This window comes from Paenibacillus sp. ALE2 (assembly GCF_054113385.1).
Genome location: NZ_CM134213.1, coordinates 5,531,886 through 5,589,556, shown reverse-complemented (window position 1 = coordinate 5,589,556; position 57,671 = coordinate 5,531,886). Strand labels below are relative to the sequence as shown.

At 43.5% G+C, this 57,671-nt stretch carries 56 protein-coding genes and 1 pseudogene (2 of these 57 cut by a window edge); 37 read left to right on the top strand and 20 right to left on the bottom strand.

All coding sequences use genetic code 11. The features are described from left to right. Both ACXHJ1_RS24200 and ACXHJ1_RS24195 read left to right on the top strand, forming a co-directional pair. Positions 1 to 1,009, top strand: the 3' portion of a protein-coding gene (locus ACXHJ1_RS24200) for a PrkA family serine protein kinase (protein WP_457905346.1). It extends 887 nt beyond the left edge of the window; only the last 1,009 of its 1,896 coding nucleotides appear in the window; its start codon lies off the left edge, out of view; the stop codon is at positions 1,007 to 1,009. 250 nt (positions 1,010 to 1,259) lie between these two features. Further along, positions 1,260 to 2,282, top strand: a complete 1,023-nt coding sequence (locus ACXHJ1_RS24195; protein WP_457905345.1) for a protoglobin domain-containing protein — start codon at positions 1,260 to 1,262, stop codon at positions 2,280 to 2,282. 169 nt (positions 2,283 to 2,451) lie between these two features. Here ACXHJ1_RS24195 and ACXHJ1_RS24190 read toward each other — a convergent pair whose 3' ends face one another. From ACXHJ1_RS24190 to ACXHJ1_RS24160, 7 genes are all read right to left on the bottom strand, one after another. Beyond that, a complete protein-coding gene (locus tag ACXHJ1_RS24190) occupies positions 2,452 to 3,318 on the bottom strand; it encodes an arylamine N-acetyltransferase family protein (protein WP_019686776.1) in 867 nt (288 codons plus the stop codon). Between the two features lie 243 nt (positions 3,319 to 3,561). Beyond that, a complete protein-coding gene (locus ACXHJ1_RS24185; RefSeq protein WP_016820493.1) occupies positions 3,562 to 4,458 on the bottom strand; it encodes a phosphotransferase in 897 nt (298 codons plus the stop codon). 18 nt (positions 4,459 to 4,476) lie between these two features. Continuing rightward, a complete protein-coding gene (locus tag ACXHJ1_RS24180; RefSeq protein ID WP_019686778.1) occupies positions 4,477 to 5,487 on the bottom strand; it encodes an aminoglycoside phosphotransferase family protein in 1,011 nt (336 codons plus the stop codon). 204 nt (positions 5,488 to 5,691) lie between these two features. Further along, complete coding sequence (locus tag ACXHJ1_RS24175) at positions 5,692 to 6,240, bottom strand: PepSY domain-containing protein (protein WP_457905344.1); 549 nt, start codon at positions 6,238 to 6,240, stop codon at positions 5,692 to 5,694. A 115-nt stretch (positions 6,241 to 6,355) separates the two neighbouring features. Further along, entirely contained in the window at positions 6,356 to 6,949 is a 594-nt protein-coding gene (locus ACXHJ1_RS24170; protein ID WP_457905343.1) for a PepSY domain-containing protein, read from the bottom strand. Positions 6,950 to 6,971: 22 nt separating this feature from the next. Then, positions 6,972 to 8,333 (bottom strand): sensor histidine kinase, encoded by a 1,362-nt coding sequence (locus tag ACXHJ1_RS24165; RefSeq protein WP_430210423.1) that lies wholly within the window; start codon positions 8,331 to 8,333, stop codon positions 6,972 to 6,974. Then, the gene (locus ACXHJ1_RS24160) at positions 8,330 to 9,031 is read right to left on the bottom strand and encodes a response regulator transcription factor (protein ID WP_016820488.1); all 702 of its coding nucleotides are present in this window, start codon (positions 9,029 to 9,031) and stop codon (positions 8,330 to 8,332) included. Before ACXHJ1_RS24160 ends, ACXHJ1_RS24165 begins: the two co-directional genes overlap by 4 nt. Before the next feature lie 189 nt (positions 9,032 to 9,220). On the opposite strand from ACXHJ1_RS24160, the pseudogene ACXHJ1_RS24155 reads away from it, so the two are divergent. The 4 genes and pseudogenes from ACXHJ1_RS24155 to ACXHJ1_RS24140 form a co-directional block, all read left to right on the top strand. Then, positions 9,221 to 9,436 (top strand): annotated as a pseudogene (locus ACXHJ1_RS24155) (PucR family transcriptional regulator); the annotation flags it as partial. Between the two features lie 32 nt (positions 9,437 to 9,468). Further along, positions 9,469 to 10,155 (top strand): response regulator transcription factor, encoded by a 687-nt coding sequence (locus tag ACXHJ1_RS24150; RefSeq protein WP_016820487.1) that lies wholly within the window; start codon positions 9,469 to 9,471, stop codon positions 10,153 to 10,155. Continuing rightward, positions 10,152 to 11,735, top strand: a complete 1,584-nt coding sequence (locus ACXHJ1_RS24145) for a sensor histidine kinase (RefSeq protein ID WP_107733913.1) — start codon at positions 10,152 to 10,154, stop codon at positions 11,733 to 11,735. Before ACXHJ1_RS24150 ends, ACXHJ1_RS24145 begins: the two co-directional genes overlap by 4 nt. 113 nt (positions 11,736 to 11,848) lie before the next feature. Next, entirely contained in the window at positions 11,849 to 13,030 is a 1,182-nt protein-coding gene (locus tag ACXHJ1_RS24140; protein WP_457905342.1) for a WD40 repeat domain-containing protein, read from the top strand. A gap of 68 nt (positions 13,031 to 13,098) precedes the next feature. Here ACXHJ1_RS24140 and ACXHJ1_RS24135 read toward each other — a convergent pair whose 3' ends face one another. Both ACXHJ1_RS24135 and yhbH read right to left on the bottom strand, forming a co-directional pair. Next, positions 13,099 to 14,544, bottom strand: a complete 1,446-nt coding sequence (locus ACXHJ1_RS24135) for a SpoVR family protein (RefSeq protein ID WP_457905341.1) — start codon at positions 14,542 to 14,544, stop codon at positions 13,099 to 13,101. Beyond that, positions 14,541 to 15,707 (bottom strand): sporulation protein YhbH, encoded by a 1,167-nt coding sequence (gene yhbH, locus ACXHJ1_RS24130; protein WP_031463169.1) that lies wholly within the window; start codon positions 15,705 to 15,707, stop codon positions 14,541 to 14,543. Before yhbH ends, ACXHJ1_RS24135 begins: the two co-directional genes overlap by 4 nt. A 163-nt stretch (positions 15,708 to 15,870) precedes the next feature. Between yhbH and ACXHJ1_RS24125 the strand changes: the two genes are divergently transcribed. The 5 genes from ACXHJ1_RS24125 (at position 15,871) to ACXHJ1_RS24105 (ending at position 20,178) form a co-directional block, all read left to right on the top strand. After that, positions 15,871 to 16,590: a response regulator transcription factor gene (locus ACXHJ1_RS24125; RefSeq protein WP_016820482.1), complete on the top strand. Its 720-nt coding sequence runs from the start codon at positions 15,871 to 15,873 to the stop codon at positions 16,588 to 16,590. A 131-nt stretch (positions 16,591 to 16,721) separates the two neighbouring features. Then, a complete protein-coding gene (locus ACXHJ1_RS24120; protein WP_226888706.1) occupies positions 16,722 to 17,657 on the top strand; it encodes a sensor histidine kinase in 936 nt (311 codons plus the stop codon). A gap of 145 nt (positions 17,658 to 17,802) precedes the next feature. Continuing rightward, positions 17,803 to 18,726, top strand: a complete 924-nt coding sequence (locus tag ACXHJ1_RS24115; RefSeq protein WP_044788205.1) for an ABC transporter ATP-binding protein — start codon at positions 17,803 to 17,805, stop codon at positions 18,724 to 18,726. Further along, positions 18,723 to 19,430 carry an ABC transporter permease gene (locus ACXHJ1_RS24110; RefSeq protein ID WP_016820479.1) on the top strand — a complete coding sequence of 236 codons (708 nt, stop codon included), beginning with the start codon at positions 18,723 to 18,725 and terminating at the stop codon, positions 19,428 to 19,430. Before ACXHJ1_RS24115 ends, ACXHJ1_RS24110 begins: the two co-directional genes overlap by 4 nt. Before the next feature lie 13 nt (positions 19,431 to 19,443). Next, positions 19,444 to 20,178 (top strand): ABC transporter permease, encoded by a 735-nt coding sequence (locus ACXHJ1_RS24105; protein WP_016820478.1) that lies wholly within the window; start codon positions 19,444 to 19,446, stop codon positions 20,176 to 20,178. Here the strand turns inward: ACXHJ1_RS24105 and ACXHJ1_RS24100 are convergent, their stop codons facing one another. Further along, a complete protein-coding gene (locus tag ACXHJ1_RS24100) occupies positions 20,179 to 21,540 on the bottom strand; it encodes a lanthionine synthetase C family protein (protein WP_457905340.1) in 1,362 nt (453 codons plus the stop codon). It abuts the gene before it with no gap. Between the two features lie 197 nt (positions 21,541 to 21,737). On the opposite strand from ACXHJ1_RS24100, the gene ACXHJ1_RS24095 reads away from it, so the two are divergent. From ACXHJ1_RS24095 to ACXHJ1_RS24075, 5 genes are all read left to right on the top strand, one after another. Then, the gene (locus ACXHJ1_RS24095; RefSeq protein WP_016820476.1) at positions 21,738 to 21,890 is read left to right on the top strand and encodes an FDLD family class I lanthipeptide; all 153 of its coding nucleotides are present in this window, start codon (positions 21,738 to 21,740) and stop codon (positions 21,888 to 21,890) included. Positions 21,891 to 21,965: 75 nt separating this feature from the next. Further along, positions 21,966 to 23,231: a lanthionine synthetase C family protein gene (locus ACXHJ1_RS24090; protein WP_016820475.1), complete on the top strand. Its 1,266-nt coding sequence runs from the start codon at positions 21,966 to 21,968 to the stop codon at positions 23,229 to 23,231. Between the two features lie 50 nt (positions 23,232 to 23,281). Next, positions 23,282 to 23,959, top strand: a complete 678-nt coding sequence (locus ACXHJ1_RS24085; protein ID WP_016820474.1) for a winged helix-turn-helix domain-containing protein — start codon at positions 23,282 to 23,284, stop codon at positions 23,957 to 23,959. Further along, positions 23,934 to 27,188 carry a lantibiotic dehydratase gene (locus ACXHJ1_RS24080; protein ID WP_457905339.1) on the top strand — a complete coding sequence of 1,085 codons (3,255 nt, stop codon included), beginning with the start codon at positions 23,934 to 23,936 and terminating at the stop codon, positions 27,186 to 27,188. Before ACXHJ1_RS24085 ends, ACXHJ1_RS24080 begins: the two co-directional genes overlap by 26 nt. Beyond that, on the top strand, positions 27,175 to 29,076 hold the full coding sequence (locus ACXHJ1_RS24075; RefSeq protein ID WP_457905338.1) for an ABC transporter ATP-binding protein: 1,902 nt from the start codon (positions 27,175 to 27,177) through the stop codon (positions 29,074 to 29,076). Before ACXHJ1_RS24080 ends, ACXHJ1_RS24075 begins: the two co-directional genes overlap by 14 nt. 38 nt (positions 29,077 to 29,114) lie before the next feature. On the opposite strand, the gene ACXHJ1_RS24070 is transcribed toward ACXHJ1_RS24075, so the two are convergent. From ACXHJ1_RS24070 to ACXHJ1_RS24060, 3 genes are all read right to left on the bottom strand, one after another. Beyond that, positions 29,115 to 29,444, bottom strand: coding sequence for an AzlD domain-containing protein (locus ACXHJ1_RS24070; RefSeq protein ID WP_016820471.1), 330 nt, complete (start codon positions 29,442 to 29,444; stop codon positions 29,115 to 29,117). Beyond that, the gene (locus tag ACXHJ1_RS24065) at positions 29,441 to 30,166 is read right to left on the bottom strand and encodes an AzlC family ABC transporter permease (protein ID WP_457905337.1); all 726 of its coding nucleotides are present in this window, start codon (positions 30,164 to 30,166) and stop codon (positions 29,441 to 29,443) included. The genes ACXHJ1_RS24070 and ACXHJ1_RS24065 overlap by 4 nt, the downstream gene beginning before the upstream one ends. Positions 30,167 to 30,342: 176 nt before the next feature. Continuing rightward, positions 30,343 to 31,581: an MFS transporter gene (locus tag ACXHJ1_RS24060; RefSeq protein ID WP_457905336.1), complete on the bottom strand. Its 1,239-nt coding sequence runs from the start codon at positions 31,579 to 31,581 to the stop codon at positions 30,343 to 30,345. A 233-nt stretch (positions 31,582 to 31,814) separates the two neighbouring features. Here ACXHJ1_RS24060 and ACXHJ1_RS24055 point away from each other — a divergent pair, with 233 nt between their 5' ends. Next, complete coding sequence (locus ACXHJ1_RS24055; RefSeq protein ID WP_016820468.1) at positions 31,815 to 32,363, top strand: helix-turn-helix domain-containing protein; 549 nt, start codon at positions 31,815 to 31,817, stop codon at positions 32,361 to 32,363. A gap of 99 nt (positions 32,364 to 32,462) precedes the next feature. Next, positions 32,463 to 32,978, top strand: a complete 516-nt coding sequence (locus tag ACXHJ1_RS24050; RefSeq protein WP_014599583.1) for an acyl-CoA thioesterase — start codon at positions 32,463 to 32,465, stop codon at positions 32,976 to 32,978. Between the two features lie 107 nt (positions 32,979 to 33,085). Here the strand turns inward: ACXHJ1_RS24050 and ACXHJ1_RS24045 are convergent, their stop codons facing one another. After that, positions 33,086 to 34,552 (bottom strand): RICIN domain-containing protein, encoded by a 1,467-nt coding sequence (locus tag ACXHJ1_RS24045; RefSeq protein WP_457905335.1) that lies wholly within the window; start codon positions 34,550 to 34,552, stop codon positions 33,086 to 33,088. 226 nt (positions 34,553 to 34,778) lie between these two features. Here ACXHJ1_RS24045 and ACXHJ1_RS24040 point away from each other — a divergent pair, with 226 nt between their 5' ends. Together ACXHJ1_RS24040 and ACXHJ1_RS24035 are read left to right on the top strand one after the other, a co-directional pair. Then, positions 34,779 to 35,480, top strand: a complete 702-nt coding sequence (locus tag ACXHJ1_RS24040) for a 4'-phosphopantetheinyl transferase family protein (protein WP_457905334.1) — start codon at positions 34,779 to 34,781, stop codon at positions 35,478 to 35,480. Positions 35,481 to 35,527: 47 nt separating this feature from the next. Beyond that, the gene (locus tag ACXHJ1_RS24035) at positions 35,528 to 37,117 is read left to right on the top strand and encodes an amidohydrolase (RefSeq protein ID WP_457905333.1); all 1,590 of its coding nucleotides are present in this window, start codon (positions 35,528 to 35,530) and stop codon (positions 37,115 to 37,117) included. Positions 37,118 to 37,187: 70 nt separating this feature from the next. Here the strand turns inward: ACXHJ1_RS24035 and ACXHJ1_RS24030 are convergent, their stop codons facing one another. The 3 genes from ACXHJ1_RS24030 to ACXHJ1_RS24020 form a co-directional block, all read right to left on the bottom strand. Beyond that, positions 37,188 to 38,813, bottom strand: coding sequence for an S-layer homology domain-containing protein (locus ACXHJ1_RS24030; protein ID WP_457905332.1), 1,626 nt, complete (start codon positions 38,811 to 38,813; stop codon positions 37,188 to 37,190). 155 nt (positions 38,814 to 38,968) lie between these two features. Continuing rightward, positions 38,969 to 39,820 carry a DegV family protein gene (locus ACXHJ1_RS24025; protein ID WP_019686795.1) on the bottom strand — a complete coding sequence of 284 codons (852 nt, stop codon included), beginning with the start codon at positions 39,818 to 39,820 and terminating at the stop codon, positions 38,969 to 38,971. A gap of 32 nt (positions 39,821 to 39,852) precedes the next feature. After that, entirely contained in the window at positions 39,853 to 40,326 is a 474-nt protein-coding gene (locus tag ACXHJ1_RS24020; protein ID WP_017426689.1) for a hypothetical protein, read from the bottom strand. Between the two features lie 220 nt (positions 40,327 to 40,546). Here ACXHJ1_RS24020 and ACXHJ1_RS24015 point away from each other — a divergent pair, with 220 nt between their 5' ends. After that, positions 40,547 to 40,930: a DUF423 domain-containing protein gene (locus tag ACXHJ1_RS24015; protein ID WP_016820461.1), complete on the top strand. Its 384-nt coding sequence runs from the start codon at positions 40,547 to 40,549 to the stop codon at positions 40,928 to 40,930. A gap of 87 nt (positions 40,931 to 41,017) precedes the next feature. On the opposite strand, the gene ACXHJ1_RS24010 is transcribed toward ACXHJ1_RS24015, so the two are convergent. Beyond that, complete coding sequence (locus ACXHJ1_RS24010) at positions 41,018 to 41,566, bottom strand: hypothetical protein (RefSeq protein WP_016820460.1); 549 nt, start codon at positions 41,564 to 41,566, stop codon at positions 41,018 to 41,020. Positions 41,567 to 42,009: 443 nt separating this feature from the next. Beyond that, on the bottom strand, positions 42,010 to 42,780 hold the full coding sequence (locus ACXHJ1_RS24005; protein ID WP_164965367.1) for an ANT(4')-I family aminoglycoside nucleotidyltransferase: 771 nt from the start codon (positions 42,778 to 42,780) through the stop codon (positions 42,010 to 42,012). A gap of 98 nt (positions 42,781 to 42,878) precedes the next feature. Between ACXHJ1_RS24005 and ACXHJ1_RS24000 the strand changes: the two genes are divergently transcribed. Next, the gene (locus ACXHJ1_RS24000; RefSeq protein ID WP_017426691.1) at positions 42,879 to 43,181 is read left to right on the top strand and encodes a hypothetical protein; all 303 of its coding nucleotides are present in this window, start codon (positions 42,879 to 42,881) and stop codon (positions 43,179 to 43,181) included. A 68-nt stretch (positions 43,182 to 43,249) separates the two neighbouring features. Here ACXHJ1_RS24000 and infC read toward each other — a convergent pair whose 3' ends face one another. Then, a complete protein-coding gene (gene infC / locus ACXHJ1_RS23995; RefSeq protein ID WP_019686800.1) occupies positions 43,250 to 43,765 on the bottom strand; it encodes a translation initiation factor IF-3 in 516 nt (171 codons plus the stop codon). Between the two features lie 171 nt (positions 43,766 to 43,936). Between infC and ACXHJ1_RS23990 the strand changes: the two genes are divergently transcribed. The 15 genes from ACXHJ1_RS23990 to ACXHJ1_RS23920 form a co-directional block, all read left to right on the top strand. After that, positions 43,937 to 44,932 (top strand): ABC transporter substrate-binding protein, encoded by a 996-nt coding sequence (locus ACXHJ1_RS23990; RefSeq protein WP_107733903.1) that lies wholly within the window; start codon positions 43,937 to 43,939, stop codon positions 44,930 to 44,932. Next, positions 44,929 to 46,977 (top strand): iron ABC transporter permease, encoded by a 2,049-nt coding sequence (locus tag ACXHJ1_RS23985; protein WP_016820455.1) that lies wholly within the window; start codon positions 44,929 to 44,931, stop codon positions 46,975 to 46,977. Before ACXHJ1_RS23990 ends, ACXHJ1_RS23985 begins: the two co-directional genes overlap by 4 nt. Positions 46,978 to 47,116: 139 nt before the next feature. Continuing rightward, positions 47,117 to 47,428 carry an ArsR/SmtB family transcription factor gene (locus tag ACXHJ1_RS23980; RefSeq protein ID WP_014599587.1) on the top strand — a complete coding sequence of 104 codons (312 nt, stop codon included), beginning with the start codon at positions 47,117 to 47,119 and terminating at the stop codon, positions 47,426 to 47,428. 76 nt (positions 47,429 to 47,504) lie between these two features. Next, on the top strand, positions 47,505 to 48,680 hold the full coding sequence (locus ACXHJ1_RS23975; protein WP_457905331.1) for an MFS transporter: 1,176 nt from the start codon (positions 47,505 to 47,507) through the stop codon (positions 48,678 to 48,680). A gap of 136 nt (positions 48,681 to 48,816) precedes the next feature. Next, the gene (locus ACXHJ1_RS23970) at positions 48,817 to 49,341 is read left to right on the top strand and encodes a hypothetical protein (protein WP_107733901.1); all 525 of its coding nucleotides are present in this window, start codon (positions 48,817 to 48,819) and stop codon (positions 49,339 to 49,341) included. Positions 49,342 to 49,386: 45 nt separating this feature from the next. Then, the gene (locus ACXHJ1_RS23965) at positions 49,387 to 50,061 is read left to right on the top strand and encodes a VOC family protein (protein WP_457905330.1); all 675 of its coding nucleotides are present in this window, start codon (positions 49,387 to 49,389) and stop codon (positions 50,059 to 50,061) included. 94 nt (positions 50,062 to 50,155) lie between these two features. Then, positions 50,156 to 50,611: an N-acetyltransferase family protein gene (locus ACXHJ1_RS23960; protein WP_457905329.1), complete on the top strand. Its 456-nt coding sequence runs from the start codon at positions 50,156 to 50,158 to the stop codon at positions 50,609 to 50,611. A gap of 223 nt (positions 50,612 to 50,834) precedes the next feature. Further along, on the top strand, positions 50,835 to 52,166 hold the full coding sequence (locus tag ACXHJ1_RS23955; protein WP_016820450.1) for a helix-turn-helix domain-containing protein: 1,332 nt from the start codon (positions 50,835 to 50,837) through the stop codon (positions 52,164 to 52,166). Then, positions 52,156 to 52,281, top strand: coding sequence for a hypothetical protein (locus tag ACXHJ1_RS23950; RefSeq protein WP_258196274.1), 126 nt, complete (start codon positions 52,156 to 52,158; stop codon positions 52,279 to 52,281). The genes ACXHJ1_RS23955 and ACXHJ1_RS23950 overlap by 11 nt, the downstream gene beginning before the upstream one ends. 232 nt (positions 52,282 to 52,513) lie before the next feature. Then, entirely contained in the window at positions 52,514 to 53,890 is a 1,377-nt protein-coding gene (locus tag ACXHJ1_RS23945; protein WP_107733898.1) for a helix-turn-helix domain-containing protein, read from the top strand. Between the two features lie 293 nt (positions 53,891 to 54,183). Beyond that, the gene (locus ACXHJ1_RS23940; protein ID WP_457905328.1) at positions 54,184 to 55,338 is read left to right on the top strand and encodes a WXG100 family type VII secretion target; all 1,155 of its coding nucleotides are present in this window, start codon (positions 54,184 to 54,186) and stop codon (positions 55,336 to 55,338) included. Between the two features lie 12 nt (positions 55,339 to 55,350). Next, the gene (locus tag ACXHJ1_RS23935; RefSeq protein ID WP_025364491.1) at positions 55,351 to 55,593 is read left to right on the top strand and encodes a DUF1871 family protein; all 243 of its coding nucleotides are present in this window, start codon (positions 55,351 to 55,353) and stop codon (positions 55,591 to 55,593) included. Positions 55,594 to 55,831: 238 nt separating this feature from the next. After that, positions 55,832 to 56,161, top strand: a complete 330-nt coding sequence (locus tag ACXHJ1_RS23930) for a hypothetical protein (protein ID WP_457905327.1) — start codon at positions 55,832 to 55,834, stop codon at positions 56,159 to 56,161. Between the two features lie 222 nt (positions 56,162 to 56,383). Next, positions 56,384 to 56,605 (top strand): hypothetical protein, encoded by a 222-nt coding sequence (locus tag ACXHJ1_RS23925; protein ID WP_243208123.1) that lies wholly within the window; start codon positions 56,384 to 56,386, stop codon positions 56,603 to 56,605. A gap of 983 nt (positions 56,606 to 57,588) precedes the next feature. Continuing rightward, positions 57,589 to 57,671, top strand: the beginning of a protein-coding gene (locus ACXHJ1_RS23920) for a hypothetical protein (protein ID WP_230681843.1). 697 nt of this gene lie beyond the right edge of the window; the window shows 83 of its 780 coding nt (coding positions 1-83); its start codon is at positions 57,589 to 57,591; its stop codon lies off the right edge, out of view.

Below are 57,671 nucleotides of genomic sequence, written 5' to 3'. Positions count from 1 at the left end.
ATCGGAGTATAAAAGCTTTATTGCGAATAAAAAGAACGAGGCGTTGCAATCGCGGATGATTGTAATGCCAATTCCCTATAATCTGAAAGTTTCCGAGGAAGAAAAGATTTATGCCAAGCTCATTGAGCAAAGTGACATGCGTCATATACACATCGCTCCTCATGCGCTGCGAACGGCTGCCATTTTCTCTGTGCTCACCCGGTTGAAAGAAACCAAGAAGCAGGGGATGGATCTGGTTAAAAAGATGCGCATGTATGATGGTGAGGAGGTCGAAGGCTATAAGGAGGCCGATCTGAAGGAGATGCAACATGAGTTTCTGGAAGAAGGCATGTCCGGCGTAGACCCAAGGTACGTCATTAATCGTATTTCCAGTGCGCTGATTAAGCAAAATGTGGAGTCCATCAATGCTCTGGATATTTTACGAGCCATTAAGGATGGTTTAGACCAGCACGCTTCTATCACAAAGGAAGAGCGGGAGCGGTATTTGAATTTCATTTCCGTGGCTCGTAAGGAATATGATGAATTGGCGAAAAAAGAAGTACAAAAGGCCTTTGTGTACTCTTTCGAAGAATCAGCCAAGACGCTGTTTGATAACTATTTGGATAACATCGAGGCTTTTTGCAATTGGGCGAAAATCCGCGATCCGCTCACAGATGAGGAGCTCGAACCGGATGAGCGGCTTATGCGCTCCATCGAGGAGCAAATCGGGGTGTCGGAAAATGCGAAAAAGGCATTCCGTGAGGAAATATTAATCCGTATTTCTGCCTATTCCCGCAAGGGGCGAAAGTTTGAGTATCATCATCATGATCGGCTGCGAGAAGCCATTGAAAAGAAGCTGTTCGCCGATTTGAAGGATATTGTGAAGATCACAACTTCGACCAAAACGCCTGATGCTAATCAGCTCAAACGGATGAATGAGGTGATTAAGCGGCTGATTGAGGAGCATGGCTACACTGGAGCCAGCGCCAACGATCTATTGAGGTATGTAGGCAGCCTCCTGAATCGGTAAGGGGAAATAAACAATTGTGTAATGAGGCTATGGATTGAAATGGATGGTGAAGAGAATCCGGCAGGCACAGAGCGTTTGAGGTGCTGACGGGTTCTTTTTTTTGTATTATTAGGGGGTTGAATATATATATTTTTCTGAAATTAATATGTAAACAATCACAATCAATCTTCTGCTTTTTTAACATTTTCTAAAAAGTTGCCGATAAATATGGTAATGTAAAATCTATGTAAACTATTATTTGGAGGAACTTATGATTCATGTCGCTGAGAGTAGATTAAAACAGATACAATATATTGGTATTACTGATGGCGATTTGGCTTTATTGCATCATTATCAGGGGCTATTCCAATCTATTGTAAATGAGGTAGTGGATCGTTTTTATGAGCATGTAGAAAAGGTTCCCCATCTCATGTCGATTATCTCTAGATGGTCGAATATTGAGCGACTAAAGCAAACACAACGTGAATACTGGCTTTCTCTCGCAGATGGGAAAATAGATGATCAGTTTATCGAGCACCGCCTTTTTGTGGGGCAGGTACATTCCCGGATTGGATTATCTTCCGATTATTATTTGGGTACGTACATTGCTTATCTGGATATTGCAGTAGACATTTTAAAGCGTTCGGGGATAGAGGATTGGTATTCTATTGTGCACGCTCTTTCCAAAATGTTCAATCTGGATTCCCAACTTGTGCTGGAAGCTTATCAGGAAAAGGAAAAGGAACAAGTTAACGAGCTAGCCGATGAACAAACGCAGATGCTGACTGTGGTGTCCCGAATTGCACAAAATTTGACGGGGATGATTGCCGAACTTAGGGAAAATACCGATAATATCGCGGAGAGTGCCTGCAACACTGCTTCTTCACAGGAACATACAGAGGAACTGGTACTGCAATTGAGCGATGAAATTAAGCATATTGAACAGATGAGCAGTACCATTCGAGAATTGTCCGATCAGACTCATTTGCTGGGACTGAATGCGGCAATTGAGGCAGCCCATGCACAAGAAGCAGGGCGTGGATTTCAAGTGGTGGCGCAGGAAGTGCGAAAGCTGGCATCTAATTCAAAGCAAGCACAGGAGCAAATTCAGCGCAAGGTGCTGGATATTGCCCGTATGCTTGACAGTGTGCAATCCGAAACCGCTGCCACAACAGCCAGTGCCCGGCAACAGGCCTCCAGCTCCGAAGAATTGGCTTCATTCACAAAGCTGATTGAAAACATGGTGAAGGAATTGGAAATGTTGCAGCACTCCTCGGAATTGCTGGAGGTGTGAGATGTAGCTTGAGCAGTATATCCTGGGGAACTGGAAGTTTTCGGGGCGTTAGCTGGCTGGATACTGGCAAAGCGACGATCTTCCTGTTGGCAGTCCAGTCAACACAACAGAGGCAACAGAGGAAGTGCATATTCCTATGAAAGAATGACCGAATTTTTGAAACAAGGAATTAGAGGAAGCTTTTTTTCCATTCCATATGAGCCGCAAGTACTCTTTTCCATAACTCGTCCCGTTCCTGGTGGCTGTAGTTAACGAGCGGCTCACCAAATACATCGGCCAATACTTCCAGCCACTGCGATTTCTTATCCAGCTCTATTTTTTCCAAACCGTTTAGCCCGCGTTTTTTCCACATACATCCTCTGAGTTCATTCGCTTCTAATGCTTGCCTTTGCCGAATTAGAAACAGGTTAAACCATGGAGATTCCACGGAGCGGCTATAGAAATGATGTTTCGGCTTAAATTCTTCCAAATCCTGAACAACCGTAGGGGCAAAATCAACGCCAACAAATGAAGCGAGCGGGTCATGTTCTAAACGCCAACCTTTAGTAACAACTTCAGATTCCATAACTTTATAACGAAGAGGGGCTTGTTCATAAGTCCCCATTAGGAGTGGTAGAGGCTCATATGGCATATCGCCCAGTCCGACATCTACAATCCATACTTCATCTTCTTGCTGCTCATTTAGTAAGTTCACTGTTAGTCCAAGATGAAATGAATTAATGCGTGGCTCAGCTCCTAAAGGTTGTACCCCAGCATGATGCAAAGAAACTTTGTACCCTAGCGAATGTAGTAGCGCACTAAAGGCACCATTCAGATGAAAACAATAACCACTTCTCCCATGTAGAATGAGCTGAACGGATTCTTGAAAACCAATGGCAGCCGGCTTTCTTGCAAAAATGTCCAACGTTTGCCATGAAAGATTTTTTACATGTGCCTTATGCAACTCCACTAAATAGGATGGGGTAGGAGGCTGAACTTCGGAAATTCCAATTCTGTTCAAATAAGCCTTTATTTCTTCTTTTGTCATGGTGTACATGTGCAGTCACCTCTATTGTTAGTTTGCCAAATTCTCTTCTCGAAACAAATGAGCATTGAGTCTTAGCATCATTGTAAAAGGGGTACGTGCTGTGTACAATGCTATAAATTTATGGCTGTACCGGTACAATCAGCAAATCAATTCGTTTAGTAACATGTCGATTTCCCGTAGATGGCTGTCAGAACACAAAAAAACAGACCTGATTATCGGGTCTGTTTTTTTTCTTATTTTCAAGCTAACTAATTATAGCAGTGATCTAAGTTCACGTCGGTATTTGTTCAAATGCACGAACGATGGAATGACACGCTTGGCAGAACGGAAGCCACCTATTCTAAGGTTGCGGACCACATGATAGGGAGAGATCAATAGCGTATGAAGCAGATGCAGATCCTGAGTACTCAACGGTCGATATCGTTGATAAAAGTCTATCGCGCGCAGCATCTTTGTCGCGTTCCAAAGACAATTCCGATGAAGAAGATGGGAGAGATCTTTCATCCTTACGTGTAGGGAACAATTTTCAAAGTCAATCAAATGGATTTTGAGCTGCCTGTCTTTGACCAGATTGGGATAGTTATAGTCACCGTGTATTAATGCAGCTGCTTTTTGCTCCTGCTGGATTGCAGCTCGAACTTTGGGCTGCTGTAGACGATATAACACTTCTTCACAAAGAGCTAGGAGATGTGCTGTGCCTTTGTAAGGACTGAGACGTTTTTTATATTCAGCTATTTCATCGCTCAAGCCTTCATAACGGATTCTGGAAGGCGGCGCTTCCGTGACAGGAAAGCCTACGGCACTGGTGTGGAATTTGGCTAAAGTAGAAATTCCCTTTTTGAAGTCTATTCTTTTTGTAAATTCCGGTCTGGGTCCATGAACCCAATTAGTTAGTGTATACGAAACACCTTCATAGGTCATGTAGGCTGTTTGCTGTACGGTTGGATAGACCTTTTGGCTACGTGTAAACCCGCGTTCATCCAGGTAGGACAAGACACGTGTAATAAAACGAATCTCTTCTTCCGGAAATTTGTAGGGTTTTAAGCAATAAGTTGTATTAGCGGTTTCAATCTTGTGAATGTCCTTCATTTGACGGCTACGCTGAATTTTGATTCCGTACATTTGCTCAACGTTCGATAAAATCGACATTTTGCTCCTCACTTTCTTTTATACACGGGCCCATTCCTGCAAAATATGGATGATTTGTAATCGAAGAGGCCACGACTGATCCCAGTTGTCTAGGATTTCGCGGTCTCTTGAACGATTCGGATGTCGAGAAGCATGCCAAGCTTCTCGTGGCAGTTTATATAAAGCTGTAACAATCTTCCGCTCAGTTCGGCTGAGTGGTTTGCGTTTTTGATATCCCCTTAACAAGGATTGCACAAATTCAGGATTGAATTGAGTTGTATTCATAAGAGCCTTTGCCAAATCAGCATAGACGGAGCCAATCTTAGCCCGATCCCAATCAATGATTTTGAGATGACCGTCGTCTGAAATAATGACATTCGGGGTGGTGATATCACTGTGTATCAAGGAGGGATGCCGGCGTTCCGTTCGAAGTAGTCTTATAATGGATGCGTCCTGCAAATCCTTCCATGCACGTCTGGATAAACGTATACAGTCCTTGCCATGAGTGTTGTACCAGTTGCGATACTCTTTATCCTTGCGGCTGATTTTTGTCATTTTTTTTTGGAAAAGACGGTCTTGCTTTTTCCATATCCGCAATTGTTGAATGGTCGAAGGGGAATTTCCTTTCTCCATCCGATGTAAGCCGGTGGATGTAGCGTGAAGTGTGGCAAGGGCTAACCCTAGTTTTTCGAAATCTTCAGCGGTTTCCAGTCCCCGTCCTTTGATCCATTGACTTACATAAAATGGCGTTCCTTGATGTAGTGTCCATAGCTTGCCGGAATGAGTAGGGAGCCATGTGGGCATGTAGTTATACTTTCTCTTTTTCAAAAGCCTTATATAGCTCGCAGCTCGTTCCATCTGTTGAATCGTATTGGAACGAGCCATCTTTGAACGACTAAAGGGCTTTAATGCATAAGTTCCCTTTTTCGTTTTTACTTGGATTACTGCATTTTTTCGGTACAGTGATGAGACTAAGCTTGATTTTAAGGGGATCAGGCCGAAACGACGGGTGATTTCGCGAATCTGTGCTTTTGTATAGGATTTCGCCATAAGAACCTCACTTGACTTTTAATTGAAGAAAAAGGTAATCCTCTGTTAGTTATCAGTCTATTCATGAGGAAATAATAGGTGCAGTTTTATGGAGCTATTCTCTTACTTTTCCTGTTCACATTCGTCAAAAAAACGGAGCAGCGAAAGTTCGCTGCTCCGTTTTAATTTGCTCTGTATTACGCAAGCCTGATTATGAATGATTGATCAGTTATCGTTGTCATCTTCTTCGTCTGTATCCACGATCGCTCCAGACGATGCATGGATTTCAAGCTCGACAGTTCCTTCGTTGGTGAGTACCTTGACCTCATAGATGAACTGTCCGTCTTCCTTATCTAATTTAGAAGACAGAAGGGTACTCCCAGGCACATGCTTAAGTGCAATTTGTCCAGCCTGCTTTTCAGTTAGAGTGACGTGGTTGGGCTTGTAAAAGGAAGACTCGTCATTCGAGTCATGATCAAGCTCAGAATGGGAACGGATAGTTTTCCCGGTATAAGCATCAACATCTATATCCCAATCTTTATCTCCTTGCTGAAGATCCACTTCATAGTATACCTTTCCGTTCTTGCGCTCCAGTTCGACATCCTCAACTTGCGCATCATTTCCCACAGCCTTCTTGGCAATATTGGCAGCAGCAGTCGCTCCAATTAATCCCGTAGGTTTAGCAGCCCATACGGCATTTGCCGAGATACCTGTAACCGTAACTCCAAGCAGAACCGAGGCTGCTATTATTCCTAATGTATAGTTTTTTTTCATTACCTAATTCCTCCTTGAACTGTATGCTTGAATACAGCTTAACCCTTGAATATGAGAGGAACATAATAGAATCATGAGAAAACAATGAGAAGCTATAAGCAAGATCATCAGGGCGTCATGATTCGTCGTGATCCTGTTTTTCTTTTTCCCAAGTGATAGAGTCGATTGAGCCTGATACTGCATTGATCTGCACCACTGCCTCACGCCCATCTTGTATCTCAACCTCAACAAGATAATAGAGGCCTTTGTCATTGCGGTGCAGTTCAATATCATCGGATGTTCCATTCACTGCTTTTGCAGCAAGCTTGGCTGCTTCATTCTCTGTAATGACAAGAGAAACCGGGTCAGGTTTATGGACTGGATTTGATTTGTCACTGGGTTGTGAGGAACCGGGGGGGTGATCTTGGGGTTCCTGCTTTGCATCTGTATACATCTGTGTCCGCTTAATGGATTGAATGACACCATCATAGGCATTGACTTTTATTACATACTTCCCTTTGGTGCGTTCTAGCTTGATCACATAAAAATTATCCAAACGTTGGGATTCAAGCACCTCACCGGGATACTGATGCAATACAGATTGGACCACGTTTTTTTCTTCCAAGGGCGAAGCTGCTAACGATCGTGCCCAGGGCCACTGTAAAAGGCAAATGGTGATTAATATAGCCGCTACCATACCTCCAATCATCCAGGTATAGATCGTTTTCATTGGTTTTGCCTCCTTTGGCTTATTATTCTGGAACAGTAGGGAGGATGATCGTTGCAGTTGTTCCACTTCCCTCTATGCTTTCTAGCCCAATTTGTGCTTGAATAGCTTGAGCAATTCCTGTAGCTAATGATAAGCCTAGCCCTGCCCCACCTTCCTCGCGGCTTCTGGCTTCGTCCACACGATAAAAGCGGTCGAAAACTTTAGATAACTTTTCTTCAGGGATTCCAATTCCTTGATCTGTGATTCTAATGCAAGGTTGAGCCGTACCGCCCACAATATCAATCATCAGGTGTATCGGCTCGTCACTGTATTTGCGCGCATTATCCAAAAATATAAATAAAAGTTGTTTTAATTTATTTTCGTCCGTATAGGCGATGCAGTCTGTTTGTACATCCAGTTGAATTTGTCTGGCGAAAGCATTTTCAAATGTAGCTTTCAGTTCTGTCCCTACTTTGGTCAAGCGTACAGGTTCTAACACGACATTCCATTGTTCTTCGTTTCTGGCCAATAGAAGAAGCTGCTCTGCCATATCCTTCATTCGGAGCGCCTCAGAATGGATCGCTTCAACGGATTCGGCAAAAATACTGGGATTCTGCAATCCCCGTCGTTTAAGCAGACTGGCATAACTTTCAATAATGGTTAAAGGTGTTTTCAATTCATGGGACGCATTCGAAACGAATTGTTCTTGGCGAACGAAATTCCGCTCCAGCAATTCAATCATGTCATTAAACGTTTCTCCCATTTCGACTAGCTCGTCGCGTGATGACGAATTGAGCGGAAGACGTTTGAATTTCCCGCTACGTTGAATCTCTTTCATCGTGTTAATCATGGATGTGATTGGATGTGTAATCAGTCTGCCCAGCAGTCTTCCCGATAGGACGACAGGAATAAAAGCAATTCCTGTGACTGCAATAAGTACGATTCTGAGTACCTGAAGCGTCTGCATCGTCGGTTGCAGGCTCTCGGTCACCTGAAGATTGACAACCTCTCCATTCGACCAAATCATGGGGACCGATACGAAAATATAACGGTTGCTTTCATAGGTAATGATGCGAACCTGCCGTGTTTCATTAAAAACGCCCTTCACCAAGCTGAGAGACTGCTCTGATGAAGAGGTGATAGGGGCAAGAAAATCGCCTTCCGGTCTCATCAGCCGAAGCATACCATCCAGCGGCACATAAGCTCGTAGAAGATCCTCAGTGGCTACGGATACTGGAGCGCGTTGAATGCCATGAATCATGTTTTCTGCTGCGGCCTCTACCTGGTTTTTTCGACTGTCTATCGAAAGTTGGCTGAATAGAAAATAGACTAAGAAATTAATGACTACAAGTAAAACCCCGAATAGTAATGAGGTGTACGTATGGATTTTGTTCTGCAGCTTCATAACGATTCCTTCAGAACATAGCCAATTCCGCGTACAGTATGAATCAGCTCAGGGAGTTGGCGCGAAGGGTCAATTTTATTCCGCACGTAGCGAATATACACATCGACCACATTGGTATCACCAATATAATCAATGCCCCATACATTCTCCAGTAATTGTTCACGACTAAGTACCTGCCGCTGATGTCGAAGTAAATGAACGAGCAAGTCAAACTCTCGCGGCGTAAGCTCAATGTTGTGCTCTCCACGAAGAACTTCACGAGTACCTTCATGGAGACGTAAGTCCCCGGCACTAAGCCATTGATCTGCCACTTGTGAGGCCATGTCTTTCGCTGCACCTACCCTGAGCGCGGCCCTTACACGTGCAAGCAGCTCTTCGATCACAAAAGGTTTGGTAACATAGTCATTGGCTCCCAAATCGAGTCCCTCTACCTTATCTGCAATGGAACTTTTAGCCGTTAGTAAAATGACAGGAACGTTCGCATCATGTTTACGAATCCTTCGAAGGAGTTCGATGCCATTAAGACCGGGAATCATAATATCCAGTAAAACCAGATCCCAACTACCTTTGCAATAGGTCTCCAGTCCGTCAATTCCGTTTTTTTCTTTACTTACTTGATAGCCTTCAAATTCAAGTTCGATCTCTAGAAGTCGGGCAATCTTCTCTTCGTCTTCAACGATCAAAATGGATTGGTTCATAATCATGCCCTCCTGTAGGCGAATAGCCGATACGGAAGTATTTTAGCATATACGGACAGGTAAGACACTTCAAAGCACGGGACTGGGAGAGAAAGAGCTTAGCATAATGCGTTATAATTATGGACAATCCCCTCGATCAGATGTAGCCCCTATCATAGAAAGGGCATTAGCGACCGGGGAGTCAGTGGGTCACATGGCAGTGATTTACTCAAAACATTATTTTATTATTTGGAAAACAGGGGCAGTCTGATAGATACAGCAAATTATTTTTTTATACATCATAATTCGGTAAAATATAGACTGGAACGGATACGCGACATGACGGATTTTGATCTTAATGATTCCCGCGAGCAGTTTATATGCCATACATGTCTAATACATTATTATTTGCGGGAGCATAAGTAGTCGAACGTTTTTTGAGGTAGGGAGGGAAGGACATGGATAAAAGAATACTGATAGCGGACGATGAGGCGAGTATTCGGAATGCACTGGCCTATGCGTTAAAGCGGGAAGGTTTTTTGGTGGAAACTGCCGTGGATGGAGAGGATGCATTGGAAAAAGTGCGTTTGTTTCACCCGGATGTGCTCATACTGGATGTGATGATGCCCAAACTGGGCGGATATGAAGTGTGTCGCCGTTTGGAAAGCCGAAAGGGCATCGGTATTTTACTGCTAACCGCAAAAAACGATATCGTCGATAAGGTGCTTGGACTGGAGTTGGGGGCGGACGATTTTATGAGCAAGCCGTTTGACCTAAGAGAACTGCTCGCACGTATTAAGGCATTGGTACGGAGACTGGAACGAGAAGGAGCGCCTGCGCCGGAAGGAACGGAAATAATACTGGACCCGTTGCGAGTGCGTCCGTCCAGTCGAACGGCTGAACTCGGAGCAAAAGCATTGGATCTGACCCCCAAGGAGTTTGATGTGCTGGCGCTACTGGTGTCCCATGCTGGAAGGGTATATACGCGGGACGAGTTGCTGGAACAAGTATGGGGCATCGATTATGCAGGGGGAACGCGGACGGTGGATATTCATATTCAGCGCTTGCGCAAGAAGCTGGAGCCGCACCAGTCGATGCTGCAAACTGTGTATGGAATCGGCTATAAGGCGGAGAAAATGACGTGAACGAACATCATTCACTCCATCCAGAAGGAAGCTTGCAGTCCACTGACCAGCCAAAGCGCAAACGTAAGCGTACAGGCTTGAGCCTGCGATGGAAATTTCCGCTGGTCCTGGCGGCTTTACTGCTGTTTACTGTCGGTGTGCTGAGCTGGCTAGTACTTACCGGTATTCGTGCTAATCAGACAGACCAAATGGAACGCGGCTTAAAGCGTCAGGCGGAAATCGTGGAGATGCGCGTAAAACAGTCTTACCTGTTGGGAGTTCACCAATCGCCCGAAGACTTCATGAAAAAGCAAGCACCACAGCTTGCCGTGGAGCTTGGCGTATCCAGTAATATGCGCGTTATTTTATATGATGGCCGGGGAGATGAGGTCGGAAATTCTCTACCACTGGCTTATAGAACAAACGTCGGCCAGGCGCTTTCTTATGCGCTCCAAGGGAAAATTGCGTATATTACGGAAGGTAGCTCAGTTACTTATTTGGCTCCGCTGCAAGGTCCGGACGGCTTGCTGGGAGTGGTACAGCTTCATAGCTCAACAGAAGCGCAGCAGCAGTTCTACCAGGCGATTGCCCGCTTGTTTTTATGGACAGGAGGGGCGGTGCTGGTCTTGAGCTTTGTTCTGGGCTTAGGCTATGTCAGCCGCCAGACGAGGGACATCGGACGACTGACTCGCGTTTCTGAGCAGATCTCGGCAGGGCACTATCCAGAAGCTCGATTGCTGCGACGTCAGGACGAGCTAGGAAGGCTGGATGAAGGGATGCTCCAGATGAGTCATGTGATCCGGGCTAGTATTACCGCGCTCGAGAATGAAAAGCTTCGGCTGGAAGAAGCAGTTCAGCGTTTGCGAGAGCTGGAGCAGCAGCAGAAGACTTTTATTGGCAATATCAGTCATGAACTGAAGACTCCGTTGACCTCTATTCAGGCTTACGCTGATTTGCTGGATATGTATGGGGATGATCCCGAATTGGTGCGTGAAGCCAGAGAAAGTATCGGTAAGGAAACAAAACGGTTGTATGAGCTTGTCGAGGATTCACTGAGACTATCTGTGCTGGACAAATACGATTTTGAATTACATACGGAGGAAGTGGAGCTGCATTTGCTGCTCGAAGATGCAGGTAGCCGAATCCGGGGGAAAGCTGCGGCGCGTGGACTAAATTTTTCGATGGATACCATTCCAGCCAAGGTGTGTGGAGATCCTAAGCATCTAATGCATATTGTACTGAATTTGCTGGATAATGCAGTAAAATATAATCAGGACAAAGGCTGGATCACGTTATCCAATCGAGTGGAAAAGGACACTGTGATAGTGTATATATGCAATTCCGGTCCATGGATTCCTAGGGAAGAATGGGACATGATTTTTGAGCCGTTTGTTACCTTAAGCCGTGATCGTTCTCGCCAGGACAGTGGTACGGGACTTGGCCTGCCTCTGGCGCGCAGACTGGCGGAGCGCATGGGTGGAGAGTTGCGGCTTACAGCTTCAGGCGATACTGGATTGGAAAATAGCAATGGTCATTCAGTTGCAAGTGGCAATGAATTTTCGCTCAGGCTCCCCCTGTTGGTTCACGATGGCTCTCAGTAGATAGCTATAGAACTGAAAATGTTGTCTTATTTACAATTTGGAAACAATTCGATGTATTCACGAGATGTTCAGGCATTAAGCTGGGGGTAATGTTAACAAGGAGGCCGTTATACATGATGAAGAAAAACCTAGACAGCTACGGGCAAATGAACGGCTTTCCTCGTCTCGAATATCCCTATGCACGCTTTTTCAGACACAAAGTCACAGGCTTGCTCATGACTGGTTTGATCGCTGGAGGATTGCTCAGCGGCTGCGGCATAAAAAGCGCAGGAGAGACAATTCCAACATCCGGTATGAAACCAGGGCAAAAGCTTACTGTGATTGACATGGATGCAGCTCGGCAGCAAGTATCGGACGAACTGGTGGTACAGTCCATCGACAGGCTGGGAGATGTCTACGCGAGGTCATGGCTGAGTGATGAAGAGCTGATTGTGGAGCGTCAGAATCAGTTATGGATTCATAATGTAAAGACCAACAAGGAGCGAGTTTTAACACCAGATCGTAACGCTCTACAGTTACTTGCAGTGGTTTCACCGGATCAGCGTCATGTCTTTTTCACGGAAGGCAGCACCAGCAGCAAGTATGATATTCAGGGCTATATTTTAGAGCTAAGCAGCGGCAAGGTTACATCGGTTGGTCAGCTGGACATGACTAACGAAGCGAGCTGGGGCGATAAGGATCATCTCATTACAGGTACACCAGACGGTAAGATACATCTGATTGGTCTGAACGGCAAAGCAGAAGAACTAAGCTTTCAAGATCCGAATCACTCAGAATTAATTGCTCATGTCGAGAAGGTGGGTAACGACATATTTTATACAGGCAATGATAAACAAGGGTATCCGGTACTGAATCGGTTCTCTCTCAATCATCCTCAAGCTGTGACCATTGCAGAGGGGGCCATGTCTTTTGCTGTGTCGCTTGATGGTAAATCTATTGCCATTGAAAAGCGGAAATGGAATACATCCGAACCAGCCCGTATGATCATTTTGGATGAACAAGGCAAAGAGAAAGGGATCGTGGGTCAAGGGACTTTAATGAGTCGTGGAAGCTGGTCCAGCGACGGGACCAAGCTTGCTTTTTCCATTTATGATGAGGATCAGCAAGGAATGAGAGGGCTGTATGTGTTTGACCAATCCACGGGTAAAACCACTCCCGTTACGACAGATATCCAATCCTATGACAGTCCAACAGTGTGGAGCCCTTCCGCCCGGTTTTTATCCATGTACCAGAACATTTCGGAAGGTGGAAAACAACTGAATCAGAGCTACATCGTCGAATTTAAGAAAAAGTAGTAAAAAAAGGCGCATTTCCTTCTTCGGAATGCACCTTTTTTAAATTAGGCTGGCTATTCGATTGTGGGTCACTGCACAAACTTGCGATGATGTTTCTTCCCATCAAATGAAAATAAGGCGAGCTTCCCCTCAATCATCGTTTCCAAATGAACGGTACGCCCCCACAGTTGATATACATATGGAAGCGTGCGCTCCATATATTTTAAATCCAGCTCAATGCCTTCATACTGATGCTTGAGCTTTAACTCGCCCGTATGCAGGTAGTCTCCGTCCTCAACGACGATGTAAGGGGAGCCTCCATTTACGCGTGAGAACACAAGCTGATCCCGTATGTTTTCCCAGGATTTATCGGTAATTTTCCAATCCGGTCCCCGTTTCTCAAACACGTACAAATCTAAATCCTCTGTTAGCTGCTTGGTCATGTAATTGCGTATAAAAGAGGTGTCCGAATCAAACTCTCGCACCTCGAACATTTTAGCTCGGCCCTCGCCCTGTTTGCGTCCTTGGCGCTCTTGCTCCTCGCGAGTCGGGTTATCCCATCGCTTTTCAATATCTTCAAATATCTTCAATCCCAAATAATACGGATTCAAGCTTTGCTTGGAAGGCTGCACAACGGAAGCGTTCAGCATGGCAAATTCAACAGTTTCATCCCCGGTCAAATCCAGTTCCCTGACAATCCGTTGATGCCAATAAGAGGCCCAGCCTTCATTCATGATTTTGGTCTCCATTTGGGGCCAGAAATACAGCATTTCGTCCCGCAGCATCGTCATGATGTCCCGCTGCCAATCCTCCAGTACCTCGGAGAATTCCTGAATAAACCAGACAATATCCTTTTCAGGTTCCGGTGGGAACTGGCGTACCTTGATCCCCTCGGTCTCGGCCGAATCATGCTGCTTTACTGTGTCCAGTGACCACAGATCATCGTAAGGTCCGATGGGACGCTGGTGTTTTTTAGGTTCCTTTTGCTCCTTGATTTTGAGTTCCATGTATCGTTGTTTATCTAGATGCCTTGGTTTGATGAGCTGTGGGTCTACATGCTCTTGTATCGCCAGTACAGAGTCAATGAAGGATTCCACGGCCTTTGAGCCGTATTCCATTTCATAGCTGCTGATCCGTTCTGCGGTGGCAGACATGCTCTCGACCATATTGCGGTTGGAGGCCGAGAAGCGGGCGTTGTGTTTGAAAAAATCGCAGTGCGCCAACACATGAGCGACAATCAGTTTATTTTGCACCAACGAATTTCCATCCAGCAGGAAAGCGTAGCAGGGATTGGAGTTGATGACCAGCTCATAGATTTTACTCAATCCAAAATCGTACTGCATTTTCATCTTGTGAAATGTTTTTCCGAAACTCCAGTGGCTGAAGCGCGTAGGCATACCATACGCCCCGAATGTGTATACAATATCCGCCGGACAAATCTCATACCGCATTGGGTAATAGTCGAGCCCGAATCCATCAGCAATCTCCATAATTTCTGATATCGCGTATTCCAGCTCTTTCTGGTCGGTACTCATCCCACTGTCCCCCCTTCCCGTTTACGAAAAAAGGTGCGTAAGGCTTGGTATACCTCACCTTTTTCCTTGATGACATAGTACATAAACTGATCTGCCTTAATATTCTTGTAGGCTGACATCAGCGTACTGCTGCGATTATATTGGTTCACCTCTCCATAGCCGAACATATTGCTGCGCTTCATAAGCTCCTCAATTAGTTTCACACACCGTTCATTGTCTGAGCTTAGGTTATCGCCATCGGAGAAATGGAAGGGATAAATATTATAAGTGGAAGGAGGATAGCGCTTGTCGATAATCTCCAATGCTTTCAAATAAGCAGAAGAGCAGATTGTTCCGCCACTTTCACCGCGAGTAAAAAATTCTTCCTCCGTAACCTCCTTGGCTTCGGTATGATGCGCAAGAAAGACAATTTCCACCTTTTCATATTGGCGACGCAAAAAGCGAGTCATCCAGAAAAAGAAGCTGCGGGCGCAATATTTTTCAAAAGATCCCATACTGCCTGAGGTGTCCATCATAGCGATAATTACCGCATTGGATTGGGGAACGGTTTTCTCTTCCCATGTTTTGTAACGAAGATCGTCCGGACTAATATGATGGATGCCCGGATTCCCCTCACGAGCGTTGCGGCGCAGATTTTCGAGTATCGTTCGCTTCTTGTCAATGTTCGCTTGCATGCCTTTTTTACGTATATCATTGAATACGATAGATTCAACCTCAATTTGATCCTTATCTTTTTGCTGCAAATGCGGCAATTCCATTTCCTCAAACAGCATATCTTCGAGTTCTTCTATGCTGACTTCAGTTTCCATAATATCATGTCCTGGCTGGTCGCCTGCTTTCTCACCTTTACCTGGCTTCTGGGAAGCAGGATCACGTCCGATGACATCCCCCACCTGACTGTCGCCATCCCCTTGACCTACATGCTTTTGCTTTTGGTAGTTATAAATGAAGCGATATTCATCCAGACTGCGAATGGGCACTTTGATAATCTGTTGACCGTCCGACATTATAATATTTTCTTCCGTTATCAGATCGGGTAGATTTTGCTTAATGACATCTTTGACCTTCTGCTGATGGCGTTGCTGGTCCTGGTACCCTTTGCGATGCAGCGACCAATCTTCGCGGGATACGACGAATGAATATGGCTGGCGTGGTTCCGTCATTGTTAGGCACCCCCCAAGTGGATACACGGCACAGTTTGGCCTTGTTGGTTATTAAGTATATTCACGGGGATGTACGATATGTGATGGAACTCGATTTAAATTCTGCCCGTTTGCTTTTATAATGAAAGTAAAAAATGTAAAAAAAGAATGGAGAACCTTGGTTATGGAAGAAATTGCAGTGCTTATCGTAGACGATGAACAGGGACTGCGAGATATGCTGACAACAGTTTTAAAAAAAGAAGGGTTTCTACATGTTAAGCATGCAGCCACGGGTCAAGAAGCGTTGCAAATCGTGATGGAATCTCGTATTGATGTGATTGTGCTTGATGTTATGCTTCCTGATCGTGATGGATTTGAGGTGTGTCGTCAGATGCGTCTATACACGGAAGCTCCTATTCTTTTTTTGACGGCAAGAGATACAGATTTGGACAAATTAATGGGATTTGGTATTGGTGGGGACGATTATATTACCAAACCGTTTAATCCGTTAGAAGTCGTTGCACGTATGAAAGCTCGAATGAAATATCGAAAAGTGACAACAGCGGACATGAAGCCTGCCTTACGAACCTTAGATTTTGGATATTTTTGTCTGGAATTGGAATCAGGTGTGTTGTATGTGCAAGACCAAGAGGTCGATTGTCCTGCACGTGAATGGCTGCTGCTGGTATTTTTGTGCAAGCATCCTAACCGTATATTCAGTGTGCGTCAGCTATACGAAGCAATATGGAGCGAGACCTTCCTTGGTGATGAAAAGACAGTAGTCATTCATATCTCTCGTTTGCGAAAAAAAATAGAACCTGATCCCAAGCACCCGCAATTTTTAGTTAATGTAAGAGGGCTAGGTTATAAAATGATATCAGTCAAGAGGGGGGAGCAAGAATGAACTCTCTCGTCAAGATGTCCTTTCGTTTTATAAAAGTAACATTATGTTTTGCTCTAGCCTATGTTCTTTGTTTTCTTATCTGTACTGTTATATATATTTTTATAAAAAGTACATTTGGTACATCTCATAATATGAATATTGATCTCTTCTGGATCGGACTTGGAATCGTGCAGAGCCTTGTGTTTATAGTTGTCTATGGATGGTATATAGGCAAACCCTTGGTGTATGTAATTAAATGGATTGGAAATATAGCAACAGGGGAATTCCAGGCACCGCTAAGTGAGCTAGAACTGCCAGAGCGCAAAAAAAATCAGAGAAATAATTATAAGCCTCCGTATCAATTGTATAAAGAAGTTTTTGAACAAATGAACATCTTATCTGCTCAATTGCGCAGTAATGAGGAAGAGAGAATAGAAATAGAAAAGCGAAAACAGCAGTGGGTAGCAGGCGTAAGCCATGATCTCAAAACACCATTATCCTATATTGAAGGATATGCAGCCATGCTGACTACTCAAGAGTATGATTGGTCCGATGAAGAAAAAAGAAGCTTTAGTATGGCTATCAGTGAGAAAGTAACGGAAATGAAGCAGTTAATTCAGGATTTGAATGCTTCTATGCAGCTCAAGGAGGGTGCCTTGCCGATCCAGCTGAAGAAGGAGGACATTGTGGAGTTTCTCCGCAATACAGTCATAGATATCGCTAACCATCCTTCGGCCGAGCAGTACGAATTTTCTTTTATGTCATTGGAGGCAGTATGTACCATGCCCTTCGATAGTAAATTATTAGGTAGAGCGCTGAAAAATTTTTTGATGAACGCAATCATTCATAATCCTTCAGGTACACATATTTCAATGGATGTAAATAAAGAGAGCGATAAGCTTCATATTTCGATCGAAGATGATGGAAAAGGAATGAATCCAACTGAATGTATACAGGTGTCTCATTCCAAAGAGCATGGCATATCTATTGCCAAAAGCTTTATTGAAGCTCATAACGGAACGCTTCATATTCTTCCGGGAAGTAAAAAGGGTACCAGGGTGGAAATTACTTTGCCGCTAAATATGTAACTCTTTAACATCTGTGCCTTCACATTTTGGAGTCCGCTCGTTTTTTTGCCTGTTGTTTAGGAACTGTTTACCTGATGTTAACTTTCCTTCTGTAAACTGTATGTAACTAAAACTTCAGCATTAAAAGTCGAGAGGAGATCAGGAAATGTCTGAATATGTAATACATACACAGCAGCTAACCAGGCGTTTTGGAAAACGAGAATTTGTCAAACAAATAAATCTCCAGGTACCTGAGAAGCAAATTTACGGATTTTTGGGACCAAACGGGGCGGGGAAAACAACTACGATTCGTATGCTACTCGGGCTGATTAAATCTACATCCGGGGAGATTGAGATTTTTGGGAAAAAGCTCAAGGATCATCGCATGGAAATATTAAAGGATGTAGGTTCTCTGGTTGAATCACCTGCCTATTATGCCCATTTGTCTGCATATCGAAATTTGGAAATCGTTACAACGATGCGTGGGCTGCCGACCCGAAAAATTCATAAAGTGCTGGATTTGGTGAGGTTAAGCAAAGATGCGTATCGACCGGTAAAAGGATACTCCTTGGGGATGAGGCAAAGGCTAGGAATTGCCATGGCGTTGATTGCTGATCCCAAATTGTTGATTCTTGATGAACCGACGAATGGTTTGGACCCGTCTGGTATCCAGGAAATTCGGGAGTTAATTATGAGCCTGCCTGATGCTTACGGAATGACGGTATTGGTTTCGAGCCATCTACTAAGTGAAATCGAACAGATCGCAACCTATGTAGGGATTATTAATCAAGGGGAAATGATATTCCAGGGAACGATGAAAGAACTTACAGACAAAAGCAAGCCTCAATTATTCATTGAAACCCAAAATCCTGTTCAGGCTGCTGGAGCCCTGATGCAGCATGGATGGATTGCCGGAGCTGAATCCTTGGAGCAAAAAGAGGTCATAACTCCTATTGTGGATCGGCAACAATCATCGGAGATGATCAAAGTGTTGGTAGAGCACAATCACCCCGTCTATCGGGTAAGGGAGAAGAAAAAAACATTGGAGGAAATATTCCTGGAGCTGACGGGTAAGGAGCGAAGTTTATGATACTCCAAGTTATCAAGGCGGAAGGATATAAGCTGAAAAAAATATGCTGGTGGCTTCCTCTAATACAGGGCTGTGTCCTTACAGGGATGACTGTCATGGAATGGTATCTCTACTTTCGTCAGGGGCCAGGAGGGGTCTATGCTGGTTTTGCGGTTATGTTTATGTTCATCTCGTTCGTGATGCTGCTTGGCGGTACACTTCTAGCAAGTATTATGGCGGGTACAGAGCATGATACCCAAACATGGAAGCAGCTTATGGCCATGCCGGTTCCCAGAAGCTACATCTACTTATCCAAAATGTTTTGGATTGTGATTCTGCAGTTTGGTACTGCCTTGATTACGATAGCAGGGATGAGTCTCATCTGGGTGCTGTATACAAACGAGCCCATTCCTTGGCGAGTTATGCTGCTGCAGCCGATTAACGCCAGCTTGGCTACTCTGCCTGTACTTGCAATTCAACTTTGGTTGTCTACGCTTTTTACTAATCAGGCATTCCCGTTAGCATTTGGCATATTTGGTTCTATTGCCAGCTTGTTTTTGGCACGAACCAGTATTCTTTGGATTAAATTATTACCTTGGTCGTATCCGGCTCTATCAAGTCCTCTAATTAAGGGATACGTAATGTGGGTGATCATTGCTTTATGTGCAGGGGTCATCTTCACAGGACTCGGTACTCTACAGTTTAGAAAGCATGAATTCAAATAGGAGGAGGAGAAGTATGGGATCCATTTTACGCGTGGAAGCGATGAAGCTTCAATGGGTCATGGTATGGATTCTCATTATATTAGATGCGGTTATCAATTCTTTAATGGGAGTCCTGGAACTGAACGATTTGAAGCAGTTTTATGAGCCTAGCTGGTTAATGCTATACACCTATGCGGCGCAATTTCACTCGATGTTTTTTTATCCGCTTTATTGTGGAATTATCGCTTCTCTTTTGTGCGCATACGAACATCGAGACGGGGGATGGAAGATTTTATTGAGCAGTCCATATCCCCGTCAGCGAATCTATTATGCAAAATATATATTGCTCATTCTCATCCTGTTTCTTGATCAGCTTACATTCATAGTAGGATATTTTGTAGGTGGGTATATAGCAGGTGCTCCAGGAAAAATCCCTTGGTTGCTCGTCCTTTCTACCGGATGGGGAGGGTGGTTCGGGATTCTACCATTGGCAGCCCTCCAGCTTATGCTCTCGGTGAAAATTCGCAATTTTGGAGCTTCACTAGGAATGGCTATTTGCTGTGTGGTGCCTAATATTGTTATGACAGGCTTTCACTCTTCCATAGGCGCATGGTTTCCTTTTACGATTCCTTATTATATCATGTTGCCGCAAACAGCGAGCTATGCTCCTAGAGTTGAGCCTTATAGTCTTGGTTTGATTGTACTTTTTACGTTTTTAGCCTATCTATTTGCTGGAAGAAAGATGTTTGTGAATAGAGATTGGCTGTAGCTAGGATAGCATGAGCATGTAATCCCAGGGCATCTCTTTGTTCTCAGAAACACTTAATAAAGCAGAAGCAATCCCGGCGACGCCTTCAAGCAGGCCTGCTTTTGTCAGCCAGGCCAAAGAGCTGTCTGCCCTTGGCTCGGGGTCCAGATATCCAAGTGGGCTATCGGCTTGAAAGCGATCTATCAGCTGACTGGTTAAGTGTTGAATAAGCGGGATAAACGCTGGTTCCTTACTGTGACACCACATTCGCCAGGAGATCGTAAGTAACCCGGCAAGACCATGACACAATGCAGAGGAGTTCATTTCCTGCTTATTAACCTCATAGGTAATGGCACCGATACAGGCCTTCACAGCCATTTTTTGCAGTTCTTCATTATGAAGAGCCTTCCCGGCAAGATATAAGGAACAGGCAACGCCGGGAGTACCGTAACACCAGGCTTCTCTTGCTCGTTTTAAATCTAACTGTAAAGAGCCTGTTTCAGCTTCAAAAGGAACAATATGAGGCCAGTAGTAGCCGTATGTATCCTCATTTTTATACTTAAGCAGCCATTCCGTAATCGTTTCAATCGCTTGATATTGGCCTTTTACTTCAATTCCAGAACTGTAAGCTACAGATAGTAAGGCCAATGGTCCGGGAATGCCATGTGCCATTCCGCAATTGAAATTACCCATAGCATAATTGCTTTTATCACGGTCCAAAAACTGGAACTTTTGCGGAGAGTACCAGCCTGGAACATAGCGGTTGTGAATTTTTATAGGATATGTGAGATCGGTTAAAAATTGAAGAATAGGCTCGACAAGAGGAGTACAACTAGGATCGATTGAGTTCATCACAATATATCTCCCAATCCCGGAGGCTCCTGAAATCGTATCAAAGGATTGCATGGGCATCCCTTCGTGCAGAGCTAATTGTGCTGTATTCAATTGCAGCCATTGTTCTGTCAGAGGAATCATCCATTCATGTATTTGCTGTAAAAAATGGCTGTAGTATTCGCCATGATTGGAGGCTTCTCTCACAGAAGAAGCGATGCCGGTCCAGCCGCTGTAAAGTGAGACATCATTCAGACCTTTTTTAGCAAGTGAAGCTTGAATGTGCTTCATATTCAAGTAGATTGCCTGATTCCAATCATACGTGGAGTCTGAAGCACGACATTGAGATAGTAAAAAAATATTACCCGGATAACCGTGTGAAAGCGAAGTATCTCCCCATGGGTGATATTTTGTTTCGGGTGAAATATTTTGCTCTGCGTGGACTGCTTTGTAGACCGATTCAGGGTTACTCAGGCGCAAGGCGATTGTTGTACTGAAGTCTTTTGCCTGTAATTGCTCGCATGCTTCCATAACAAAATGGTCCGTTTCCATACGAATGCCCCTTTCATTTTTTCCTTCATTATATTGTTGCTCAAAGCTGGCGAGTTGTCCTTAAAAATTCTAAAAAGTAACGAGGGATTATCTTAATTGCATTCACTAAATTTAAGATGGATGTAAGAGTTTTATAAAGTCTAGTTAAGATTATATAAATTATAATAAAATTGTAAAAAATAAAAGGAGGTAGCAAAATGAAAAATCAATTTGATCTGGACTTGCAAGTTGCCAAAAATGAGGTTGCTCCTAAAGAGGTTCAACCAGCTAGCGGTCTTATCTGTACTCCTTCATGTGCAACAGGTACTTTGAATTGCCAAGTTAGTCTTTCTTTCTGCAAAACGTGTTAATAACGAGAAACAAGGTACAAAAGGCACGGTTTTATAACCGTGTCTTTTCCCGGTTATAAAATAGGGGGAGGAATTATGGTTGGAGATTTGCAGGAAAGGTCAGTTGAGATCAGCAAAAATATTACACAAAAACTGATAGACCTATCATATACAGAAAAAATAGTTCATCATAGAAACAACCTTTCACCTTCGCGTGGGACGGCCCCTTGGAATCCCGGCTGGCTTGCTGATGGAGTTCCAGGTGTATTCGTGCTGTTGGCCGAGTGGGGTTATCTGAAACCTGATCAGAATTGGGCAGAACATGTGCATACACAGTTGTTGTATTTACATCGCAATTCTTTAATATTACTACCCGATATATCTCTGTACTATGGTTCTACAGGTGTAGCATATGGAATATTGCTTGCCTCAAATAACAGAGCTAATTATCAGCAACTGTTAAATCAAATAAATGATTATATTCGTACTCAATGGGTAAAGTCACCCGTTATAAATACAATTACAGAGTTCAGCAAGCAGATGGACGTTATCCATGGCCTGCTCGGAGTGGGCAGATACACATTAGAGATTCCTGAAGACGACGAGAAGATGTGCAATCTGACCCATCAACTATTAGATACTATAACGCACTTTATACCTGAATATATACATTCGGTATCAAGGGGAAGTTCGACTTCGATTCATCTAGGAATGGCGCATGGCATCACCGGAATCCTTGCACTACTTGTCACTGCCCTACAAAAAAAGATTAGAGTTAAAGGATTACATGAGGCTATAGAATATATAGCCGATTTTTTGCTTATTCAAATTCAGGAGGATCAATATGGTTTGTATTGGCCTGTAAGCTCTCAAGCGACTTCAATGAACAAGACAGATAACAAAGAAGGAATGAGAGAAATTGAAGGCTGGTGCCATGGAACCTGTGGGATAGCATGGACTTTATTCAGAGCAGGAATGGAGTGTAGCAATGAAGAATGGACAAAGATAGCTGAACAAGCTATGAAATCCGTATTTTGCTTGGATGATGAGCTTTTAAACGCGCTATCCCCCACTTTCTGTCATGGATTGGCGGGTTTGCTTCATATGGCTCATAGATTCTATTACTTCACTGGTAATCAAGCTGCATTAGGCTTTGCCGACCAAATAGCATTAAAGTTGATGAATCTATACGATGAAGAGCTCCCATTTGGTTATCAGGACTTGGAGGGGACAACTCATGTTCATAATATAGGAATACTGCAAGGGGCAACAGGAATTGCATTAAGCCTGTTGGACTATGGAGTAGGGAAGGAACAACCTAAATATTCAGGGAGATGGAGTGAATTGTTTCTAATTTCGTAAAAGCTCTGTCTTAACTGCTTATCTGAAGCCGTGCTTTTGGGGAGGATTAGATGAAACAAAAATTTATGGTTATATCATCCTTTAAGAAGATTAAGCATTTTTTTGAGACTTTAAGCACTCCAGAAAACATTCAAATTATGTTTTATGATTCGCTTTACCAGGCTCTACCGGATATTGATGAGCAGTGCATCGGTGTAGCTTTGAATCAGGATCACGTAACGCTAGAGGATTTATCTCACTGGCACACCATTAAAGAAAAATTTACAGTCCCATTTATCTTCCTATCCTATCATTGTGATGACAAACGGCAATTGGATCTCCTCAAACAACTGCTTTCCATGGCTTCATCTGAATATGGGCTGGAAAGAGATCAGGAGGCAATTAGTTTATCACCCAATGTCATTTTTGATCCTGCTGGTAAGGTTATTTGGAAGCAAGGACATGAGCATATGCTGACGATGATGGAATTTCGATTATTGATGTATCTCCTTACAGCGAAAGAGTGTGCATCCACGATTGATCACATTATAGACAGAGTATGGGGAGTTGATGCTTTTACTACATCTAATACGGTGTATGTGCATATCCGAAAATTGAGAGAGAAAATAGAAGATGATCCAAGTCATCCGAAAATACTGGTAACATGCCATGGAATCGGTTACAGGTTGAATATATTTCCTAAAAACTTGGAGGTGGCCAGTTGTGAAGAGACAACTGCATTACACTGATGCTCATAACCTACATAGAGAACCGAGAGATAAGAATGAACGATGGTTCAGCGCATGTGATTATTTTCTAATCAGAGCCCCATTACTACCGTTAGAGCAATATTTTGAGGTGTTTTCGGATCAAGATGTAGATAGCCATCTTTCTTTGGAGGAAATCACTCGTCGACTAAAGCTTGTGTCCCGTGAAGCTGTTATTCGAGAAGCTATTTCATTGGCCTCTCCGTCCCTTATGCAGTTTCTACACTACTTGAACGATGACGATGCTTTGGAAGATAAAGGAGAGTTACAAAAGTATGAGAAGACGCTAAATAGTTTTTATCGTTATTTTATTCGGATGACTACCCGAACGACTCCATTTGGATTATTTTCAGGGGTGGGGCAAGGGATTTGTAAGGATACTACCCATTTGGACATAGGTACCTATCATCAACATTTGAAGAGAGCCAGACCTGACATGGAATGGATATATAAGATTGTCCGAAAAATGGAGTCTGACCCAGTCATATTTGATCAATTAAAGGTTTTCTTAAACCGAACGGTTATGATCAAGGGCGATCGCGCCAAATTACCATTTCGGCCTAAGCATGGAGCGGCAGAAACCGATGATTCGGCCGAAATGTTTAGTTCCATTCGGCTTACGGACGTCGTTCGCCTGACGTTTGAAGCTGCTGAGCATCCGATTCAGGTGATGGAGCTTAAAGAATTACTATTGAAGGCATTTCCTGACGCTACTACGGAAATCATCGCTCATTTTTTGCAGCAGCTTGTAGAGCAAGAGTTTATTTTGAGCGAGCTTAGACCTCCACTGATGGATCACTCACCTTTTCATTACATATTTGAAAAAATTAAAAAAATGGACATGTCTGATTATTGGACTGACATTTTACACGAAATTGATATTTTATTACGACAATACAATCAGTGCATGATTGGAGAAGGAGAGAAGGCCTACCGAGAACTATGTGGAAAAATGCTAGATATCATTGCTGTAAAAACGCCTGTACAGGTCGATGTCAAATTAGCTCAAGAAGTAACGCTGCCGAGACATGTGCTCGATGATGTTGCATTAGGAGCTGAAGTGATGTGCAGGTTGTTTTCATCCCCAAAAACGGATGAACTGGACGAATATTTAAATCGTTTTTTGGAAAAGTACGGAGTGTACCAGGAGGTCCCTATCAATGAACTGTTTGATGAGGATTGGGGACTTGGTATACCAAAGACGTATCGTACCAATGAGAAAAAATCAATGGGCATGGAAGCATTTAAACGCAACGCAGTTCTCTTTCAATGGCTTTCGAATGCCATTGCCAACCATGACATAGAAATCGTTCTTTCAGATGAGCAGTTGGAGCAGCTGACGATATCCGATAATGATGACACTTCCCCGGAATCTTTGGAGGTATACTACAGTATATTTGCCGAATCACCTGAAAAAGTTGATTTAGGAGACTATAAGCTTTTACTTGGGCCCAGCGCCGGTTCTAATCGGGCAGGTAAAACTTTTGGACGTTTTCTGGATATGTTTAGTGAAGAGTATGTTCAGAAATTCTCTGATATTTATGATCATCACCGATGCTTTCATCCCGACGCCTTGTTGGCAGAGATGGTTTTTATGCCTGACCAGGGAAAAATATCGAATATATCACTGAGCAAAAATTTTATGGAATATGAAATCGTGTCCGGAACGACCTCTTCTAAAGATGAGGAGCAGACACTACACATGGATGATTTATTGATAGGTGCAACTCACGACCGTTTCTATGTCAAGTCCAGGCGTTTGGGTAAAGAAATCATCCCCCTGCAAACCCATATGCTTAATTACAAGCTTTCACCGCATATATTCAGATTCTTGACCGATATCACCAACAAAGAGCTTGGCACATGGTCATACTTTGACTGGGGGCCACTAGAGCAGTCTCCTTTTTTGCCAAGACTTGTATATGGAAAAATTGTTATTAGTGCTGCGCAGTGGAGGCTTGGCAAGGCTGCATTGAATATTTCAGATTTAACTGAGCCTCAAGCAAGGGAGGAGCTTTTTCATACTTGGAGAGAACAGTGGAATGTGCCACGCTATGTTTATTTAACGATGGGAGATAACCGACTGTTATTGGACCTGTGCAATCTCTTCCATATCAAAGAATTGCTTCGTGAGATGAGCAAGATGAGGGAAGGACAGGAACTGCTTCTTACCGAGTGTTTGGGCGATCCATTCCATACCCCGCTACATGGGACCGCTGGAAGATATATGGGGGAATTTGTGTTTCCGCTCAAGAAGAAAAAAATAAAGGGGAAGCCGAGTATTCCAAGTTTACCCCACAAGATGGATTCTCAAAAATTCATGGCTTATACCCCTTCGGGCATTCATAGAGGGTTCCTTCCAGGAGGTGAATGGCTGTACCTTAAATTGTATGGAGTCAAGGAAAGGGAAACGGATCTTATTTCCTTAAGCTTGGATCAACTCCGAAATAACCCGGAAATTGAGGATTGGAGTAAAAAATCTTATTTTTTGCGGTACGTTGATCCTGAGCATCATATTCGTCTGCGGTTTCAAGGAGAGCCAGGTCAACTATGGAGTGCTGGCTTGGCGCAATTAAATCAGTGGGCAGGTGAGCTGCGTGAAGAGGGACTTATCACCCATATGGTACTGGATACATACCTTCCTGAGTTGGAGAGGTATGGAGGGCAGACACTTATGGACCTGGCAGAACAGGTTTTTGACGTGGATAGCCGATGGGTTATCGCCTATATGGCAGGAATTCGTTCCAAAGCTTTCAATCTGGACATAGAGATTGCAGCTGTGATTAACATTATTCACTATTTAAGCAGTTTTGGTTTAACGATTCAGGAGCAAGTGGACTGGCTAGAAGGTAGAATTGACAGCAAGCCTTATATGAAGGCGTTCAGGGATGTTAAAAAAGCATTGATTACTGCTGTAGAATCGGAATATGAATGGATTAGACAAGCGGATACGGCTACACAGGTCGCTTTGTTGGCACTTGTAGAAAAAAGACAGGCCATGATTCAACAGTATGCTCAAGCGATAACCCTGGCTGAAAACAATCATGAGCTTACGAATCATGCTAATGATATTTTAGGCAGTATCATTCATATGCACCTGAATCGTCTGCTGGGTGTAAATCGGGAACGGGAAATGAAATGTATGGCTTTGGCAAAGCATACAGCGGCCAACCTGTTGCATCGGAAAGGAGTGCGCCATGTCACAGTCTAAAGGACAAACCAATGACCTGGTTTCCTTGTCCTACCAAAATATATTTCGTACCTTTTTATTTTGGCCTCGTATATTCAGGCTGCTTTGGGACACACACCCTACTTTTTTGATCGCTATACTTATTACAAATTTGTTGAAGGGTGCCGTTCCTGCTGTGATCCTTTTAGCAACGAGGGAATTAATTAATAGTGTTGTGGCAGGAGCGTCAGGAGGAAGCTTTCAGCCTGTTTTTATAGCTTTTGGTGTTCTAATAGGTGTCAATTTGCTGTACGATCTGATCAATATTGGGGAAAGCTTTTTTCGTAAAATGTTTCAAAGCCGGCTATCAAACCAGGTAAATATCAGAATTATTGAAAAAGCACAAAAGATGTCTCTGCAGTCGTTTGAGGATGCAGATGTGCAAAATATGCTTCAACGTGCTCAGGGAGAAGCAGATTACAGACCATTTGAAATATTTACTCAGATCCTCGCTATTATGAGCAGTGTGGTAACCTTATTTTCGACGGGTGCTATTCTTATTGCGTGGAGATGGTGGGCATTTTTATTCATTTTTCTCATTCCATGTTTGTCATTCTATTCCTTTTTACGCATTGGGCAAAGAGAATTTAATGTTCACTTTCAAAGAGCAGGAAGACAACGCGAATCCTGGTACTTGTCTTTTTTGGTGACGAGAGATAATAGTTTTAAAGAAGTGAAAATATTTCAATTAGGAGATTACCTGCGAAAAAGATATAAAATGATACTCGAAGGGTTTTATCGTGAGGATAAAGTGCTAGCGGTTCGTAGATCCTATACTTCTCTTGCATTTCAGATTGTGAATCAGGGTGCATGCGCATTTATTATTTTCATGGCCATACAAGCCACTTATGTTGGTCAAATTTTAGTGGGGAACCTGGTGAGCTTAATTCAAGGTATCACGTTAACCCAGTCAACGTCGCAGAGCATTGTACAAGGTATTTTAAGTCTGTGTCAAAATAATTTGTATATTAAGCAGCTTTTTGACTTTCTGGATATGCCGGAGGAAACGAAAATGCAAAAGTCAGTTCAACACTTGCCTTTGTCCGCTATACACAGTATTGAATTTCGGAATGTATCGTTTAGATATCCTAACACGGAGGAGAATGCCATTTCTAATGTTAGCTTTACTCTTCATCAAGGAGAGAAGCTAGCCATTGTAGGGAGAAATGGATCGGGTAAATCAACAATTGTAAAGTTACTCACTCATCTGTATTCTGATTTTGAAGGAGAAATCTTAATTAATGGACACTCAATACACGAATTGGATAAAGACAGCTTTAGGGGAAAGATAGGCGTCGTTTTTCAGGACTTTGTACATTATGAGATGTCTGTTAGGGATAATATAGGCTTTGGTCATGTGGCTTCCAGAGAAAATGATGAGGCCATTTGGGCAGCTGTTGATAAGGCAGGCATTGTAGATTTGATAGCTGGTCTGCCAGAAAAACTGAACACTCTGCTTGGAAAATGGTTTGAAGATGGACAACAGCTATCTGGAGGGCAGTGGCAGCGCATAGCAATAGCTAGGGCTTTTATGAGAAATGCCGATATCTATGTGTTGGATGAGCCGAGTTCTTTTTTAGACCCACACGCAGAGAAGGAAGTTTTTCAAAAATTTGATCAGCTTGTTCACGAGAGAATAGGAGTATTTATTTCACACAGATTGTCCTCCGCACGTATGGCGGATACCATTATTTTAATGAAGGAGGGCAGAATTGTGGAAGCGGGCAGTCATAAACACTTAATGGATATGGACGGAGTATACGCTGAAATGTTCAGGCTACAAGCATCTTCGTATCTTTCACAAGGAGAAAGTGAACTTGAGCAAGAGATGCTGTCACCTCCGTTGGTAAAGGCGACAGGCGGATCGTAAGAAAGGACAAATCCCCTCCTATTTTAGGAGGGGATTTTCTATCCCAACCACAAAACTCGAACTACAGCCATACTCACAATACCCACAACCACAGTAGCCAGCAAATTTTTGCTCCACAAAGCGGTCACCAGCGTAGGAAGGACCGCTATAAGCACTTGCCCATTAAGAGTGACCGAGGTTTCAGTTCGTACGAGCAGGTTTTCCATGACCAGTGCCGTGAAGATGCAAATGGGGATGTAGGACAGCCACTGTAACACAGGTTTGGGCAACGTCAGTTTTTGCAGCACGACGAAGGGGATGATTCTCGGAATTGCCGTGACAATCATGCCGCCGATAATGATATACAGGACATTGGGACTAATATTCATTTGTCAGTTAACACTCCAATCGTTGCGGTGATCATGGTCGCTACAATGACTGCGATATGTGATGGCACCCACCAGGATAAAAGGTACATTAGAACGGCCATACATAGCACAAGTAGCAGGCGATGCTTGAGTTTGGAGGTCTGGACACTTTGGAGCTGGGAAATGAGTAGGGCCAGAAACATTGCAGGTAAGGCAAAGTCTAGACCAAATGCTTCCGGCTGGGAAATCCAGTTCCCTAGCACTCCACCAGCCACACAGGAAGCAATCCAAGCGAGATAAGCTGTAATATTAAGTCCGTTCATCCAGCGGTCACTGACCTGCCCGCCTTTAGCCAATTTATCCGACGCTACCCCAAAGGATTCATCCGTCAAAAGGATACCGATGCCTATGTTTTTCCACAGTGAGTATTTAGAAAAGTAAGGAGCCAATGACGCACTTAAAAGCAGATGGCGAGCATTCACAATAAATGTCGTTAAAATAATGACAGACGGAGGACTGGCTGCCGCCAGCATCGAGCACATAATAAACTGGGAGGCGCCTGCGTATACAAGCGCTGACATCAGACCAATTTCCATGGTGCTAACCCCTGATGAAGCGCCCACAATGCCAGTTGCGAATCCAATACATACATAACCAAGCAGTGTAGGAATACAATCTTTAACCCCTTGTAAAACGCTCAGTGAATCGGGCTTCGTTCCGCTCAATTCCGAAGCTATGGACATGTTAACCTTACCCCCAGTGTATAAATTTTATAATAGTATATAACGGAAATTGCGAAGTATCAATATATTATACAATTGTATGTTATATTGAATAATCCCTATAGCGAACAAGTAGTTCGTAAAAAAAGGGCGCCCCAGTCAGTTCATGACTTATGGGACAACCCTAAGGTGGTGGCTTATATAAGCTCTTGCCGTTTTTTCAGATATCCGTAGAGAATCATTCCCGAGACCGCGCAGATGGCTGCACATAGACCAATAACTCCATATCCCGCCTGAAGCCCGCGCAGTATGCCAAGCTCAGTGGTTGCGCCGTAGACTATCTTGACCCCTTCGATTACCCAGCCGATCACATAGTTGCCAATGACACTACCTATGCCCATCAGTGTGACGACGAACGTAATAGCTGTATCACTGTCTTTCGGATATCTCCGTGCTATGAACGCCATCACGGTCGGATAGATCATTGCAATGCCGGCACCCGATGCGGCAAAGAGAAACGCCAGTCTCTCCCCACCCGCGATTGCTGCAAACGTACATATCGCTGAGAAGGCGGAGAATAGAATCGTCGAAAGTACAAACCCCATCCGGTCTGTGAGCGGACCAAGCAATAGGCGCCCCAACGAGAAGGTAAGAAAAAACGCTGAGAGCATGCTGGACGCCTTCACCGTGCTCCATGAATACGCTTTCTCTAAAAAGTTGACTAGCCAGCCCCCAACTGCGAGCTCAGAGACTACTCCAAACGACAGGATCATTACCATCATCCAGAGTGCCGGATCGCGGGTTAGGGTCTTGAGTGAGGTCCGTTCCTCATGCTGCAGATCGTCTCCCGGGAAGGTGCTGAGCAGCGCGGCCACAATCGGCAGCAGGCAGAGCGACAACATAGCCAGATACATTCCCCGCCAGTCCAGCGTATGCCCAAATACCGTCAGTGACATGACTCCCGTCGCCAGCAAAGGGGCGACTGTTGAGCTAAGCCCATAGAAAAAGTGAGACAAATTCATCATCGTGCCGGTATTTTTCACAAAAATCCTCGCCCCCAAAATTGCGAGTGCAATCTCCAGCATGCCGTTCCCGATATACATCAAGAAGTAGGAGGAAGCGAAGAACGGATACGTGTGCGACAGGTAGATGAACACTCCCGAGATGATCATGGAAGCAAAAGAAATGATGCTGACCGCCTTGATTCCCCACTTACGGACAAGGACAGCGGTGAACGAGCAGGCAATCAAATAACCAAGTGCGTTTAGAGACAACAATGTTCCGAGCTGCTGTTCATCCAGATTGAAGTCGAATTGAATGCGTGGAATGGCAGGACCTTTTATATTCTCCGAGATACCAAATACAATAAAGCCAATAAAAATTGTCGCCAGCTGCATCATGTACATGTTGCGGGACTTGCGGGTTTGCGGATTCAAATTTAGTCCCTCCTAGATAGTCAACGTTGATTTTCTCGCCTGTTGGGTGTTCAGGGATGGAAAAGTCACAGGATAGCGGCCTCCTTCAGGATATTACAATAGTTTTGAAAAACGTTTTAGTAAGTGAAGTTTAAGGACATTTATAGTTAATGTCAACAGTAAATTATAGCTACAGCGGACACTTTTGTGTATTCTTCATATATAGACTTTGGGATACGAGGAGGTATAATTCGGTGGATTCAATGCAATATATTATTGGTTCTAATTTGGCTCAAATTAGGAAAACTAGAGGACTTAGTTTGGATAAGGTGGCTGAACTGACAGGGGTTAGCAAAGGGATGCTGGCTCAAATTGAGAAGGGGAAATCTAATCCTACGGTAACCACACTTTGGAAGATTGCGAACGGCTTGCACGTATCCTTTTCGACCTTTCTTAAAGAAGACCCGCCGCAAATCACGAAGATTCGTAGAGCAGATCTGCATCCAGTTATTGATGAGGACGGTAACTATTTTGTTTACCCTGTCTTCCCGTATCACTCGGAAAAGAAGTTCGAGGTATTCACGGTAAGTCTGAAGCCAGGCTTTACACACAAGGCAGAAGAGCATCTGGGAGAGGAAACGATCCTCATGATCCGTGGGGAAATGTACTTTGAAATGCAGGGGCAACAGCTCCGATTGAGTGCAGGGGACGCCGTACAATTTCAAGGATCTGATATCCATACCTATCGTAATGATTCGGATGAGGATGCCGATTTTTATGTATTGATTTATTATGCGGATTAGTGGGATGATTAACATAGTCTACAACAGACTTCCACACAGGATTCTGCAAAATCCTGAGATATAAAAAGAGAGCAACGAGGAAAAGAGAGGAAAGAACCCATGGAAAGCAAGTACATCCGAGAAACCTACTGCTTTAAGACGTCCCGAGTATTTCCCAACGATATCAACAATCATAACACGCTCTTTGGAGGCCGATTGATGTCATATATCGACGATATCGCATCTATTGCTGCCGCCAAGCTGTGCCGTACGAACACAGTAACAGCCTCGACGGATTCGGTAGATTTTTTGCTGCCTATCCACCCGAGCGATTCTGTCACGCTGGAAGCGTTCGTAACTTGGACAGGCCGCAGCTCGATGGAGGTGTTCGTAAAAGTGATTCGCGAGGGATTGATGACTGGTGATCGCAAAATTGCAGCTACCGCCTTCCTGACCTTTGTGGCATTGGACGAGAACAATCGTAAAGTGACCGTCCCACAGGTGATTCCGGAAACAGAGGAGCAAATACAATTACACCAGACGGCTCCATCGCGCGCAGCCATACGGCGTCAGCGGAGGGAAGAAAGCAAGCAGCTGGCTAGTTTTCTGACGACAGATTTTCCGTGGGAAGTGTAGTGTACTAGACATCACCCATTTTACCGTTTTAGCATAAAAAGGAGCCGTTTTCCGTTAGAGATCACTACGATCTGTCGGATGACGGCTCCTTTTGATAAGGATCTGAGCTATTCCACTTTGACTATACGGAAATGCTGGTTCGTCCCGCCATTATCGCCCCATTGAATGGCTTTGGCTCCATCGGCAGTGGCACCTTCGGAAATGTCGATTAGCTTGCCCGTTGCCCGATTTTTCAGCTTGTAATAGCCTCCGGTTACGGATACGAGCTGCCAATGCTGGCTGGACCAGCCTCCATCATTCCACTGTTCAATAACTGCGCCGTCCGATGTAGCACCGCTTTCAACACCAATCAGCTTCCCGCTGTTCCGATTCACAATTTTATAATATCCGCCGCCTGCATCCTTAAGCTGCCATTGCTGGCTTGGCGCTCCGGAATTCGCACGCTGCTCTAAATCTGCTCCGTCTGTCGTCGCATTGCCAATGATGCCTAGCGACTTGTTGCTCTTGCGGCTTACCAGCTGATAATAAGCATCCGGGTCGATGACCATCGGCGTAGTTACGCCCTCAACTACACCACTGGCGGTATCAATGCTGATGCTGTCGAACCAATCCATAGCTAATGAGGTCGCGGTTGGAAAACGCAGCGGCAGCCATACATATTGAGAATCCTGCACAGGACCACTCCACGCCCCAGCCCAACGGTCGCCCAAATACAGATACGAGGTCGTCTGCGTACCTTCAACAGGAATGACGTAGGCCGACTGTGAACCATAGGTTGTACTATCCCCGAAATTCATCGTATTGCTCCAAGTTCCCTCAATGCTGGATGCGGTAGCATACTTGGCCTGATTGGGATTCCAGCCGGTTGCCCCGGATGTAATCAGGAAGTAGACGTCTCCTTTTTTGAACATCGCTGGAGCTTCACGATATTGTCCTGGCCAAAGTGTAGTCACCAGCGATTCAACTTGAAGGAAATCCGGTGTCAGACGATAAATGTTCAGATCCGCGTTTACACGGGTAGCCGAAATCAGGTATGCAGTACCGTTATCGTTGTATACGGTCATATCGCGCGAATCATAATCCAGCGGACGGAAGCTGCCCCGATACGTATAATCTCCGTCTACAGTATCGGATGAGGCAACTGCCACTCGTGCTTCGTTGTAATTAATCCCGTTTTCCTTGTGCATCCATAATACGTATTTGCGTGTTTTTTCGTTATAAATCACTTTCGGACGTTCAATATTCGATACATTCAGCTCTGCGGCCGAACTGCTGGTCAGCACGTTTTTACGAAACTCCCAATTTTTTAAATCAGAGGAACGATAGGCGGAGACCGCCTTGAATGTTCCATTCGGATTACGATTTTCACCAAACCAATAATAATAACCGTCCACTTTAATCATCCCGCCCCCATGGGCATGGACCACGTTTCCATCTGTATCTTTAAACTGAATGCCATTTACTACATTCGCTGAAGCAGCTGAAGCGATCTTAGGTGAAAACATCTGAAAAATGCTTAACGAAAGCAAAATAGTGAGCATAATACACAGCAAGCGGGCAAAATCATATTTCATTGTTTCGTCCTCCTCTGTATGGTTATTTTAAAGCGCTTTCATTAATAGGGTCTATGAAGTAGTTTTGATAGAGCTGCTTATCCCAATTGTATCCATATTGAATTGAAAGTGCTAGAGTAGTATATTGACCATGTATATGGCAAGTGTCATCCTAATTTAACAGACTTTAATCGACTGGTGAGTGTTACAAACTGGCTAATATCCATTAGGTATACAGGAGGCGACCATGGAAATATACGCGATTGATACAAGTAAGCCGGAGGCTGAGCGACATTATGAATTACTGGTAAATCAGGTTTCACTGGAAAAACAGCACAAGTTGGATCGTTTTTTACATCGAGAAGACGCTTTGAGGGGGTTATACGCCGATGTGCTGTTAAGGTGGTTGGTTTGTCGGCAATTAAAAATACCAAATGCCAGCCTTCAGTTTACATACAATGCTTTTGGCAAGCCTTCCTTGTTGAATGCGCCAGCATTCCATTTTAATGTTTCCCATTCGGGAAAATGGGTAGTATGCGCCATTGATGATCACCCGCTTGGTATTGACATTGAACAGCTCCGTCCTATTGATTTTGAGGTAGGCAGGGTATGCTTTTCAGACACAGAGTACGATGCATTAATGCAGCAGGATGCAGAGAGTCGTTTATCCTATTTTTACGATCTTTGGACGCTCAAGGAAAGTTTTGTGAAGGCCGAAGGGCAGGGGCTGACGCTGCCGTTAAAGTCTTTTTCATTCGAGTTGGAAGCACGACCGTCTATAGGTTTTACGACAGAGGGTTTTACTACAGAGTATTGTCACTTTAAGCAATATAATGAGCTAGACCCAGATTATAAAATGGCTGTCTGTGCAGCTCATGATCACTTTGCGCAGGAGGTACAGCAGGTAGATATAAATACACTACGTTTGGAAGTGGCAACCTTGGCGTAATATGCAGCAGATCAAGCATATAGTTGGAGAAAAGGAGATGAGTGGCGTTGACATTCGTTTTGTTCAAGCACGGCAGGTTATATGGGGACTGGGCTTCCAAAGGAGACTCCATCGTTGTACAGCATGGCCGCATACAGGCCATTGGATATGCCCGGGAGCTTGAATTGCAGTTGTCAGGTAAGGAGTACGAGACGGTGGATTGGGAGGGTGCCAATGTACTGCCGGGCTTAACTGATGCCCATATGCATTTGTCTATGCATGGTATGAAGCTGGCTATGCTGGATTTCACATCAGCTACTTCCAAGGACGAGATGCTGGCTATGCTGCGCAAGCGGGTCGCTGCAACACCGCCGGGAGAGTGGATTTTAGGACTTAATTGGAACGAAAACACGTTTATTCCTGTTGAAATTCCAAATATAGCTGAGCTGGATGCCATTACAGATCAGCACCCGGTATATCTGACTCGTACGTGCTTTCATACGTTTTTGGCCAATTCAGAGGCATTTCGGCGTGCAGGTATTCACGAGAACACCCCTGATCCGGCTTCAGGAGCCTATGGACGAGACGCAGAGGGATGGTTAAATGGATTGATTTATGAGGAAGCATCCTTTGCCTTTACAAGCGTGCAGCCAGAGCCGGATTATTCGGCGAAGAAGGATACGATCCGGCGAGCTTGTCTGGATGCGCTACGGCTGGGTCTGACTGCTGCACACACGGAGGATTTACGTTTTTTGGGCAGCGTAGAGACGATGCAGCGAATTTACAAGGAGCTGCGAGAAGAAGGTCTTGCTTTTCGCACACACCAGCTCATCTATCATCCATTTATGGAAGAAGTGAAAGTACAGAAGCTCCGTGCAGGTACCGGAAATGAGTGGTTCAAAAGCGGTGCGATTAAAATGTTTGCTGATGGCGCTATTGGTGGAAGAACGGCTTTATTATCCGAACCATATAGTGATGCTCCACATACGTGTGGAATGGCGATTCAACCACAGCCAGAGCTGAATCAGATGGTGGCAGCAGCCAGAGCCGCAGGCTTTCCAGTGGCTGTACATGCCATCGGAGATGGGGCGGCGCACATGATTTTGACAGCGATGGAGGCCCATGGACTAACGGAGGAAAGTGGGTTGCCGGATCGTCTGATTCATGGGCAGGTGCTACGGACTGATTTGGTCAAAAGAATGGTGAAGCTGCCGCTGATTGCAGACATCCAGCCTCGTTTTGTCGCAAGCGATTTTCCCTGGGTGCTGGATCGGGTTGGGAAAGAACGGACCGAGTATTTATATGCCTGGAAAAAGCTGCTGCAAGCAGGCATTCCGTGTGCTGGAGGCAGTGATGCACCGATCGAGCCCCTAAACCCATTTCTAGGTATACATGCGGCAGTGACTCGCGCCAAGCCGGAAGAAATGCATGAGGGCTATCTTCCCGCTGAGAAGCTGGATGTTCACGAAGCCATTCATCTGTTTACTATGGGAAGCGCAGTAGCGGCTGGGGAAGCTGATGAAAGAGGGACAATCGCTGAAGGCAAAGCCGCTGACTTTACCGTTATTGACCGCGATGTATCGGAAAGTCACCAAGCTTTGCTTGATGTTAAGGTACGAATGACCGTTGTGAACGGGCAAGTTGCATACCGGTCGTAGGCTGGTAATACGTATGTATGGCAAAAGCCTTCACCTTCACTTTTTACGTGAGGTTGAAGGCTTTTGACTTTTACAAGCCACGCTGTATGAAGCGGTCCGCATTTTTCACACTGACCCACAGATCAGAGCTTGCGCCGCCTGGATACCAGTAGGCGAAGCCAGCAAATCCTTGATCTTGACCCAAGCGGTACTTACGAGTGATGGATCGCCCTTCTTCCAGCCATAGCTTATGAAGCTGAGTATCTTTGTAAGACACGGTATACTGCTGAATATCCTCGTTCCAGATCGGTTTGGAGGAGATACGGGACACCAGCAGATTTTGCAGATCTAGTGAAATATCAGAGGAAGCGATGGATTGCCCGTTAGCGTTAAGTGTCCAATTCCGTGTAAATAACGGCAGCGCCAAAATTGCTTTTTCCGGATCGGTGGTTTGTACAAAGCGTCGCACGCTTTCACGCAGCCATGGCAGGGAGGACACGGAGCCGGGGATCGAGCTTCCCCCCCAATGCTCGTCATATCCCATCAGGATTAGATAGTCTGCAGCAGCGCCAAGCTTTTGATAATCAAAAGCGGCAGTCCAGTCCGTTCCGTAATCAGGAGATACACAGAGCGCCAGTACCGCATTTTGACTTTTCAACTTCGCTTTTAATTGTTGGACGAACAATGTAAGATAGGCACGGTCCTGACCATCTACATTTTCAAAATCAATGACAAGCCCGTCTAAACCATGTACAGATACAGCATTGGCAAGCTGAGTTATGGTTTTAGCTCGTAGAACCTCACTGGACAGAATTTGGTGTGTCAACGCCAGATTGGAACGGTTGCCCACCATAGCCCAGATTTTTTTTTGATGCTGTTTGGACCAGGAAAGCAGCGAAGAGTTGGTGTAATCGCTGATACTGCCCGTTTCGTTCAGAAAAAACCAGCGTGGTGACAGGGTGTTGATGTTGGATTGAAGCACCGTATTTTCAAATTGCTGAACGGTTTGGTCATATTGCCAGCCTAATCGAATGGAAGAAGCGGTGGAAGCAGCTTGGCGAGCATGCTGTGTTGAATACGTCAGCAGACGCTCCAATAGTGCCGCTGTTTCTTCACGAGTGAGAGAAGATGCCGGGTGGAAATAGTTATTTCCACCTTTCATAAAGCCGTAACGATTCACGGTGGTTACCCCTTCAAGAGCCCAATCTGCAATTTCGTCACGATCGGTGAAAGAGGATGTGGTGCTACCTGATCCGCCCGAAGAGCGGATGAGACGTGCAATCATTAAGGCTGCTTCTTGCCGGGTTATAGGACTGTTGGGTTGGAATGTGCCGGACGTTCCTCCCTGTACGATATCGAGCTGCGAAGCCGCTTCGATCCAACCGTAGTACCACGCTTGCTTGGGAACATCCCTATAGGAGGAGACAGCTGCTTGTACAGGCTCCAGAGCGAGGACACGATCCAATGCGGTAACCCATTCAGCTCTGGTAACGGCCTTTTTAGGTGAGAAGTAACCAGGTTGTGTACCGTTCAAAATTCCTTTAGCGTGTAGGGAAATAATAGACTGATAGGCGTAGCTGTGTGAAATATCTCGAAAAGCTACGCCGGTTGCTGCTGCCGGGGCAGCTAAGTATGAAGTGAATGCTGTGAATATTGTAATGGCTGTAGTTGCCGATAGAGTAAACCTGGTTAGCCAACGCGATCGTTTGGAACTCATCCCAATAACCTTCTTTTTTATGATAGATTGTAAGTGTATATATTGTTACTCGACGAATAATACTATCAAAAAGAGGAAAGTTATTCATTGCTAAATTGCTGGAAAAATACCAAAAAACCCGCTACCGATGGGTAACAGGTTTGATATTGGATAAACTATGCTTTTTTGGCATACATAATACCGATCGTTTGTGGACCACAATGACTGGATATAACACAGCCTGCTGTTGTTAACAGTACCTCTTGTGCGTTCGTTTCCTCTTTCAGACGTGCTTGCAGCATCAGCGCATCTTCCTCAGCCAGAGCGTGCACGACAATGATCATATCGTTATCCATCAAATCCCGCTGGTTCAGGGCATTTTGCAGCATTTGTTCCAGTGCTTTTTCACGTTTGCCGCGGACCTTGTAGGCAGGCGTCATTTTTCCATCAATCACTTTGATTACCGGACGAATTTTGAGCAGACTGCCGATCAGGTTTTGCATGCCTGAGCATCTTCCGCCTTTATATAGATATTCGAGTGTATCAATCACAAATTCCGTGTCGATTAGCGGTCTGGTTGCCGTCAACATGTCTACAATCTGCTCTATCGTACTACCGTTTGCTGCCGCGCGAGCAGCTTTCATCACAAGCAGGCCAAAGCCGCACGAGAGATTTAGGGAATCAAAAACCGTAATGCGACCTTCTGGAAATTCGGAGGCAGCGAGCAGCGCATTCTGGTACGTCGATGATAGCTCGGAGGACAGACTGATATATAAAATGTCCTCTCCTTGTTCTATGTAGGGCGTAAAGGCTTGAATAAAATCTGCCGGAGAAGGTGCGGCGGTACGAGGTAAGCGTCCCTCGCGGCTGACACGCTGAAATAATTGTTCCGGGTGAATGTTCACCCCATCTTGCAATGCTTCATCACCAAATACGGTATACAATGGTACAATGCTAATCTCGTACTGTTGACGCCAGTGAGCAGGAACATCACTGGTACTGTCTGCAAAAATTTTAATTTTGTTCATACATTAAATCCTCTCTGTGAGATGCAGAAAAATCATAAAGATTGCACAGACGAAGGATAAATATCCGCCGTGCTATTCGGAATGGCGAGACCGATGGCAAGTAGTGCAATAAAGCCTACAATAATGAGTGCATTAATGATTAATCCAATAATAGCAAAGGTTTTCTTACGGTTTTTTAACGCAATGCCGATGATTCCGACCACAAGTCCGCTACAATTGAGCAGCAGGCTGCCTAAAAAAATAAAGGGAATCAGCATCGTTCCGGTTTGCTGCAAAGCGACTTCCGGGTTCATAGTTTGGTATTGGCTGAAATGAGCCATCAGATTAATGACCATAATAGCCAGAATAATATATCCGATCAGACTGACGAGCGACATAATAAAAGAAGCAATTCCGGGACCGGAATGCTTGAGCTTGACCGGAGGCTGGAACACAGGAGCTTCTGAAAAAACAGGATGCTCCTCAGACGCAGCAGGCTTTTGCAAATTAGGATCTTGGTTACTCATTTTTTCAACTCCTTGAACATAGTCCGAACAGGTACTAATTTTCCACAAAATAAACAAAAAAGCAAGCCACTTTACACATTACCCTCCAATAGACAGGGCTTAATCATCAAATTTTGTATGCGGTTTGTTTACACACACTGGCTGGTAAACTTCATGCTGTTCCGATAAAATAAGAAGAACATTCGGGTAAAAGGATCAGTGAAAAGGAGTATAAAAAAACATGCAACGAAGATGGATTATGGTAGGATCTATAATGATGATGTTGGCGGTAGCCATTGGAGCGTTTGGGGCGCATATTGTAAAAGCACGGATTGACGCGGATGCATTGGCCGTATATGAAACCGGTGTGAAATATCATATGATTCACGCTGTCGGATTGCTGATCATTGCGTTGGCTGCCGGACAGTGGGGCCCTTCGACCCGCTTAAGATGGGCTGCGCGGCTGTTGTTCACGGGTATCATTTTATTTTCCGGCAGCCTGTATGTGCTAAGTTTAACCGGAATCCGTGTGCTGGGTGCGATCACCCCATTAGGAGGCGTGTGTTTTATTGCAGGATGGATATTGTTGGCATGGGCTGCTGCCGGTCTAAAGAAAGAGAATTAGAAAGCTCATTGCCCCATTTTAAAAAAGAGAATCGATAGGAAAGACGCCATGTTTTTCCTATCGATTCTCTTTTTTCATGCATTACATTTACGATGTGATCTCATCAATCTCATTCATTTTAAAGGAGTACACTTGCTTCTCATCAACATGATACACACTCAGCAGGTTATTATCATGATCCAGGTTGAGTATGCGGCATGGAATGCTGCGCTGTCCGCCGTAGCGGTTCACGATTAACCGTACAAGCGTATTATCATGTATATAGCGTTTGATCCATTCGTACGTACTAAGGTCTTGTTGTATTGCAGGCTTTGGCTGTACGTGGGATTGTTTGATCTCTTGAATAACGGGTGTCTTGTTCGTAATTGCGGCTGATTTCTTTTTGGAGAATTTTTCCGCAAGCGTAGCGGCTGCATCAGACGGGCTATTAACGGCCGACTGTTTTTTTAGATACAATGCAGCTTCAATTAAATTACCAAGTTCGATACCGGATTGAATCCGACTATCCGCAATTTGTTCGTTTTGGCTCAAGAGATGAAGCAGGAACTGAAGGGCCTCTACGTTCGAACGACCTTTAACTAATACATCAACATTAAATAAATAACTGGTTTCGTCTTGATTTGATTCCTTTTTCATACATCCTCCAGCCCAAGCCCTGGGTAATTAGTCTTTTGTAGTACCTATCAATATATCATTAAAATGTAATCTGTCATAGGGCCTAGGGCCCTGTTGTTGGATATTAGCAAAAATAAGTTCTATATAAAGCCCTATGCGCTAAATTTTTTCTGAATCCACAGGAAATGTACATTTTAGCATGTGTGTACATGAATGAGGACTGTATATGAGAAGAATTAATAGAGCTAAAGTATGCATATACCGAGAATAAGTGAGGTGGGGAATGAAATCAAGTAATTTAAATTTTAAATATTTTACAAAAAAGTATAGCGTGGCATATCTTCATTAAGGATCTTTTTCCGCCGAGAAAAAAATTAAAATCCCCCTTAACGAAAGAGGGATTTGGCATATCGAAAACATGGTATATTATAGTAAGCAAAAAATAAAGTGGATGTTATATTCAATCAAAATGGGATTCGTTGTGATTGAATATGATAGTCATGTTCGACTGCCCAACTCACAAGACCACTCCAGAAATTTTCACAGACTGAAATGATCTTTGTTGGTTCCGCTAAATCTCCGGACATAACCAACTTAACCAGATGATCAAATCCCTCTGGACGATCCGGCAGTTCGAGTGCTTCTGGTAGAACCATTGAGCCCGTTGAGAAAAGCTTCTGATTGTGTAACCCAACTAACATAGCTCCATATTGGGCAAACTGCATGATCAAGTACGGCAAGTAGGTACGAGGGCCATTTATACTGACATTTCTAAGCTTTCCAATAAACTCATACATTTCACCTACAAGCACTTCGTTGATTGCATGCCTGAAATCTTCCTTTGTTGGGGATTCGGCAGCTTCCTTTAATATGGAAAAAAAGTCTTTAGGATCATACAGACGAAGTGGGGAAAAGAAAGGTCCATGTGTCAACGGCCACGTACCCTCAACAGTAGAGGCGGTTTTCAGAAGAATGTCTGAACTACAGACGTTCACCTCGGCTTTCCAAGGACCCGCCGACCATTCATGGCTAAAATCTACGGGAGCGTTGGATTCACTTAGTACACAAAACATTTCAATATCTGAGAAAGGGCCGTCCGTACCTTTGGCAACAGATCCATAGACCCCTATAGCTAGAATTTTGTCTTTGTATACTTCATGTAACCTAGCAGCTATTTCATGGCACGTCTGAAGCCTCTCATTTCGGGAAATGTGGACAGGTCCATTCATGTTCATTTGTGATTCTCCCTCCGTTTTTAGCAAGCATGGTATGGAGTGCTGTGGGGAAATAGCGACAAGTGAAAACATCTATTTTATCAGTAGTGTGGTGACTTATGAAGCCCTTTGTTAAGAGAACTAAAAACATTACGGTCAATAATTTTATTTTTCATTGTGTGATTAATGAAATGCCTAGCAGAGATTTTGTCAGTCTTAGAATATACTCTTCCAAAACTTCATTTTTTGAAGTGAGCTTTTCATGGAAGGGGAACTGGTCCATCAACCTTCATAAACCCAATACTTGTGCCCGTATCATTAAATATGCTATAGCACTCGGTTGGGATTACAGCCAAGAAAAGAAACAGATGAAAATGGATCAGGCTGATTTTCTTATAGCCGAACTAGGCTTAGAGGACTAAGGTGAAGTGTTTGATTGTACCAACTAAGAGACTTGTCCAATCTACTGATTCGCCATTTGATTCGCCATTCAGCGAGGGTTTAATTTCACCTGTGAGCCCTTGCCGCCCGTCTGGATTCCAGTTTCCTTTACACCGACTTCCTTCAGATCGCCCAGTAGACGCTCCAGCACCGCTTTGGCGACAGGTGCTTCTTTTGCGCCTGAGGCCTTAACGACCAACTGTACCGGTTTACCGGAACGCAGTTGTTTGTCCGCCTGACGCAGCTTCGTGTCGTAATCATGCTCCTCAATGTGAGCGGTGAAGCGAAGCTCCTTGACCTTTTCTTTACCATGGTTTCCTGCGGCTTGGCCGTTATTTGTTTTGCTTGCTGCGGCTTTTTTTTGCACAAGCGCTTTTCCTTTGCCCTTTGCAACCAAGCTGCACGGTGGCGGACTACTCATCAGTGAGGTGCAGACCAGGTCCACTCCCTTGGATCGGGCCATAGCCAAGGCTTCTGACTTGGAAACAACGCCGAGCTTCTCCCCCGAGAGTCCGGTGAGCACCACCTCGTCAGCTTTAATTTGCTCGTTAATTAATACTGCCACTTCAATGTAGCCTCCCTTAAACAATGATAAAACTATCATATACGGAACCTATGTGCGATTCAATTGAACTTCGATATATCCTTATTGACAAAAATCACTAACCCCTATACTCTTTTACTGATAATGATTATCATTTTCCGATGCATATACATACAGGGGTGATTGAGAGAAATGAAAAAGATGTGGAATGGCCTATTGTTATTTGTAGTTTTTGCGATTGTATTGGCAGGCTGCGGTTCGGCTGGGAATAGCTCGAAGACGGAAGGGGCTACAGGGTCTGAGCAGACATCTACAGCGGCTGGTCCGGTTACGGTTAAGGACGACCATGGGGAAGTCAAGCTGGACAAGCCAGCGGAACGTGTCGTTGTACTCGAATGGACGTTTACCGAGGATCTGATTGCACTTGGCGTACAGCCGGTCGGGAATGCGGACAATGCCAACTATAAGCTGTGGGTGACACCAGAGGCGAAGCTGGCTGATACTGTAACGGATATCGGTACACGGGGCGAACCCAATCTCGAAGCGATTGCGGCGCTCAAGCCGGATCTTATTATCTCTAACGCCGATAACAATGCAGCGATCTATGCACAGCTTAAGGGAATTGCACCGACGATAGAGTTTGATCCTTACAAGGGGAACGGCTATGATTACGACCGTATGGTCGAGATTTTCAAGCAAATCGCGGTGGCTACCGGTAAAACGGAACAGGCTGATAAAGTCTTAAGCGAACTTGACCAGCACTATGTAGAGGCAAAGGCAACATTGGAGAAGGCGGGCAAAGCAGACTTTCACTATGCGCTGACACAGGCCTTTACAGCTCAAAATGCTGCCAGTCTGCGAATGTTCAAGGATAATTCAGTTGTAGCGGGTACGCTTGCGAGAATCGGCATGGTGAACGACTGGAAGTCGGACCAGACTGAGAAGTACGGATTTAGTACCGTAGGCATCGAAGCTCTTCCAGCTGTACAGGATAGTAATTTTATCTACATTACGCAAAAGACGGACGATATATTTGGCACCGCCATGAAGAACAACACGGTATGGAACGGACTGAACTTTGTTAAAGAAAAACGCACCTACCCGCTGGACGGTACAACATGGACTTTCGGCGGTCCAATTTCGTCCAAAGTACTGGTTGATCAAGTAGTCGGAGCTCTGACGAAATGACCCGAACGGACACAACGGGATTATCGAAGACTTGGCGTATAGGAAGCATCTTTGGGGGCGGCTTGATCGTCCTCATCGTGCTTTTTTTTGTAAGCTTGTGTTATGGGGAGGCTTCGATCCCGCTCCATACAGTCATCGAGGCGTTGACCCAGCGTCAGAATACGCTTGAGCATAACATGGTTTGGGATCTTCGGATGCCGCGTACGGTCATTGGAATTCTGGCTGGCGGTGCGCTGGCCATCGCGGGTGCTTTGCTTCAGGCCATCACCAAAAATCCACTGGCAGCTTCTGATACCCTAGGGATAAACGCGGGTGCCTACTTTGTGGTCGTACTGGGTGCGGTGATGTTTCCCGGATTGCTGCACCAGGCGCCATTTCTATTTGCTGCCGCTGGCGGTCTGTTGGCAGCGGTGCTGGCTTACTTTATGGGCGGGGGAAGAGCGGGAACTCCGATTCGGTTGGCGCTTGCCGGCTTGATCGTATCCATGGTTCTTGGTTCGTTTACCGGAGCACTGCATATTTTTTATTCATTTGAAACACAGGGGCTGTTTCTCTGGGGTTCGGGCTCACTGGTGCAAAATGATTGGAGTGGGACGACTTACGCTTGGCCTTGGGTCGTAGGACTCTCGGTCATTGCTGTTATGCTGTCAAGGCAGTTTGATGTGCTGGATCTGGATGAGTCCACATCCACATCCCTTGGACAAAAGGTTAGCTTAACACGGGCGGTGGGTATTGTATTGGCGGTTCTGCTGTCGACCATTACAGTCAGCGTCATTGGTCCCATCGGATTTGTAGGTTTGGTGGCTCCGCATTTGGTGCGCCTAAGCGGGTTGAAAATGCATCGTTGGGTGCTACCCGGTTCCTTCCTCTGGGGGGCACTGCTGTTGATCGGCGCAGACGTGCTGGCGAAAATGATTCACAAATCAAGCATGGATCTGCCGACCGGAGCGGTCATGGCCTTGATTGGGGCACCTTGGTTGATTTGGCTGATTTTGCGGAAAATGAAGCTGCCATCCGGTATCGGCGGACAGTCTTCCATGAACATAGGTGTGCGCTCTCGGAAATTACCTTTTGGCAGACTGGCTACAATATTTGCGTGCTGTGCCGTGTTGCTAACGGTATTCAGCCTGATGTTTGGAGGAATGCGAATTCCAGTGGGGGATCTGCTATCCGGCCTGTTTGGCGGGGAGAGTGCGAATTCGGCTTTGCTTCAATTTAGAATACCACGTACGCTGGTGGCGGCCGGGGCTGGTATCGCGCTTGCGGTCAGCGGCGTCTTGATCCAACTAGCGGTTCGTAATCCTTTGGCGGATGCCTCGATCATTGGAGTTTCGTCAGGGGCTGGTTTCGGTGCGCTTGCAGTGATTATCGTGTGGCCTGGGCTGCCTATTTATATGCTGCCCATCGCGGCGATTGCTGGAGCGACAGTGTCGGCAGCGGTGATCTTCTTTTTATCGTGGAACAAGCACCTAAATCCGTCAGTGGTCATCCTGCTTGGGATTGCCGTATCTGCCATCGGATCAGCCGGTATTCAGGTGTTGATCATCCAAGGTTCGCTCTGGGGTAGCACAGGCTATATCTGGCTGACTGGTAGCACCTACGCTCGAAACTGGGGGCAGGTGGCAACCATTCTGGCCTTTCTACTCGTGTTGTTGCCAGTAGCATGGTGGCTGGCTCGCCGTTTCGATCTTTTGGTATTTGACGATAGCAGCGCTATGGGACTGGGGCTTCCGGTGCGCCGCACCCGGCTGTGGGCGATGGTAGTAGGTGTGCTGCTGGCGGGTGGAGCAGTAGCCTGTGTGGGTACAATCGGTTTCATTGGGCTGATTGCTCCGCATATCGTGCGTACGTTGATCGGGCACCATGTACGCCGTTCCATTGTTCTGTCTAGCATCTTGGGAGCGGTCATGCTGGTGCTGGCGGATACGATTGGACGGACCGTGCTTGCGCCGACCGAAATTCCTTCTGGATTGCTGATTGCACTAATCGGTGCACCGTATTTTCTGTACTTGATGTACCGCTCGAATAAGAGTAAATCTGTGTAGTTGAGATGACACGAACAGGCTGTTTCCAAGCGGATTCTCCGTGAGGAAGCAGCCTTTATTATTTTTTTCTATGCAATCATCTGAGGAATCATCTGAATTAAATATTTACAAATCTAATAAAGTAGATATAATGTGAAGTATGGAACCGTCATTGATTTATAAAGCTTTGTCGAACGAGACTCGTCGTCTGATTATGCAGTGGTTAAAAAAACCAGAAGATTATTTTGATGAGCAGGCTTATTTAAAGCAAGGGCTCAATTTTCAAATTGGTGTATGTGTGGGAGATATTCAGGCCAAATCGGGACTTGCACAGTCTGTAATCTCAAGTTATTTATTAACGATGCAAAAATCCGGTTTGTTAGAGTCTGAGCGAGTAGGAAAGTGGACGTACTACCGTCGGAATGAAAAAACAATACAGGAATTTGCCGAGTACATCCAAAAAGAACTATAAACAGAAAGGAGTTTTTTTTTCACATAACATATCTATAAATCTATATATATAATTAATTGGAGGCTTATACTTAAATATGAAAAAGGTTAACCCGTTACTTATTATCATTCTAGCTTTGGGCGTGTTCGGCATTATTACAACGGAAATGGGGATTATAGGCGTTCTTCCCCAAGTCACTCAAAAATTCAATATATCAGCTTCCCAAGCTGGTTGGCTCGTCAGTATATTTTCTTTCGTTGTTGCGATTTCAGGACCGTTTTTGACCTTACTCGTTTCTGGCATGAATCGTAAAGTTATTCTATTAATATCAGTATTCAGTTTTGTTATTTCAAATCTTGTCTATGCCTATACTACTCATTTTGAGGTCATGCTCATTTTTCGTGTTCTTCCTGCAATATTTCATCCTGTCTTTTTTTCAGTTGCCCTCGTGACCGCATCTAATCTTGTTCCCCCTGAAAAGAGCAGTAAAGCCGTCACCAAGGTTTTCGCCGGAATCACGGTGGGATTTGCTTTTGGCGTACCCTTGACTTCTTATCTTGCTGAGAAAATAGCGTTAGAAGCTGCTTTCTGGTTTGGAGCTGTCGTAAGCATGATTGCATTTGTAGGAATCCTCATATGGCTTCCTTCTCTACCTGTTCAGGAAAAAATGTCTTATGGCAAACAGCTAAGTGTATTACGCAAGCCTCAATTATGGTTCAATATTATGTCAGTTATTTTTATCTTTGCAGCTATGTTTTCAGTGTATAGCTATTTTGCTGAATATCTTGGAGAAATAACCCGTATGAACGGGTCATGGATCAGTATGATGCTGATGGTCTTTGGAATCGTTATGATTTTTGGGAACTTTTTATTTGGGGGATTACTACATAAAAATCTGACAAAGACTGTCATCACGTTCCCGTTGCTATATATGGTCATTTACGTACTCACTTATGCTCTGGGTACTTCTTTCCTACTGATGATTGTGGTTGTGCTCATTTGGGGAGCTGTACATTCCGGAGGGCTAATTATTAGCCAAGCATGGTTAACCACTGAAGCGAAAGAAGCTCCAGAGTTCGGTAATAGCCTATTTGTCTCATTTTCTAATCTCGGTATTACGATAGGGGCTGCTATGGGTGGGTGGTTTATCTCTCCCTTGGGAATACACCAGCTCATCTGGAGCGGAATGATGTTTGCACTGCTAGCATTTTTATTGATTATCATAAAAATAAAAATGTTCAAATCAAATGCAACGGAAGTCAACGTGCGTTAAAATATGGAGAGGCAAACGGGATCTTGGCGTTGCTTATCTGGGGAGTGGTATCCTTAATTAAGCGCTTTCGTTAATCGTAATGAAGGAGTAGACATCTCTATGTGTTGAAATTACATTATTTATGGGGAGGAATCTGATGGATATTCGAATGTATCACGATCTGGAGGCTCAATTGGAAGAAGTGATTTGGGCTCTTGGAGAGGAAGCAACTCTTACACTCCCCATAGATAGCGGTATGGCCGAGGAAAAGGCACAGAAGGCTTGGGATCTAATCCCTGAGCCAAAGCATACATGGGGCATTACAGGTGTAACCTTGCATCAGTATGTTCAAATACTCAACTATAACAGTCATATGGAGCGATCAGTAGAGCTTTTAAATGACGAAATTTTAGATTTGGAAGGTTCAGGGTACCGAATTATACATGCAGAGCCTTACATTTTAATGGCGGAAACGCTTCTTCTTCAGTGCAAGCCCCTATTAGCTCATGAATATCTCAAGAAAGCATACTCGATTGGGAGTGCACGGGCATTTCGGGATCAGCCCAAGCTTTATTTCGAAATGGCGAAAAGTAAAGCTCTGGATGAACAGGATATATTACATCGGTTTAAATCGTTGGATGTGAATGCCAAACTTTTGAGCGAATTAAAAGATAGCCAATAACCAATGTTATGGGCTTATCTTTTACATTTGAGGAGGACGATTGCTTTGAAATTAAAAGAAGTGTTCTTAGGTACACACAGCTTCGAAGCGATGAAGATTTTTTACGGTTCTCTCCTGGATTTGCAGGTTGTAGAGGAGGGACCTTCGCGGTTGTCGTTTCAAGTAGGTGAATCGGTGCTTGCTTTTCAGGAATCCTCCCATATGGAAAATGAATTTTACCATATTGCCTTTACGATTCCAACAAATAAATTTATAGAAGCCAAACAGTGGGCTATCAACCGAGGAATTTCGTTGATTTCAAGGCACCAAGAAGATGAGTTTTTTTTCGAAAACTGGAATGCAACCGCGTTTTACTTCTATGATCCGGATCAAAACCTCGTTGAATTCATTGCTCACCATACACTTGATAATGCAGTCGCTGAAGCTCTCGGATCTCACTCGATACTTCGTATAAGCGAGATTGGTCTTCCGGTCGATGATGTCCCAGAGGGTTCTAGAATAATTACCGAAACGTTCCAACTTAATTCATGGGGAGGGGCTGGACAGAAATTTGTACCGCTAGGGGATGTGGAAGGTTCCTTTATTGTTACAGACAAGCAACGTCCCTGGTTTCCTGATGATAGGCTTCCGACCGTGTTCAGCATCCGTGTCTTGTTTGAAGGTATATGCTCTGCCCGTCTTTCGCTTCATAATGGGTCGTATGAATTGAGATCAACCTGAGTTAAGGCTTCATCTCATCGCCACCACCCTGGATTTCTAGAATAGATCAATAAGAGGAAAATCCGGGGATTACCATACATATAGGAGAGAATAGATGAATATTAGATTGCTAAATTCAAATGAAAATTATCCGTTAGAGCTCTTGTTACTAGCTGATCCTTCGCGCAAACTTGTTGAGGAATATTTGAAAAGAGGGCAGTGTTATGTAGCAGAAATTGACCATCAAATTGTGGGAGTCTATGTTCTTTTACCTACAAGACCTGAAACAATTGAGGTGGTGAATATTGCAGTATCGGAAGTCATGCATGGTAAGGGGATTGGCAGACAATTAATGACACATGCGATTGAAACAGCCCGGATACAAGGCTATAAAACATTAGAAATTGGTACAGGAAACTCTAGCATTGGACAGTTAGCTCTCTACCAAAAATGTGGTTTCAGAATTGTAGGTGTAGATCTAGATTTCTTTGTCAGACATAACTATGTAGAAGAAATTTATGAGAATGGCATACAGTGTAGAGATATGATTCGTATGTCTCAGGATTTGTAGAGCTTAATTTTCTTTGCAAACCCTTCAAAGGTATCTTAAGTAAGGTTCTGAAAGGTATATGATATTGTTCCAAAAGATGGTACAATGAATTGCGGAAAGGCTATACAATCATTGGATTGCAATAGTCCTTTTTTAATGAGCTGATATCCTACTAAGTTCCTGACAAGGGGTGGTTACTTTGTACAACACAACAACCACGATACTCACAGAGATAGCAAAACATATGAGAGATCATGATTTAATCCTAAGTGATTTAGCTAGAGCAGCCGAAATGAATCCGGGCACCATGAGCAGTATTATTAATGGGAACCGCACACTTTCAGTCGATCAGTTAGACCGAATTACACAAGCGATGGGCTATCCCGTTGGTTATTACTATGAACGCTACGTGTCTGAGTATTTAGCAGAGGCTAATCCGAATTGGCGTCGAATGAGTCCTTTTATACATAATTGTGCGAGACTCAATAAATTGGACTGCATTCATGATGTGGTTAATTTATTGATGGATAAGTTAGGCTATTCAGAATCTTTATTTGAGCTTGCCGAAGAATTATTTCATGAAAAAATGTATCAAGCGGCAACCATACTTTATGAAAATGTGGCTATAAGTGAAAAAAAGCAATATTCGGAACGTCTGGCTATGTGTCAGTACCGTTTGTTCCATACTAGGCAAGGAGATAATCAAGAGAAAAACTATGAAGCAGCCGTTCAATTTGAAATATACGTTGATCGACTAGATGAGATAGAACAGTTAGATGCATTAAAAGATCTGGCGAATACATACCGTTCGTTACGAAAATGGGACAAAGTAGAATTATTCGCTAAAGCTCTGGGAGACAAGGCAAAAATTCAATATAAACTGGAGCAAGAACGCCATCCATCCAAAAAAGAAAATGCAAAGAAACCAAGCTTTCCTCTGTTTGCTTATTGGGCTTTTTCTCATTTACTTCGTGCACAAGCATATGACGAGAGGAAAGACTATGAAAAGGGACTTCATCATATCAAAAAATATGCAGATTTAAGCTGGGTTTTGGATACAGATGAAGAAACATTGAAATGGAAAAATAAATATGAGGATTGGGCGGTAGTAAATACTTATGTAAATAAGCTTCTTTCAGGCGAAGAGAGCGTACTTCCCGAGTATGTAGCTTATATTTCTTCAAGGAAAGATGAGGTTCTTCCCGCACTTGATAATATCCTGGAGGCGGCTAATCGATACCAATTTGATGTAGATGATATTTTAGAGCAATTCAAGGAGGACATTTCATCTTATTTAGAACAACAAAAAATCGAAGGCTTTTATACTCAAAGATTCATAACAGAGCGTTTTATACATTTTTCTAAGGAATTATCAGTCTACTTTTTGACTAAAGGAAGATTCTCTGATGGTTTTAAATTTTTATTAAGTTGTTTGGAAAAATCTACATTAATCAATAATAAATCATATATAATTAAATGTATGAGGCTTTTTGAGTCTTATCAAGAGCATTCATCATTTGAGACGAAGACAGCTTACAGAAATTTGATTAATGAGGTGGATCAAGATGAAGCGTAAAATAATTCTGACCTTTTTAGCAACCAGCTTTATGTTAGTAGCGATAGTTACTGCCCCTTTACTTTTTCATGATCAAGAATATGGCTATCAACCGAGTCACCATGGCGAAATGTAATCATTCTTAACAGGAAAAAGATGCATGATATTTAAAGCACTTAAAAGGTACAGAGTATAAACCAAATGGATAAGGGAACAGGTTAGATGGAGTTATCCGTCTAGCCTTTTTATTGCGTGTTTTGCGGTATATAAGCAATATGAGAAAATCTCCTTTTGAGAAATATATGTAAAAAGTGCAAAAATGTATTATGTATTGTATGCCGAGTTTACGTTGAAAGGGTGGTTTATCTATGGAGATCATACCTACGATTAGAGCAGAAGTTCAAACCTATCTGATACGGAAAAGTTTAACCATGACCGAGTTTGGTCACATGATTGATTTGAATGTAGGTACAGTTAGCGGCATTGTGACGGGCAACCGATCTATTTCTGTTCACCAGCTAGATCGCATCACTATGGGAATGAATTTACCACCGGATTATTTTTATGAACGTTATATTGATGAATGTATTGAAGAAGAACCGCTCAACTGGCGAAGGATTAGTCCTTTTTTGTACCGTTGTGTGGAGTTAGGGCGACTTGATTGCTTGCGAAGAGTTGTAGGTATGTTGCTAGATAATCCTATTTATCTTCCTTCACTTTTTGAAGTAGCCGAGGATTCTTATAAAAAAGGTTTTACTGAAGCAGCGGCATTCCTTTATGAAAATGTGGCAGAAGGGGAAAAGTATCAATATTCAGAACGATTGGCCGTTTGCCAATATCGATTGTTTACAATTCGTATTGGAGACGATCAAGAGAAAAACTATGATGCAGCAGTTCAATTTGAACCTTACGTTGAACGGTTAGATGAGATAGATCAGTTAGAGGCATTAAAAGACTTGGCGAATACATACCGCTCGTTACGAAAATGGGACAAATTAGAATTATTCGCTAAAGCACTTGGAGATAAGGCTAAGATTCAATACAATTTGGAACAAAAAAAACGGCATCATATGAATAAAGACAATTCGAAGAAACCCAAATTTCCTTTGTTTGCGTATTGGGCATTCTCGCATTTGCTTCGGGCAGAAGCTTGTGAAGGAAGGAAAGACTATGAGCAAGCACTTCAGCACACTTATGCTTATTCCGATTTGAGTTGGGTCAATGCTACTGATGAAACTACTTTGAAATGGAAAAAAAAGTATGAAGACTGGGCGGTAGTAAATACGTACTTAAATAAGCTTCTTTCTGGTGATAAGAGCGTTCTACCTGATTATGTAGCTTATATTTCTTCAAGAAAAGATGAGATTCTTCCCGCACTTGATAATATTCTTGAGGCAGCTAACCGATACCATTTTGATGTAGATAATATTTTAAATCAATTCGAAGAAGAAATCATCTCCTTTCTGGAGCAGAAAAAAGTTGAAGGATTGTATACTCAACGATTCACAACAGAGCGATACACTCATTTCTCAAGGGAATTGGCGATCTATCTTTTGCGTAAGGGGAGGTTTTCGGAAGGATTCACATTTTTGTTCAGCTGTTTGGAAAAGTCTGCTGAAGCTAATAATAGAATACAAGCAATCAGATGTATGAGGTTGTTTACACATTTTAAAGAACATGCATCTGCTAACACGAAGGCAGTCTATGGAGAACTGATTAAAGCAGTTAATGAAGATGAAGAATAAGCTGATCCCACCATTCCAATTGCAAATAAAATGCTTTTAAATTCAAAACTACACCTGACATTGATTCCTGAGTTACAGGGTATGGTTGTTCGAGATTTGAAAGCTAACAGTGCTGCTCATTGATTCAAATAACTTATAACAAGGGAGTGTGATACTTAAGACATAATAGAATTGTTTATTTCAGTTCAAACGTCATATGGATTAAAAGGAAATAACAGGATAGTAGATGGATTTTCCTAAATCACCCCTTCTGATAAGATTATTTCCATCAAAATTAAAGTGGGCGTGGTAGAATGGGGAGAATTTTAGTTCCACCTGACAAATTGATGGAAGTGGCTGATCAGTTCTTACACGGAAAGCATGAAATGGAACGTATGCTGAATTCTTTGAGCGGACAAATTGATTTTGTGCAACAAGGCTGGTCAGGGGCTACCCGAGAAAGATTTTTTCAGGAATTTCAGGTTTCTCGACAATCCATGAGTGTAACGCTTGAACGACTTTCTACGGTTGCACAAGAACTCATCTTTATTTCAAATAACTTCACACAGGTAGACGGGGAAAAAGTCGTATTAGATGTGCCAGGGAATGGTGTACCTATCAAAATAGCATCCAGCGGTGAAGGTTGGTTACATAAAATTTTTGAACAGATTGGAAAAGCGGAGATCACCAAGGCCGAAGCCCAACTGGAAGCTAGCAAGCTACAAGGAGAAATTTTCTGGGATACTGCACAGGGAGCAAAAGGTGCTATTCAAGAAGATTTAACCTTAGGGATACTGCCTGATAAAGAACGGGATTATGATCATCCCATGGCAGCTAAAGTAGGCGAAATTCTCGGTCACGTAGCTACGACATTGCAGGGCGCCGGTGAGGTAGTAGCTGGACTAGGTGGAGAAGGATTATCAGTTGCAGTTTCATCTACAGGTGTAGGGAGTATCGTTGGAGTACCAGGATTAATTGGATCTGCAGCTTTGGCAGCGCATGGAAGTACCACCGCATTTAAAGGTGCAAGTGGAATAGGGAAAAGCTCAGCGGAATTGTGGCAGATGGCGAAAGGAGAAGGTGGAGGCTCATCAAAATCTACCCCTTCTTCGGGAGCTAAGGCAGAAAGTGTACCTCATACACAAGGAAACGGTGAAACTGCACAGATTGGTGACACTTTTGGCAAGTCAGGGACATTAGTTGAAAATCCGGGGACACAAATAGATTGGTCTAATTCTTCTAATCATGCTTTAGAAAGAATGCAGGAGCGAGGCGTAACCAAAGAAATGGCAGATTCTTGGGTGGAGAATGGGAAGACCCTTTCCCAGAATAATGGTAGTAAGCATTTGTTTTTTTCAAAAGAAGGTGCTGCTGTAGTTGCTAACGATGGGACACTTGTTACAGTTATTCCTAAGAGTAAGTATGATGATGCATATAAAGCACTATCAAAATCGTTATTTGGAGAGTAGGAGTGTATAGAAATGAACGATGATATCGTACAAATGATTAATGAATGGAACCCCGTCGAAATATATCCTCTATTAGAAGATGAATATTATTCAGAAATACGTAGAATCCATGAAAAAAGTAAGGAAACAAACTCTGTTGAAGAATTAGCAGAGCAGATTCATTCGGTATTCGTTCAATCTTTTAAAAAGGAATTCGATAAAAGTATTGAAGAATGTCGGTTAATCGCTGAAAAGATAATTAATGTTACAAAATAATTTATTTTTGAGCTTTCTCCCTTAACAATAAAATAAAGTAGGCTTTTTTTGCATAATTGGTCAATCAAAAATAGAGGACACGAGTTTTTGAATACAGCAAACAATAATATCATCCATGATAAGATGGTTGTGCCTGGATAGGGAAATAAGGAATTGGGATAATGGTTAATTTATAGCGAAACACTAGCGGTACCATTGAATTCAAAGACGAGAAGAGCCTTAAACCAAGGAGAAGGATATGGGATATGATTCCTTAATTAAAGCAATTATTTCAGTGCCAAAAGAAGAATTAACTTTTCATTGGGGAAATAGATTAAAAATTGTTGGTACTAGGGACACCATCTATGAAACAAACAATGATTTAGATGAAGATGATAATGAGTTCATTGAATATGATGCAGCGATTGTTGAAGTTAAAAAGATAGTATCTAAACCGATTAACGATGAAGGAAGCATATATAAATGGTTTCAAAAAGGAAAAAGCTCCTTTATTGAAATTTCTCTCCATGACGCCCCCCCTAGCATGATTACATCTTCAGATGGGTCTATTATCTGGAAAAATGAATAGCTTAGACCATCCTCAATTGAGTATTTTTCATTGAATTGAGGATGTTCATGACTATTACGACTGATAAGTTTTATTTTAATGCAGAACAGAAGAAAGTTATACTTTATATTGATAAGCCTTTGGGCAATCTATCTCAAAGCAATATAGAAAAATTAGATAATATCAAGAAACTAGGAGTAACTGTTGTAAATTCCTTGGAGGAATTAAGAAAGTGGTTAAGTGATGGGGAGTTCGGCTTTTATTTTAATAGAACGAGAAAAATATACACCTGAGAAATTACTAGGAGATGCAATCGTAGCTGCCTTTCATTCAGATGCTGGATTATATTTTGAGAATGATAAAAAATATAAAAATGAACAGTTTTTTTCAACAACTCTAAATATATCCTATAACCCACTGGGTACTGAAAACAACCAGCAGTTTATATTCTATATTGAGAATTGATAATTACGAAATTAATTATGAACATGATGAGAATATTAGTGGATTAGATTCAAGCTTGTCTTTGTATCAAGTAGGATGTATTGAAGATGTTTATGGTGTTGAAGAACTGATTTCTCGATTTATATATGAATATTTCAAGCTAAATCCTACTGACTATTTTTGGATTCCTGATTACGATTGGGTCTACAGTTGGGAAGATATGCAGAAGTTCAGATCTCTGCCCTATGATCCAAACTGGTGCTATAAAAATCCTAAATCAATATAATTCACAACGATTAATGAATATCTATAAGCTTGCTCTTTTAACAATAAAATGGGAGCAAGTTTTTTCATAGTAATTTATCTGATAAAGAAGATAATTTGCATGCACCTAAGAATTAAGAGGCGGGTTTAAACAGGAGAGTCTTCAGTCAGGCTACTAACTTAGCGATATGGGTAAAGTATACGGAAGGTGCGTGAATGTTATGAAGTATGATACATTCTTAAAATTATGGGAAGAACAAAATAGTCTAATGAGACTATTGTTCTGTGAAAATAAAGTGTTAGACTGAAAAACAAAGCATTAGACCGTGAAAAATAAAGTTGTAGACTGGCAGCCGGCGTTAGCAGACGGGCAGGACAACGCAACCATTAGATGGACTTATGGTTCTCATATGATACAATTTATCCCAGAAGTATCTTCGCGGGTTAATGAAAAGCAGCGGTGACGAACTAATAGGAGACCAACACAAAAAAGTGGTAGTTTTATGGATATGCAATAGTTTACTATAGGATCTTATTCCTCGGTTCGTCTGAACCGATTGTAACGGAGATTCATGAAGTGCCTGGAGATATGGAAATAAAAGTGTTGCCTGACAATGGACAGAGCGGGATTGGAAGAGCGGAAGTGAAGTGGCAAAGCCCGTAAGCGTAGGTCACAGCTCATAATACGAACGGAGAACTATAGCTTAACCAAGAAATTACTGGAAAATGCGGAGGATAATTTGGATCGCAATTCGCTAGAATCGAGCGGAGATTCACTTCGCAGACAACTGGAGGCACTACGCGCCGAATGGAACTTGGTACT

Excerpts from the sequence above, each read along its gene's own strand:
- ACXHJ1_RS24195 (WP_457905345.1), top strand. The coding sequence starts at position 1,260 with ATGATTCATGTCGCTGAGAGTAGATTAAAACAGATACAATATATTGGT.
- ACXHJ1_RS24190 (WP_019686776.1), bottom strand. The coding sequence starts at position 3,318 with ATGTACACCATGACAAAAGAAGAAATAAAGGCTTATTTGAACAGAATT.
- ACXHJ1_RS24185 (WP_016820493.1), bottom strand. The coding sequence starts at position 4,458 with ATGTCGATTTTATCGAACGTTGAGCAAATGTACGGAATCAAAATTCAG.
- ACXHJ1_RS24180 (WP_019686778.1), bottom strand. The coding sequence starts at position 5,487 with ATGGCGAAATCCTATACAAAAGCACAGATTCGCGAAATCACCCGTCGT.
- ACXHJ1_RS24175 (WP_457905344.1), bottom strand. The coding sequence starts at position 6,240 with ATGAAAAAAAACTATACATTAGGAATAATAGCAGCCTCGGTTCTGCTT.
- ACXHJ1_RS24170 (WP_457905343.1), bottom strand. The coding sequence starts at position 6,949 with ATGAAAACGATCTATACCTGGATGATTGGAGGTATGGTAGCGGCTATA.
- ACXHJ1_RS24165 (WP_430210423.1), bottom strand. The coding sequence starts at position 8,333 with ATGAAGCTGCAGAACAAAATCCATACGTACACCTCATTACTATTCGGG.
- ACXHJ1_RS24160 (WP_016820488.1), bottom strand. The coding sequence starts at position 9,031 with ATGAACCAATCCATTTTGATCGTTGAAGACGAAGAGAAGATTGCCCGA.
- ACXHJ1_RS24150 (WP_016820487.1), top strand. The coding sequence starts at position 9,469 with ATGGATAAAAGAATACTGATAGCGGACGATGAGGCGAGTATTCGGAAT.
- ACXHJ1_RS24140 (WP_457905342.1), top strand. The coding sequence starts at position 11,849 with ATGATGAAGAAAAACCTAGACAGCTACGGGCAAATGAACGGCTTTCCT.
- ACXHJ1_RS24135 (WP_457905341.1), bottom strand. The coding sequence starts at position 14,544 with ATGAGTACCGACCAGAAAGAGCTGGAATACGCGATATCAGAAATTATG.
- yhbH (WP_031463169.1), bottom strand. The coding sequence starts at position 15,707 with ATGACGGAACCACGCCAGCCATATTCATTCGTCGTATCCCGCGAAGAT.
- ACXHJ1_RS24125 (WP_016820482.1), top strand. The coding sequence starts at position 15,871 with ATGGAAGAAATTGCAGTGCTTATCGTAGACGATGAACAGGGACTGCGA.
- ACXHJ1_RS24120 (WP_226888706.1), top strand. The coding sequence starts at position 16,722 with ATGAATATTGATCTCTTCTGGATCGGACTTGGAATCGTGCAGAGCCTT.
- ACXHJ1_RS24115 (WP_044788205.1), top strand. The coding sequence starts at position 17,803 with ATGTCTGAATATGTAATACATACACAGCAGCTAACCAGGCGTTTTGGA.
- ACXHJ1_RS24110 (WP_016820479.1), top strand. The coding sequence starts at position 18,723 with ATGATACTCCAAGTTATCAAGGCGGAAGGATATAAGCTGAAAAAAATA.
- ACXHJ1_RS24105 (WP_016820478.1), top strand. The coding sequence starts at position 19,444 with ATGGGATCCATTTTACGCGTGGAAGCGATGAAGCTTCAATGGGTCATG.
- ACXHJ1_RS24100 (WP_457905340.1), bottom strand. The coding sequence starts at position 21,540 with ATGGAAACGGACCATTTTGTTATGGAAGCATGCGAGCAATTACAGGCA.
- ACXHJ1_RS24095 (WP_016820476.1), top strand. The coding sequence starts at position 21,738 with ATGAAAAATCAATTTGATCTGGACTTGCAAGTTGCCAAAAATGAGGTT.
- ACXHJ1_RS24090 (WP_016820475.1), top strand. The coding sequence starts at position 21,966 with ATGGTTGGAGATTTGCAGGAAAGGTCAGTTGAGATCAGCAAAAATATT.
- ACXHJ1_RS24085 (WP_016820474.1), top strand. The coding sequence starts at position 23,282 with ATGAAACAAAAATTTATGGTTATATCATCCTTTAAGAAGATTAAGCAT.
- ACXHJ1_RS24075 (WP_457905338.1), top strand. The coding sequence starts at position 27,175 with ATGTCACAGTCTAAAGGACAAACCAATGACCTGGTTTCCTTGTCCTAC.
- ACXHJ1_RS24070 (WP_016820471.1), bottom strand. The coding sequence starts at position 29,444 with ATGAATATTAGTCCCAATGTCCTGTATATCATTATCGGCGGCATGATT.
- ACXHJ1_RS24065 (WP_457905337.1), bottom strand. The coding sequence starts at position 30,166 with ATGTCCATAGCTTCGGAATTGAGCGGAACGAAGCCCGATTCACTGAGC.
- ACXHJ1_RS24050 (WP_014599583.1), top strand. The coding sequence starts at position 32,463 with ATGGAAAGCAAGTACATCCGAGAAACCTACTGCTTTAAGACGTCCCGA.
- ACXHJ1_RS24045 (WP_457905335.1), bottom strand. The coding sequence starts at position 34,552 with ATGAAATATGATTTTGCCCGCTTGCTGTGTATTATGCTCACTATTTTG.
- ACXHJ1_RS24040 (WP_457905334.1), top strand. The coding sequence starts at position 34,779 with ATGGAAATATACGCGATTGATACAAGTAAGCCGGAGGCTGAGCGACAT.
- ACXHJ1_RS24030 (WP_457905332.1), bottom strand. The coding sequence starts at position 38,813 with ATGAGTTCCAAACGATCGCGTTGGCTAACCAGGTTTACTCTATCGGCA.
- ACXHJ1_RS24025 (WP_019686795.1), bottom strand. The coding sequence starts at position 39,820 with ATGAACAAAATTAAAATTTTTGCAGACAGTACCAGTGATGTTCCTGCT.
- ACXHJ1_RS24020 (WP_017426689.1), bottom strand. The coding sequence starts at position 40,326 with ATGAGTAACCAAGATCCTAATTTGCAAAAGCCTGCTGCGTCTGAGGAG.
- ACXHJ1_RS24015 (WP_016820461.1), top strand. The coding sequence starts at position 40,547 with ATGCAACGAAGATGGATTATGGTAGGATCTATAATGATGATGTTGGCG.
- ACXHJ1_RS24010 (WP_016820460.1), bottom strand. The coding sequence starts at position 41,566 with ATGAAAAAGGAATCAAATCAAGACGAAACCAGTTATTTATTTAATGTT.
- ACXHJ1_RS24005 (WP_164965367.1), bottom strand. The coding sequence starts at position 42,780 with ATGAACATGAATGGACCTGTCCACATTTCCCGAAATGAGAGGCTTCAG.
- ACXHJ1_RS24000 (WP_017426691.1), top strand. The coding sequence starts at position 42,879 with ATGAAGCCCTTTGTTAAGAGAACTAAAAACATTACGGTCAATAATTTT.
- ACXHJ1_RS23990 (WP_107733903.1), top strand. The coding sequence starts at position 43,937 with ATGAAAAAGATGTGGAATGGCCTATTGTTATTTGTAGTTTTTGCGATT.
- ACXHJ1_RS23985 (WP_016820455.1), top strand. The coding sequence starts at position 44,929 with ATGACCCGAACGGACACAACGGGATTATCGAAGACTTGGCGTATAGGA.
- ACXHJ1_RS23980 (WP_014599587.1), top strand. The coding sequence starts at position 47,117 with ATGGAACCGTCATTGATTTATAAAGCTTTGTCGAACGAGACTCGTCGT.
- ACXHJ1_RS23975 (WP_457905331.1), top strand. The coding sequence starts at position 47,505 with ATGAAAAAGGTTAACCCGTTACTTATTATCATTCTAGCTTTGGGCGTG.
- ACXHJ1_RS23970 (WP_107733901.1), top strand. The coding sequence starts at position 48,817 with ATGGATATTCGAATGTATCACGATCTGGAGGCTCAATTGGAAGAAGTG.
- ACXHJ1_RS23960 (WP_457905329.1), top strand. The coding sequence starts at position 50,156 with ATGAATATTAGATTGCTAAATTCAAATGAAAATTATCCGTTAGAGCTC.
- ACXHJ1_RS23955 (WP_016820450.1), top strand. The coding sequence starts at position 50,835 with ATGAGAGATCATGATTTAATCCTAAGTGATTTAGCTAGAGCAGCCGAA.
- ACXHJ1_RS23950 (WP_258196274.1), top strand. The coding sequence starts at position 52,156 with ATGAAGCGTAAAATAATTCTGACCTTTTTAGCAACCAGCTTTATGTTA.
- ACXHJ1_RS23945 (WP_107733898.1), top strand. The coding sequence starts at position 52,514 with ATGGAGATCATACCTACGATTAGAGCAGAAGTTCAAACCTATCTGATA.
- ACXHJ1_RS23940 (WP_457905328.1), top strand. The coding sequence starts at position 54,184 with ATGGGGAGAATTTTAGTTCCACCTGACAAATTGATGGAAGTGGCTGAT.
- ACXHJ1_RS23935 (WP_025364491.1), top strand. The coding sequence starts at position 55,351 with ATGAACGATGATATCGTACAAATGATTAATGAATGGAACCCCGTCGAA.
- ACXHJ1_RS23930 (WP_457905327.1), top strand. The coding sequence starts at position 55,832 with ATGGGATATGATTCCTTAATTAAAGCAATTATTTCAGTGCCAAAAGAA.
- ACXHJ1_RS23925 (WP_243208123.1), top strand. The coding sequence starts at position 56,384 with ATGGGGAGTTCGGCTTTTATTTTAATAGAACGAGAAAAATATACACCT.